This is a genomic window from Nitrospira marina (assembly GCF_059568365.1).
The window spans coordinates 1,499,461-1,557,131 of record NZ_JCANTH010000001.1; the positions used below are offsets into that span (position 1 = coordinate 1,499,461).

At 51.6% G+C, this 57,671-nt stretch carries 50 protein-coding genes and 1 tRNA gene (2 of these 51 only partly in view); 31 read left to right on the forward strand and 20 right to left on the reverse strand.

From position 1 onward, the window contains the following. The 3 genes from LX98_RS06120 to LX98_RS06130 form a co-directional block, all read right to left on the reverse strand. Nucleotides 1-938, reverse strand: partial view of a proline dehydrogenase family protein gene (locus LX98_RS06120; RefSeq protein ID WP_496428057.1) — the start only. Its footprint begins 2,053 nt before the window's first position; only the first 938 of its 2,991 coding nucleotides appear in the window; the start codon lies at nt 936-938; its stop codon lies beyond the left edge, outside the window. A gap of 83 nt (nt 939-1,021) precedes the next feature. Then, nucleotides 1,022-2,185 (reverse strand): hypothetical protein, encoded by a 1,164-nt coding sequence (locus tag LX98_RS06125; RefSeq protein WP_496428058.1) that lies wholly within the window; start codon nt 2,183-2,185, stop codon nt 1,022-1,024. Between the two features lie 86 nt (nt 2,186-2,271). Continuing rightward, nucleotides 2,272-3,093, reverse strand: a complete 822-nt coding sequence (locus LX98_RS06130; RefSeq protein WP_496428059.1) for a dienelactone hydrolase family protein — start codon at nt 3,091-3,093, stop codon at nt 2,272-2,274. A 547-nt stretch (nt 3,094-3,640) separates the two neighbouring features. On the opposite strand from LX98_RS06130, the gene LX98_RS06135 reads away from it, so the two are divergent. Continuing rightward, nucleotides 3,641-4,126 carry a hypothetical protein gene (locus LX98_RS06135; protein WP_496428060.1) on the forward strand — a complete coding sequence of 162 codons (486 nt, stop codon included), beginning with the start codon at nt 3,641-3,643 and terminating at the stop codon, nt 4,124-4,126. 39 nt (nt 4,127-4,165) lie between these two features. Here the strand turns inward: LX98_RS06135 and LX98_RS06140 are convergent, their stop codons facing one another. Further along, complete coding sequence (locus tag LX98_RS06140) at nt 4,166-4,471, reverse strand: ATP-dependent Clp protease adaptor ClpS (RefSeq protein ID WP_496428061.1); 306 nt, start codon at nt 4,469-4,471, stop codon at nt 4,166-4,168. A 244-nt stretch (nt 4,472-4,715) separates the two neighbouring features. Between LX98_RS06140 and LX98_RS06145 the strand changes: the two genes are divergently transcribed. The 15 genes from LX98_RS06145 (at nt 4,716) to LX98_RS06215 (ending at nt 19,551) form a co-directional block, all read left to right on the forward strand. Next, complete coding sequence (locus LX98_RS06145) at nt 4,716-5,738, forward strand: GDP-mannose 4,6-dehydratase (RefSeq protein ID WP_496428062.1); 1,023 nt, start codon at nt 4,716-4,718, stop codon at nt 5,736-5,738. A 388-nt stretch (nt 5,739-6,126) separates the two neighbouring features. After that, nucleotides 6,127-7,203, forward strand: a complete 1,077-nt coding sequence (locus tag LX98_RS06150) for an OmpA family protein (RefSeq protein ID WP_496428063.1) — start codon at nt 6,127-6,129, stop codon at nt 7,201-7,203. A 217-nt stretch (nt 7,204-7,420) separates the two neighbouring features. Continuing rightward, nucleotides 7,421-7,509, forward strand: a tRNA-Leu gene (locus LX98_RS06155). Between the two features lie 660 nt (nt 7,510-8,169). Further along, entirely contained in the window at nt 8,170-8,514 is a 345-nt protein-coding gene (locus LX98_RS06160) for an STAS domain-containing protein (RefSeq protein WP_496428064.1), read from the forward strand. Between the two features lie 1,570 nt (nt 8,515-10,084). Beyond that, nucleotides 10,085-10,417, forward strand: coding sequence for an STAS domain-containing protein (locus LX98_RS06165; protein ID WP_496428065.1), 333 nt, complete (start codon nt 10,085-10,087; stop codon nt 10,415-10,417). Nucleotides 10,418-10,499: 82 nt separating this feature from the next. Next, nucleotides 10,500-10,874: an STAS domain-containing protein gene (locus LX98_RS06170; protein WP_496428066.1), complete on the forward strand. Its 375-nt coding sequence runs from the start codon at nt 10,500-10,502 to the stop codon at nt 10,872-10,874. A gap of 354 nt (nt 10,875-11,228) precedes the next feature. Further along, on the forward strand, nt 11,229-12,329 hold the full coding sequence (locus LX98_RS06175; RefSeq protein WP_496428067.1) for an ATP-binding cassette domain-containing protein: 1,101 nt from the start codon (nt 11,229-11,231) through the stop codon (nt 12,327-12,329). Then, complete coding sequence (locus tag LX98_RS06180; protein WP_496428068.1) at nt 12,278-13,186, forward strand: ABC transporter permease subunit; 909 nt, start codon at nt 12,278-12,280, stop codon at nt 13,184-13,186. The genes LX98_RS06175 and LX98_RS06180 overlap by 52 nt, the downstream gene beginning before the upstream one ends. After that, nucleotides 13,183-13,983, forward strand: coding sequence for an ABC transporter permease subunit (locus LX98_RS06185; RefSeq protein ID WP_496428069.1), 801 nt, complete (start codon nt 13,183-13,185; stop codon nt 13,981-13,983). The genes LX98_RS06180 and LX98_RS06185 overlap by 4 nt, the downstream gene beginning before the upstream one ends. A 10-nt stretch (nt 13,984-13,993) precedes the next feature. Continuing rightward, the gene (locus LX98_RS06190) at nt 13,994-15,055 is read left to right on the forward strand and encodes an extracellular solute-binding protein (protein WP_496428070.1); all 1,062 of its coding nucleotides are present in this window, start codon (nt 13,994-13,996) and stop codon (nt 15,053-15,055) included. An 83-nt stretch (nt 15,056-15,138) separates the two neighbouring features. Next, complete coding sequence (locus tag LX98_RS06195) at nt 15,139-15,966, forward strand: HEAT repeat domain-containing protein (protein ID WP_496428071.1); 828 nt, start codon at nt 15,139-15,141, stop codon at nt 15,964-15,966. Between the two features lie 109 nt (nt 15,967-16,075). After that, nucleotides 16,076-16,606 carry a peptide deformylase gene (gene def, locus LX98_RS06200; protein ID WP_496428072.1) on the forward strand — a complete coding sequence of 177 codons (531 nt, stop codon included), beginning with the start codon at nt 16,076-16,078 and terminating at the stop codon, nt 16,604-16,606. A 118-nt stretch (nt 16,607-16,724) separates the two neighbouring features. Continuing rightward, complete coding sequence (locus LX98_RS06205) at nt 16,725-18,449, forward strand: ABC transporter transmembrane domain-containing protein (protein ID WP_496428073.1); 1,725 nt, start codon at nt 16,725-16,727, stop codon at nt 18,447-18,449. A 349-nt stretch (nt 18,450-18,798) separates the two neighbouring features. Next, a complete protein-coding gene (locus tag LX98_RS06210; RefSeq protein WP_496428074.1) occupies nt 18,799-18,990 on the forward strand; it encodes a DNA gyrase inhibitor YacG in 192 nt (63 codons plus the stop codon). 21 nt (nt 18,991-19,011) lie between these two features. Then, nucleotides 19,012-19,551, forward strand: a complete 540-nt coding sequence (locus tag LX98_RS06215) for a hypothetical protein (RefSeq protein WP_496428075.1) — start codon at nt 19,012-19,014, stop codon at nt 19,549-19,551. Nucleotides 19,552-19,590: 39 nt separating this feature from the next. Here LX98_RS06215 and lpxD read toward each other — a convergent pair whose 3' ends face one another. From lpxD to fabF, 3 genes are read right to left on the reverse strand one after another with little or no spacing between them, the layout of a single operon-like run. Continuing rightward, on the reverse strand, nt 19,591-20,700 hold the full coding sequence (gene lpxD / locus LX98_RS06220) for a UDP-3-O-(3-hydroxymyristoyl)glucosamine N-acyltransferase (protein WP_496428076.1): 1,110 nt from the start codon (nt 20,698-20,700) through the stop codon (nt 19,591-19,593). Then, nucleotides 20,697-21,068, reverse strand: coding sequence for a phosphopantetheine-binding protein (locus LX98_RS06225; protein ID WP_496428077.1), 372 nt, complete (start codon nt 21,066-21,068; stop codon nt 20,697-20,699). Before LX98_RS06225 ends, lpxD begins: the two co-directional genes overlap by 4 nt. Then, the gene (gene fabF / locus LX98_RS06230; protein ID WP_496428078.1) at nt 21,065-22,318 is read right to left on the reverse strand and encodes a beta-ketoacyl-ACP synthase II; all 1,254 of its coding nucleotides are present in this window, start codon (nt 22,316-22,318) and stop codon (nt 21,065-21,067) included. The genes LX98_RS06225 and fabF overlap by 4 nt, the downstream gene beginning before the upstream one ends. Before the next feature lie 479 nt (nt 22,319-22,797). Between fabF and cynS the strand changes: the two genes are divergently transcribed. Further along, nucleotides 22,798-23,250: a cyanase gene (gene cynS, locus LX98_RS06235; protein WP_496428079.1), complete on the forward strand. Its 453-nt coding sequence runs from the start codon at nt 22,798-22,800 to the stop codon at nt 23,248-23,250. Between the two features lie 390 nt (nt 23,251-23,640). Here cynS and LX98_RS06240 read toward each other — a convergent pair whose 3' ends face one another. Next, nucleotides 23,641-24,009 carry a DUF2784 family protein gene (locus LX98_RS06240; protein WP_496428080.1) on the reverse strand — a complete coding sequence of 123 codons (369 nt, stop codon included), beginning with the start codon at nt 24,007-24,009 and terminating at the stop codon, nt 23,641-23,643. Between the two features lie 336 nt (nt 24,010-24,345). Between LX98_RS06240 and LX98_RS06245 the strand changes: the two genes are divergently transcribed. The 3 genes from LX98_RS06245 to LX98_RS06255 all read left to right on the forward strand — a co-directional run bounded on the left by LX98_RS06245 (nt 24,346) and on the right by LX98_RS06255 (nt 27,363). Then, complete coding sequence (locus tag LX98_RS06245; protein ID WP_496428081.1) at nt 24,346-25,578, forward strand: hypothetical protein; 1,233 nt, start codon at nt 24,346-24,348, stop codon at nt 25,576-25,578. A gap of 521 nt (nt 25,579-26,099) precedes the next feature. Further along, nucleotides 26,100-26,333 (forward strand): hypothetical protein, encoded by a 234-nt coding sequence (locus LX98_RS06250; protein WP_496428082.1) that lies wholly within the window; start codon nt 26,100-26,102, stop codon nt 26,331-26,333. 19 nt (nt 26,334-26,352) lie between these two features. Beyond that, entirely contained in the window at nt 26,353-27,363 is a 1,011-nt protein-coding gene (locus LX98_RS06255) for a hypothetical protein (RefSeq protein WP_496428083.1), read from the forward strand. Nucleotides 27,364-27,560: 197 nt separating this feature from the next. Here the strand turns inward: LX98_RS06255 and LX98_RS06260 are convergent, their stop codons facing one another. The 5 genes from LX98_RS06260 to pgm all read right to left on the reverse strand — a co-directional run bounded on the left by LX98_RS06260 (nt 27,561) and on the right by pgm (nt 35,528). Continuing rightward, complete coding sequence (locus tag LX98_RS06260; RefSeq protein WP_496428084.1) at nt 27,561-28,307, reverse strand: methyltransferase domain-containing protein; 747 nt, start codon at nt 28,305-28,307, stop codon at nt 27,561-27,563. Between the two features lie 700 nt (nt 28,308-29,007). Next, complete coding sequence (locus LX98_RS06265) at nt 29,008-29,820, reverse strand: methyltransferase domain-containing protein (protein ID WP_496428085.1); 813 nt, start codon at nt 29,818-29,820, stop codon at nt 29,008-29,010. A 443-nt stretch (nt 29,821-30,263) separates the two neighbouring features. Then, a complete protein-coding gene (locus tag LX98_RS06270) occupies nt 30,264-31,451 on the reverse strand; it encodes an NnrS family protein (protein ID WP_496428086.1) in 1,188 nt (395 codons plus the stop codon). A 938-nt stretch (nt 31,452-32,389) separates the two neighbouring features. Continuing rightward, complete coding sequence (locus LX98_RS06275) at nt 32,390-33,844, reverse strand: alkaline phosphatase family protein (RefSeq protein WP_496428087.1); 1,455 nt, start codon at nt 33,842-33,844, stop codon at nt 32,390-32,392. Between the two features lie 34 nt (nt 33,845-33,878). Beyond that, a complete protein-coding gene (gene pgm / locus LX98_RS06280) occupies nt 33,879-35,528 on the reverse strand; it encodes a phosphoglucomutase (alpha-D-glucose-1,6-bisphosphate-dependent) (RefSeq protein ID WP_496428088.1) in 1,650 nt (549 codons plus the stop codon). Nucleotides 35,529-36,716: 1,188 nt separating this feature from the next. Here pgm and LX98_RS06285 point away from each other — a divergent pair. Further along, entirely contained in the window at nt 36,717-38,087 is a 1,371-nt protein-coding gene (locus LX98_RS06285) for an amino acid carrier protein (RefSeq protein WP_496428089.1), read from the forward strand. Nucleotides 38,088-38,224: 137 nt separating this feature from the next. On the opposite strand, the gene LX98_RS06290 is transcribed toward LX98_RS06285, so the two are convergent. Then, the gene (locus tag LX98_RS06290; RefSeq protein WP_496428090.1) at nt 38,225-38,515 is read right to left on the reverse strand and encodes a hypothetical protein; all 291 of its coding nucleotides are present in this window, start codon (nt 38,513-38,515) and stop codon (nt 38,225-38,227) included. A 195-nt stretch (nt 38,516-38,710) separates the two neighbouring features. Between LX98_RS06290 and LX98_RS06295 the strand changes: the two genes are divergently transcribed. Then, a complete protein-coding gene (locus LX98_RS06295; protein ID WP_496428091.1) occupies nt 38,711-39,229 on the forward strand; it encodes a hemerythrin domain-containing protein in 519 nt (172 codons plus the stop codon). Nucleotides 39,230-39,349: 120 nt separating this feature from the next. Next, nucleotides 39,350-39,514: a DUF1499 domain-containing protein gene (locus LX98_RS06300; protein ID WP_496430573.1), complete on the forward strand. Its 165-nt coding sequence runs from the start codon at nt 39,350-39,352 to the stop codon at nt 39,512-39,514. 96 nt (nt 39,515-39,610) lie between these two features. Here LX98_RS06300 and LX98_RS06305 read toward each other — a convergent pair whose 3' ends face one another. Together LX98_RS06305 and fdhD are read right to left on the reverse strand one after the other, a co-directional pair. Beyond that, nucleotides 39,611-41,968 (reverse strand): FdhF/YdeP family oxidoreductase, encoded by a 2,358-nt coding sequence (locus tag LX98_RS06305; protein ID WP_496428092.1) that lies wholly within the window; start codon nt 41,966-41,968, stop codon nt 39,611-39,613. After that, on the reverse strand, nt 41,889-42,860 hold the full coding sequence (gene fdhD / locus LX98_RS06310; RefSeq protein ID WP_496428093.1) for a formate dehydrogenase accessory sulfurtransferase FdhD: 972 nt from the start codon (nt 42,858-42,860) through the stop codon (nt 41,889-41,891). The genes LX98_RS06305 and fdhD overlap by 80 nt, the downstream gene beginning before the upstream one ends. Before the next feature lie 340 nt (nt 42,861-43,200). Here fdhD and LX98_RS06315 point away from each other — a divergent pair, with 340 nt between their 5' ends. Further along, nucleotides 43,201-44,634, forward strand: a complete 1,434-nt coding sequence (locus LX98_RS06315; RefSeq protein WP_496428094.1) for a DUF2867 domain-containing protein — start codon at nt 43,201-43,203, stop codon at nt 44,632-44,634. Between the two features lie 404 nt (nt 44,635-45,038). On the opposite strand, the gene LX98_RS06320 is transcribed toward LX98_RS06315, so the two are convergent. Beyond that, nucleotides 45,039-46,064 (reverse strand): SGNH/GDSL hydrolase family protein, encoded by a 1,026-nt coding sequence (locus LX98_RS06320; RefSeq protein ID WP_496428095.1) that lies wholly within the window; start codon nt 46,062-46,064, stop codon nt 45,039-45,041. A gap of 310 nt (nt 46,065-46,374) precedes the next feature. On the opposite strand from LX98_RS06320, the gene LX98_RS06325 reads away from it, so the two are divergent. From LX98_RS06325 to LX98_RS06345, 5 genes are all read left to right on the forward strand, one after another. Continuing rightward, nucleotides 46,375-50,808 (forward strand): DEAD/DEAH box helicase, encoded by a 4,434-nt coding sequence (locus tag LX98_RS06325; protein WP_496428096.1) that lies wholly within the window; start codon nt 46,375-46,377, stop codon nt 50,806-50,808. After that, nucleotides 50,805-51,830, forward strand: a complete 1,026-nt coding sequence (locus LX98_RS06330; RefSeq protein ID WP_496428097.1) for a VanZ family protein — start codon at nt 50,805-50,807, stop codon at nt 51,828-51,830. The genes LX98_RS06325 and LX98_RS06330 overlap by 4 nt, the downstream gene beginning before the upstream one ends. Nucleotides 51,831-52,148: 318 nt before the next feature. After that, entirely contained in the window at nt 52,149-52,625 is a 477-nt protein-coding gene (locus LX98_RS06335; protein ID WP_496428098.1) for a hypothetical protein, read from the forward strand. 141 nt (nt 52,626-52,766) lie between these two features. Beyond that, a complete protein-coding gene (locus LX98_RS06340; RefSeq protein WP_496428099.1) occupies nt 52,767-53,042 on the forward strand; it encodes a hypothetical protein in 276 nt (91 codons plus the stop codon). Nucleotides 53,043-53,340: 298 nt separating this feature from the next. After that, nucleotides 53,341-53,568, forward strand: coding sequence for a hypothetical protein (locus tag LX98_RS06345; RefSeq protein ID WP_496428100.1), 228 nt, complete (start codon nt 53,341-53,343; stop codon nt 53,566-53,568). Nucleotides 53,569-53,704: 136 nt separating this feature from the next. On the opposite strand, the gene LX98_RS06350 is transcribed toward LX98_RS06345, so the two are convergent. Next, complete coding sequence (locus tag LX98_RS06350) at nt 53,705-55,582, reverse strand: MutS-related protein (RefSeq protein ID WP_496428101.1); 1,878 nt, start codon at nt 55,580-55,582, stop codon at nt 53,705-53,707. Nucleotides 55,583-55,816: 234 nt separating this feature from the next. On the opposite strand from LX98_RS06350, the gene LX98_RS06355 reads away from it, so the two are divergent. Continuing rightward, a complete protein-coding gene (locus tag LX98_RS06355; RefSeq protein WP_496428102.1) occupies nt 55,817-56,686 on the forward strand; it encodes a 50S ribosomal protein L11 methyltransferase in 870 nt (289 codons plus the stop codon). Here the strand turns inward: LX98_RS06355 and LX98_RS06360 are convergent. Both LX98_RS06360 and LX98_RS06365 read right to left on the reverse strand, forming a co-directional pair. Continuing rightward, entirely contained in the window at nt 56,644-57,039 is a 396-nt protein-coding gene (locus LX98_RS06360; protein ID WP_496428103.1) for a hypothetical protein, read from the reverse strand. The two genes, LX98_RS06355 and LX98_RS06360, sit on opposite strands and share 43 nt — an antisense overlap. 101 nt (nt 57,040-57,140) lie before the next feature. Then, the gene (locus tag LX98_RS06365; protein WP_312642336.1) at nt 57,141-57,308 is read right to left on the reverse strand and encodes a hypothetical protein; all 168 of its coding nucleotides are present in this window, start codon (nt 57,306-57,308) and stop codon (nt 57,141-57,143) included. Nucleotides 57,309-57,554: 246 nt separating this feature from the next. On the opposite strand from LX98_RS06365, the gene LX98_RS06370 reads away from it, so the two are divergent. After that, nucleotides 57,555-57,671: the beginning of a TIGR03862 family flavoprotein gene (locus tag LX98_RS06370; RefSeq protein ID WP_496428104.1), read on the forward strand. Its footprint extends 1,149 nt past the window's final position; 117 of the gene's 1,266 nt are visible here — the first part of the coding sequence; the start codon lies at nt 57,555-57,557; its stop codon lies beyond the right edge, outside the window.

Consider the following 57,671-nt stretch of genomic DNA (forward strand, 5'->3'; position numbering starts at 1 on the left):
ACTTCAGAATCCCAGTAGGCGCCTTTGACGAGGCGAATACCAAATGGGGTATTTCGCTGTTTTCCCCATGCTAGAAGAGTATCCAGGGTGTCGTTAGTGTGTTTAAGATAGGCTTGTATGGCAATGCTTGCATGCGGGAAGTGTTGGTAGGCCGGTTCAGAAAATACACGCATAAAGACCATGAGAATGAGCGGCTCCAATTCGGCCTGCTCCATGTCAAACGTAAGAGAGGCAGGCAAGGCCTGGGCAAGGTCCAAAATTGAGCGTAGACGGGGAGCAACGCCTGCGTAACTGCCCTCAGGATCGATCGGATCTAATTGCGAATATAAGGCTGAGAGTTTGATAGAAAGATTGATCCTGGGGAGAGAGCCGAGATGATCGTTTTCTAATAGGGGTTGATGTTTCCATTGCGGGATGACGTCATGTAATTGGGTCAACGTCTGAAGACATCGCGTGTGATAATGATCAGCCTCCTCTTCACTGACCGTGGATTCCCCAAGCAGATCAAGAGAACACGCACTTCCTGCATGCCAAAGTTGTGTGAGCGTGGGGACAGCATGGTTGACGGTTTCCCCTGCCATAAACGTGTAGGCCATTTTCAGAAACTGGCGCCGCAATATCCGTGTGCCCATTTGGGCCGTAAGGGAATTGTTTGAAAACCGACTAAGGACCCACTTCAGGGGACTAGGGAGAGACGGCAGGTCTTGAAAGTATTCCTTCAGGATACGCACAAATTGTGCGTCCGTCTGAAGGGAGGGAAGGACGTCAATAAAGCGAAACAGCTGTACCTTGAATTGTTCATCACGGGTTCCCCAATCTAGGAGAAGTGACGTCCACCAGCGGTGATCCCAGAATCCTGGCGTATGGTGACGAGCATTTTTCGCGAATGTCTGTCCAATACGTTGAATGTCAGATTCTAATGAATCATGGGCGATCATCCTCTTTTCCCTCCTAGGGATATTTTACACCTTTTCGGAGAATGCGGAAGAGAGATAAAGGAGAAACGAACCGGGAAGAAAGGCTAGGGTTGGCAGGTCGACAAACGTTTACCCGAAATACTGCCATGAGGGCCGAGGGAGTTTTTGAAAGTGCCTTCAAGATGGGAGTCATTGTTGCTGAGGAGCAAACTATCTTCCTGAACTCCTTGGGGAAAGGTCCATTTGAGATAGACCGTATCCCCATGAATCTCAATGGCGGATGGGGCAATTTGAGACGGTGAGGATTGTTCAGGGGGCGAAAAGGTGACGGTCATTTTACGATCCCCATGGTTTTGGTGGTTATGTACCACCCATCGCCAGGTTCCGCACAGCCGAGTGCTGGCAGAATTAGCTTGTTCCTGTTGTTGCCACTGCTGAATTTTTTGCCAGGCCTCCCATGCTTTCCCATTTGCCGTGGCCTCCAACTCGCTGGTTTTGGTCAGAAGGGTCATTCTAAACATCGGTAAGAGCCGGGTTTGGATGTAATGCTGGGTATAGGCATCTTGAATGGGTAGGAAGGGCTGGTGCGTATTGGCTGGGTGATTAGATGTTTGCCAATACTCGAGTAATCGATCTTCGATACCCTTTTGGCCGTACTGTGTAAAAAGGCTTGTCCAGGATTGTGGGCTGTCATCCCAATCCTGATAAGTTTGGTCGTAATATGAAGCAAATTTGGCAAACTCTTCGTCAGGGGGAACTGGGTAGGAAGTCGTCATGTGAGACCAGGCTGATACTTGTCCATAGCCATCAATTATGGATTTCAAGCCTTGAAGGGTGGAGTGTGTCATGATCCATTGCAAGTGCGATTCGCCGGGGATGACGTTGGAAAGTGGCGGGATGCCTGTTGTTGGCTTTAAAAGGATCTCCCGTAATAATTGCGCCTGGTTGGAGACGGCCAGAGATTTTAAGTAGTGAATGATGGCTTCGATGATCTCTGCCGGGAGGTTCACCTTCGCAGGTACCGAATGTGAATTCCTGTATATACGAGAGCCTTTAGCCTCTATGGTGGTTGTGGATTTGAAGAAGGCTAAGGCTTCGTCATCAGAGTCAAGTTGAAGTATTTGTGTACGGTGTTCTTTAAGGAAGGCCGAGGGGAGTCCGGTTGATCTCTGATTGGCAAATGCGGGGGAAAGAGAACTGAAAAGAAAAAAGTGGGCGCCAATAAGCCAAAGAATCAACCCTATATTTCGATTGCCACGCCAAGCCATGAGATTTCTTAACGTAAGCGTAAGTGCTCGGTATGGATGAATTGATGAAACGAGTCGGCCATGATTTTCGAAAATCAAATTGATGCTTATATGGTTTTGTTGATGATCGCATTGATGAAGTCTATTGAGGTCTGCAAGGCTTCTTCCATATCTGATGCCCGGTAGCTAGGAGTGCTACTTTGCCAGAATTCATCAGAGGCTTCAGGATAAGATCGAACTTCGATCTTTTTCCCGGCTTCTTTGGCCATTTGGGAAAACTGGTCACGTTCTTCTGCCGAATTGAGATCGCTTTGTCCTGGTGTCTGGAGTAAGAGAGGGCAATACAAGCGTTGAGCCAATTGAAGATCGGTTGGCAAAGTCCCAGAGATTGCCACTGCGGCCTGGAGACGACGCCGATGGGCGGCAGTTTTTATTGCCAGGGTTCCCCCCATGCCAAACCCGATCACTGCATGGGCGTTTCGGGTGGTTCTTTCCAATAAGGAATCTTCTGTGAGGTTGGCGTTGAGAAATTCAAAGCTGGCGTTGATATCCTGCAAGGCTTGTTGTTCATTGACTCGCTCCATTAAGGCATTGGCCACTTCAGCATTGGCCGTCACCATCCCACCCTGTCTCACATACAAGTTGGGAACTAGGACTACGTACCCTTGACAAGAGAGACCTTTCGCTAATTCCTGAATGTGGGACGTGAGTCCATAGCGATCATGCAGGAGGACCATAGCCGGTAAGATTTTGTTGGCCTCTTGTGGGGCGAATTGAATGCCCTCCACCTGCGGGCCTTTAGGGGGTCGTGTATCGGCATAGGGATCTACCATGTGGTCTTTGTGCGTTTCAAATATTCCTGTACTATTGAATCGCACAAGGGTATATCCGATTTGTTCAATGTCATAGGGAGTGGTGCGTTGGGTCATCAGAATAGCCTTTGGATAAGAATGAACGAAGCAGCACAAAATGGAAATTTCTTTGAAAATTCAATGGGGAAAGTCAAAACACTATATCGGTGGTTTCTTTGGCCTGTCAATCAAGCAGCGGTTGTTCAGGATAGAAATGGGTAAGCGAAAAGGTTCTCTATAGGTTCGTCTTTAGGGGAACGATTCAATTTGCAAATATTCTCTGGTGAAAAGGGGCAATCATGTCTACAGTTTTTCCTTACATCATGGCCAACTCAGAATGATGGGCACCTCTTTTTCGACGAGAGAAAGGCCACCAAATTCATTCACGAAAAAATCAAAGGCTATTGTGCCGTGTTTTATTTTTGTATCCTGGCCTCTTGTTGGTAATTCTCCCAAACATCGGTTTGAGCAAAATCCACGTGATTTTTTCCTGATAAAAAAATACTTCCTAAAGCCTAGAAATGTTCATTAGGGAATATTGCCAATGTCATGAGGTTTAGTGTAAGATGCGGCCTGCAGTGGAATGTCAGCAAGTTTGATTTCGCGATAAGGAAAGGAGTTGAGCATGGAACGGCGCGTCACTTCCCATACGGAAGAAGAAGAAATGAATCAACGCCGTCGCCTTCTCACGCTTGCACGGAAAGGGGATCAAAAGGCGGTTGAATCGTTATTCGAATTGTATCAAGTTCGTGTGTTTTCAGGTGACGCCCTGAAAAAAAAGAAACTTCCATCGTTCCCCTTGCCCACGCCAACAGGATCTTCAGGGAAAGGCACGGGCAAAGGCGTGAAGAAATTGGGAAAAATCTCTAGAGCTTCTCCAGCAGACATGACGCCTGTCCCCTTACCCCACAATTCAGTGCAAGAGTCAAAAGTGAAGTCGGGATTGCCCACCAAGAAAATTGGAAAGGTCAAAGAAGGGGCAAAGCCCTCAAAAGGAAAGCCGGTACAAACTGCTTCCAAAGCTGGAAAAAATAAAAAATCTGCTTCAGTTGCCAAAGCCAAAAAAACATCTACCTTGTCTGCGAGACCGGCCCGCGTGAAGAAAAAATAACTTGGGGAAGTAGACGATTCTGTCGTGTGGTGTCAGAATTCAGTAGCGGACTTCAACTCGCAAGCCACCTGCTGCCAGCTGCTTTCCAATTACATCAGCGTTTTTTATGTCACCTTGAAAGACAATTGCACTTCCGTGGTGATCAATCTGCCAGGCTAATTCAAAGGCTTTTTTGGGGGTCATGCCGGGAATCACTTGACAAAAAAGACTGACGACTTGTTGGTAGGTATGACAATCACAATTGTAGACAACGACTTCGGCTTCGAAATCTTTTCCGGTTCCAAGGTCGGTAATTTCTAGGGTTTCGGGATCTTTGACGATCCCACACACAATAGGGTCGAGCATTCTCCATTGTAGCAATGGAATAGAGGTCCCTCAAGTGAATATGGAGTCAGTCGTCATATTGACGAAAGTCTGATTCAGGTAAATTAAGTGATCAAGAGTTAGAGATACTCGAACTATAATTGCTCTTGCTTATCAAGCAGCACACGGTAGTTGCCGAAAAAATTAATGCAGAAGTGTATCAATTTGACCGTCAGCGAGAAGATGTGCCAAATATGAACCCTGTAAGAAATATAAAGGAGTGTCCGTGGGTAAAACGATATTGGTAACCGGTGCTGCGGGATTTATTGGAAGCCATGCAGTGGAAGCATTGGTCAGACGTGGAGATCAAGTAATTGGTCTTGATAATCTCAATGATTACTATGACCCTGTCCGTAAAGAAAAAAACCTTCGAGAGGTAACCGAACATGCCAAAACCGGAAAATGGCCTGGCACGTTTCAGTTTCTCAAAGGAGATATTCGTGATCGAGAATTGGTTGCACATCTTTTTTCTGATCATCGTTTTGACGCTGTCGTCCATTTAGCGGCGATGGCGGGTGTTCGAGTGTCCATTGATGATCCTGCGCTGTATTACGATGTCAATGTGATGGGAACGATGGCCTTATTGGATGCGTGTGTGGGACGGATTGGTTCACAGGACAAACATTCACCTTCTCCCACGTTTGTGTTTGCATCAACCTCTTCGGTGTATGGTAATACAAAGACCATTCCCTTTGTTCCGGAAGATTCGTGTGATAAACCGCTTGCCCCATATGCAGCGAGTAAACGAGCAAGTGAATTGCTAGGGTATACCTATCACCACTTATATGGTTTGGATTGCACCGTCTTTCGATTTTTTACCGTTTATGGCCCGCGTGGCCGTCCCGATATGATGGCCTATAAAGTCTTAGATAACATATTCACCGGCTGTGAAGTCCCCCTCTATAACAATGGAAACATGCATCGAGATTGGACGTATGTCGAAGATATTGTCAGTGGCCTGGTTGCGGCGGTTGACCGTCCGATGGGGTACGAAATTTTGAATCTTGGACGAGGCGAACCGGTTCTTCTTGGTGATTTTGTAAAAGGGATTGAACAATTAACAGGGCGCCAGGCTCAGCTCGTTCCCGCACCTATGTTAGATGCCGATATCGCCTACACTTTTGCCGATATCTCCAAGACCCGCAGGCTATTGGGATATGACCCGCAAACCTCCGTGCCGGAGGGGGTCGGTAAATTCTGGGTCTGGTATCAATCGGAGATTTTACAGGATCCAGCCTCAAACCTCTGACCCCGAATTTCTCATTCCAGCGGTATTTCTTCTTAATCATTCAAAATCTTTCCCTATTCCCCGGTTCAACCGGACCGGGGAATTTATCTTTCTTTTCTTCCTTCAGATACAGCGAGGGAAGGTTTGTTCCCATTTCCTCCATGTAGTTGAGGTGGAACGGATACGTGGTGTCCTCGGTACAGTGCTCAATTGGGCTTTATACCGTTGGTTATGAGGCATCCTTAACTTTTCTGCAAAGCAACCGATAAGGATTTGCACGTGTCTATTGCGGAAGAATGAACAAAATTTAAGCGGGTTTTTTCAGAATTATTCCGTATAGGAGGATGAAGGACTAGTCTTCCCCCATACCTCATGATACCAACAGTCACCATTGCACCAGGAGGATCTCATGTGGGTTTGTCCAAATCGTAGCAACTTAATAGTCGTGGTCATGCTGGGGGTCCTTATGGCTTCGGGATGTAGTAGCCATTCGGTCCGAACTGGGGCCAACTCGGAAGGGGATGGGATGGCTTCAGGTGAAGATGGAAATGCATTCGATCCCGATAGAATTATGAGTCAGGCCAACGGTTCAGTTGAGGGAAGTGGAAGAAATGGTGGATTGGTCAATGGAGTCAAGGCTTCTCAGCATCCCGATGGTTCCAATTCTCAAGACAGAGTGAATGGGGCAGATCCAAATTCGAATCCAGACACCATTCGGGGAGCGGAACGAAAATTGGGCCAAGGTGGTTCAAACTATGGACACCAATACCCCGGTGTGGATGGATCTGGCCCTAATCATGGATCGGTGTCTGGATTTGAAAATGGAATGGCGTCCAGTCAAAATCCTGATCCAGAAGCTTGGGCAAATGCCTATTTGGGAAACGGCAAAAATAGCCGGGATTTTTATGGTGATCCGTCGAAGTCCGCGGCTCTCAATGATGGCTCTTCTCAAGGAGGAGTGAATCCTGCGACCTGGGGTGAAACCTATAAGAAGGAACATGGCGGTCCTTCTCCGGAATATGTCAATCCTGACTCGAGCATTGCCAATGGCCGAAGCCAGCCAGGGGGCGGCTCAGTGGGAATTGGGAGAACCGATACGAATGGCTCGATAATTGAGTCGAATTTTAGTGGTTCCATGGGGATCCAACATGGTCAGGTGCAGGATATTTACTTTGCCTTTGACAGTTGGAATATTTCCAGCAGTGCCGCCAAGTATCTTGAAGAAGGGGCGCAATGGTTACAAGCGAATCCTGGAAAGGCCTTGACGATTGAGGGTCACTGCGACCAAAGAGGGACACAGGATTATAATCTGGTGCTCGGCCAAAAGCGGGCAGATGCGGCACGGGAGTATTTGGTGAATCTAGGTGTGCAACCGGACCGGATCAAGATTGTTTCCTACGGAAAAGAGCGACCATTTTGTCAAAACGAAAGTGAAGATTGTTTCCAGGAGAATCGGCGGAATCATATGGTTGTTCGAGTCAATTAAGTATCCGGCTTTCATAGGACCATCAGTGGCTCTTGAACAAGAGGATGCGAAATATTCGCATCCTCTTGTTTTTTGACCTGTACGTCCGGCATCAAACCAAAAGAAAAAAGGGAAATGACTGGGGGATGCTTGAGGTTATCCTCTACCGATGTTTCTGTCTGAAAATCTTGCACCGGTTTTTAAGGAGTGGTACAGTCTCGTCGCCAATCTTTGCGATGCCGGAGTGGCGGAATAGGCAGACGCAAGGGACTTAAAATCCCTCGGGCTTACCAGCTCGTACCGGTTCGACCCCGGTCTCCGGCACCAATCGAATTCGCAGCTTGAGGGGCAGGCGCGTGGTAGCTGTTAAATTGGGTAAAGTTGCCCATTCTCATGCCCGGAGATGGGCAAGAGAGTCAAATGATCTTTCCCCGCACGTCGCCTATTGGTGATGGCCGTTTACCGGAAATCATGAAACCGGAGTCCTGGAATGCCATCATTCTAAGAAGCAGTCTTGAATGCCTTTCCGCTGCATCGAATTGAATATCCCTCCGTTAAGATCCCAGCATTAAAATTTGTGGTTCAAAAAATCCGACGGTTAAGGCTTGAAAAGACATTGGACCCTTGATCCGCTCACGGCCAATTTTACCCATCATAATACCCTTTTTGGTCTTGACTTGTTGTTGCTTACCCCCGGTCATGTACGTGGTGAAAATTTTCGATCGCTTGAGCTTGGCTCCGGTTCCCCCCCCTCACAAATTCCTAGACACTCCCAATTACCCACGACATGAAATAACCCCTATCCCCCGTCCTTTTTTGCAGTTCCATGAGTCGTACCTTTTTGGTGTGAAAGTTGTTCAAGAAGATCACTGATACCTAACTCTAGTCTTAACGAGTAATTGTTAGGCCCATCCGAAAAAGATTGAATATAGCTCTACGCATTAAAACTTCCCATTTTGGTGCTTTACAAATTAAGAGGTAGATTATATGCTCCAAGTCTGCGAAAAACTGAATCACCAATCCACCGTTATTATCTTCACCGGACGGTTTGATCGACAATCAACCATTGGTATCGGTGACCTGATCCTCGGCACAAAGGGCATGGGATGTCAACACATCATCCTGGATTTCATGGGCATCACCGGGATTGACTCGGTGGGTCTCGGGCTCTTGTACCTCTGGTACCATAAACTACAACCCCAACGCATTGGGCTAAGTATCGTGGGGCCTTCTCCTAATGTCCGAGCCGCACTGGAAGGCTGTCACCTTCCCGACTGCGTTCCGGTCTATGCGTCTGAGCACGAGGCGGTCCGACAAGAAATCTACGGTTAAATGCCTTTGCTTCTTCTTTCAGGCATCGGCCTGACCCTGCTCTATGATCCTCTAATCCAGGTCCCGGGGTTTTACGGTAAGCAAGCTCTGTATTTGTTTTAGGGAATATGTCCCTTTAGGGCTACTTCAGGTAGGGGTATGTATCGTATGTCCAGGGTTTAGTTTGTCACGAATCCGCATGGAAAACTTCGCAACAGATGCAAGATGTGATAGCCACCGAGGATGAATATCTTCAGGGAGGATGAAGTTTAGTGGAAGGTTTTGGGCATAATAGTGTGGCGCTTCACCTTGGGTCGTAAGTTATCAAATTGTATCATTTCCATGTTTCTTTTCCGGTGTATATTGGTTATGTATTTTTTCTTTTTTGCGCATCAGCGTTAATTAACCATGCACCTTACGGGCTTTCTCTCGTTCTGCCGGAATTATCTAAGGGTAACAGCCAAGTCCCGGCGGCAGTCGGAACATTTAGCCCCTTCTTTCGAGACCGCAACCAAGCGAATGTAATGTGCACACCACATGCAGTAAAGGTATCCTGGCCCATTGAATCGAAAAGGATAGGTGGGTGAAAACTTTCCCCAATTGACGGCCTCTATTGGACACCAGGAGAGTGCATGAGACAGCATAGTCCAAAAATCCTTTTTCAATATTCGGTCTTGATGATCACCCCTCTTAATTGAGAGATGTGTTTTGCTAACCCCGGAACCAGTGAAGGGAGAAGACTCCCAAAAAGGCTACAACCGTTTCGATCATCCATAATGTTGTCCAGTCCATGATGGTGTCCTCCTTTTTCCTCTGTTTTCTTCTTTTTTGTTCTTGGTTATTGTAAATAGCAACCTTAATGCCACGAATTTCCGCGTATCCACTCTGACCGGCTTTCAGGTGGCTAACTAATTGTTTTATTAAAAGAAACGGGGATGGTTGCAAAAGGGAACTTTCGATCTAATCATGCAGACCCAAGTATCGGAATTAATACAGACCGTATCTTATTCACACAGGGAAGCTAATTTGATGACGAGGATAAGATTCAGGGTGTTTTCTTCTCTCGGTCTCTCAAAGAAGGAGAATGAAACTAGTTTTTAGGTGAGAAGAGGGCCAAAACGGATGAACCTGGGGGAGGGAAAATGAATTCTGAAAACATGCATTCCAGGGTGTTTGTAGGAGGTGAAGTAGATTGCCACTTTTTTGGGCTTTCCCTCACCCTTCCCACCTGTTAGCGCGTTAACCCAGGCCCGTCATAGCCATTCTTGTCTGTAGGGCTCCCCATTATTCCACTGGAGTGTTACATGTGGGGGCAGGAGACTGCACTGTCCATTAGATTTCTCATAGAACGTTTTTACCCATTGGGTAAGGTCTGCTTGACGGTTGGTAGGAGGTCGAAAGCCTTGTGTCATGCCATGTTTTATACACACCTGTTTTTTGAAGGAAATTTTGTAATGAAAAATGGGGAGCCCGGAATATTCTCAAATTTGAGCGTGGCACATCTGTTGCTGATTATCTGGTTTGAAGGATAGCAAAGCAGGGGCTAGTCAATACCAAAATGCATCACGGTTAATTAAGGAGGGACAGGTACATGTTGGTACGAGCACGGTGGGAGAACGGAACGAGAATTTTGATGCTTTCTGGTCGGTTCGATAAATTTGGACGGGTCCCGGTGGAAACGGCGTTGGCGGCGGGAGAGGGACGACCTTGCCATCACGTCGTCATGGATTTTTCACGAGTATCGTCTATGGATAGTGCAGGCATTGGAAGACTGTTGTTGCTTTATCATTCGCTTCGACGGAAAGGGATGGCCTTGACGGTGATCAATCCAAAGCCCTCTGTTAGGGCACTTTTGGATCTGGCGGGTTTAGCCACCATTATTCCGATTATGCAGGAAAAGCCTGAAGTCCGATCCGTTGCCTGATCCTCTGGGAATGAGAATTGAATTATTTTAAGTTGCCGAAGAGAAAAACCGAAATGAAAATTATCAAACCGTGATGTCTACGATGCCTACCCAACCCACTCCCATTGACGATATGCATGTTATTACATTCGGGACATGCTTTGATGGGTCTGCGGAACCTGCTTTAGAGGCGGCTGTCTTACAAGTGCAGGAAATACAGGGCAAGCACATCATTCTGAATATGGAAGCGTTGACCACCCTGAATAGTCGTGCCTTAGGCAAATTATTTCTCACCTATCACCACCTCAATCGGAAACACATTCGACTCAGTATGGTCAAGCCAAAGCCGGCAGTCCGTGAAATGTTAACATTTGTCAATTTTCCCCAGATCGTGCCTATCTATGATTCGGTTGATGCCGTGGTGGCCTTTGAGCAACGTCAGATGGAATCTTCAGCCCTTCCACAGCGAACGGAGTAAAAAAGGTGTATTGGGGTCGAGGATATCTCAGATGAAAATTAAGAGGACGAGCCAATCAAATTTCTTCTCAACTTCTGGAGCTTAGGCCTTTAAGAAAGGCACTCCAGAGCCAAAATCCGACATTTCAAATAGCGGTTTAGCAGTCCCTGATGCGTATGCCCGCCTCAAATGCCTAAAGCGGATCTCCAGCCATCCCGACAGTCGCCCTAGATTTTTCTAGCTCCTCGCTCCCCTTCAAGAGATTGCAGTTGGCATGGCAAGGCCGCTGCCCCTGCATTGACTTCCATTTTCCTCCCTTCCTAGAATCGTCACCCTGGCGATTTGTCCATTCCTCCCGGAAGGGATCTCTGGCTCGTGAATGAAAGCGTCGTACTTGATAAGGTTATCAAAACTCATGGCCTCGTGAGGGCGGTGGATCATGTGTCATTGTCTATCCAAAGCGGAGAGTTTTTTTCTATATTGGGGCCGAGCGGGTCGGGGAAAACCACCATCCTTCGATTAATTGCCGGATTAGATCGGCCCGATCAAGGGGACATTGTTATTCAGCAACGTGTTGTCACCTTAGATCCTCCACATAAGCGACCGGTAAATATGGTGTTTCAGCACTATGCGCTCTTCCCGCATCTGTCAGTGTTTGAGAATGTGGCTTTCGGTCTACACATGAAAGGGGAACGTCAAGCCAATATTCACACGGCGGTGAGTCACATGTTGGCTCTGGTGCGTCTGCAAGGAAAGGAGAAGCGCCTTCCAGGGCAATTGTCGGGAGGGGAGCAGCAACGGGTGGCGCTCGCACGAGCCCTAGTGAATCGTCCCGTGGTCCTGCTGTTGGATGAGCCCTTGGCTGCTTTAGACCAGCAGTTACGTCAGGAGATGCAAGGAGAGCTGAAGCGGTTACAACGGGAAGTGAAAGCGACATTTATTTGCGTGACTCATCAGCAGGATGAGGCCCTCATGCTGTCTGATCGAATTGCGGTCATGCAGGGTGGGAAGGTCTTGCAAGTGGGGACGCCTCAGGAGATCTATGATCGCCCCGTATCTTCCATGGTAGCTCAGTTTATCGGTCTTTCCAATGTCCTGTCCGGTACCATCGCCTCCTGTGAAGGTGGATTGTGTCGGGTTGCACATGAAGTCTTGGCACCCGTGAAGGTCACGTGTTCTCCGCAAGATTCTCTGCAGGGGGCCGTCACGGTTATGGTTCGCCCAGAGCGCATACACGTGTCCTCTGACATGTCCCCTAACGGATATGACAATAGGCTTCAGGCGATTGTGCACCAAGTCGCTTTTTCCGGGAATGAAGTGGTGTATCATGTTCGGCTTCGGGACGAGGCGATTTGGATGGCTCGTGTGCCGATCGCGGAAGCGCAGGCCAGACCATTGGCCGTTGGTCAGCCGGTGTATGTGCAATGGCGTGCACAGGAGGGAATGGTCTTGCCCGCCCATCCGGCACCATGCTGAACAATCGTTCTGACACATCTTCCGCTTTTCCTGTCAAGCTGTCCCTCCTATCGGCAATTCTCTTTTTAGGCCTGTTCTTTTTTCTCCCGCTGATATTGGTCTTTGGTGTAAGTCTGGCGAGTCGGGGAATGTATGGGGGAATTACCTGGATCCCTACCCTGGAAAATTATCAACGTGTCTTCGATCCGCTTGTGGGATTGATATTCCTCCGGTCTCTTTTCCTGGCGGGACTGACGACTTTCATCTGTGCGGTGGTGGGGTTCCCCTTGGCGTATTGTCTGGCCAGGTCCTCCCGGCCCTGGCAACTCATATTGCTGACTCTTGTGATGATTCCATTTTGGACGAATTTTTTGGTTCGCACCTATGCGTGGGTGCTAATTCTTCGAGCGGACGGAATTCTGAATGGCCTGTTGATCAGGTTGGGATTGCTGGATGAGCCACTTTCCCTGTTATTCACGGATCTGTCGGTATTCGTGGGACTGGTGTATGGCTATCTGCCCTTTATGGTGCTTCCTCTGGTGGTGGCCATAGAACGTATTTCTCCGCAATTGGAGGATGCGGCGTTTGACTTATATGCGTCCATGGCCGGGATGTTTCGACATGTGCTGCTTCCTCTCAGTACGCCGGGTTTTCTGGCCGGTGGGGTGTTGGTCTTTATTCCTTCCCTCGGGGCCTTTATTACGCCCTATCTGTTGGGTGGAGGACAAAATATGATGCTGGGGACGTTCATCCAACAAGAATTCCTGGTCGCACGAGACTGGCCGTTTGGATCCGCGCTTTCTTTCGGATTAATGGGAACTGTCCTTCTCCTCTGGTTTCTGTTGGGTCGTACGTCCGTTGAGAAGGATCCGTCATGAAACGGATGCCGTCCAGCTTCATTGTGATGAGCCTGCTGGTCATGGTGTTTTTATATTTGCCGGTGGTCATTCTGATCGGGCTATCCTTTAACGCCTCCACGATGGGAGTAGCGTGGAAAGGGTTCACGTTTCAGTGGTATGAAAAGCTGGCGATGGACCAGGCGATTCTCGAGGCGACCGTCAATAGTGTGGTCATTGCATTGCTCTCAACCGGAATGGCTCTCATCCTTGGAGTGGGGACCGCCATTGGTCTGGAGACCCGTCAAGGACCGCACAAATCCTGGGTCAATATGATCCTGATATTGCCCCTGGTCATACCGGAAATTTTATTGGGTGTGGCCTTATTGATGGTGTTTGTTTTGTGTCAGGTTCACCTGGGGTTTGGTACCATTATTATCGGACATATGGTCTTCAATCTGCCGCTGACCATCGTCATCGTCAGGGCACGACTCCGGAAGCTGGACCCTGCCTGGGAAGACGCGGCCCGTGATTTGGGTGCCACGTCATGGGATGTGCTCACCCGGATTACGCTTCCTTTGTTACGCCCGGCAATATGGGGGGCAGGCTTGTTAGGGTTTACCGTATCTTTAGATGACTTTGTGGTGACATTTTTTGTGGCAGGTCCCGGTTCGACGACGTTACCACTTAAAGTGTTTTCGATGATCAGAACAGGGATGACCCCGGAGATTAATGCCTTGTCGTCGGTCTTGGTGGTGGTCTCCATGCTGTGCGTGGGGTTGTCCTGGTTCGTACAACAGCGGTCCACACCGGCCTCGGCTGAATCTTCGTATAGATGAAAGTTTGCATGTGAGAAATCTGATACCTCTGTATGTCGTCCTCTTGACTCTCCTGGTGGCGGGGGGATGTTCCGAATCTTCCACTTCCCCAGAATCGCCACCTTCCAAGCACTCTACACTGTATTATTTCACGTGGTCCGATTATGTGGATGCGGGTGTGGTGGCCAAATTTGAAGCGACTCGAGGGGTTCGGGTGGTGATTGATACCTTTAGTAGCAATGAAGAGTTATTAGCCAAAGTGCAGAGCGGCATGACCGGGTATGATGTCGTGGTGCCATCTGATTTTATGGCGGGGATCATGGGACGGTTGGGATTACTGGCTGAGTTAGATCTGGCAAAAATTCCTCATGTGCAGGATCTGGAGCCTCACCTGCGACAGCTCTCGTTTGATCCCACAAACCGGTTTGCCATTCCCTATTTATGGGGCACGGTTGGAATGGGGTATAATGCTGATGTCGTGACGGAGCCGCCAACCAGTTGGGACGCCCTATGGGATCCGAAATTTTCCGGTCGAATCAGCTTGCTGAATGATGAACGGGAAGTCTTTGGGATGGCACTTCAGACGTTAGGCTACTCGCTCAATAGTGTCGATCCCCAGGCCATTCAACAAGCCAAACATAAGTTGATGAGGCAAAAGCCATTGGTCAAGGCTTATACGAGTGAACAGTTTGACCAACTCCTCGTGGCCGGTGAAGTGGTGTTAGCGCATGCCTGGGGCGGGCCGATCGCCAGGGCGATGCGTGAGCATCCGTCAATCCGGTATGCCCTCCCCCAGGAAGGCGGAATGATGTGGACGGATTGTCTGGCGGTCTTGGCCAGTTCCCCTCAACAAGCGCTGGCGATGGACTTTATCAATTATCTTTTAGATGAAGAGGTGGCGCTCGCCACATCGCAGCGACTATTATTTGCCTCATCCAATCGACATGTTCGGGATCGTCTGCCGGCAGACATTCGTACGAATACGGCTATCTACCCGCCAAGTGATATGCTTGCCCGGATGGAGTGGTTGGAAGACGTGCAGGACGCCATTCGCTATTATGATCGAGCCTGGACAGAGCTGAAGGTGCACTAGGTTGGCTTGACCCTTTTAGCCATCTGCTACTAGACTATCTGATTGCTAAGTTTTATATACGCGGATTCACGAAAGGGATGTTCATGACGAAGCGAATCACCAATTGGTCACAGACAATATGTTGGGTGGTTGGTGCCTTTTTCCTGTGTGGCGCCCCGTTGTGGGCTCAGGAACCAGGAAGAAGTCCTTTCCCCGTCTATCTGACGCAAATGCCCTATGAGGCTCCTCCTCCTCCGGAATCCACGGGGGTTGAGGCGACGGAATCCCCTGACATCTTAACGCCCCAGGATCATGAGCGTCTGGAAGCGCTTATTCCAATGCTTGAGGGCCGGCAAGAATTCTGGGCCATCGGAGAGTTTGTCTTTTTTGGAAAACATTCGATCCCGTATTTGGTGAAAGCGCTCAAGGTGCCGGTGCCCAGAGTCCGGTTTAACGCCGTGGAAACCCTCTCCATGTTGAACGATCCTTCTGCAATCCCGGGCTTACTGGAGGTGGCCATGAACCCGGATGAAGAATCACGAATCCGATCCCATGCCTTGCGTGTGGCAACACGATTAGATCCCAACCAAGTCATTCCGGCCATCGAGGTGATGGTGAAAGATCCCAATTCCACGATTCGAAACACGGCTGTGTTTGAATCACGGAGAGTGCCTCGAAAGGAAGTGCTGCCTGTTATTATCAGTGCCATTTCAGATCCAGAGCAATATGTGTCGATCACAGCGCGGGATTCTTTCTGGATTCTCACCAAATTCAGTGGCTCAATCCATGATTGGGAAGTTTCGACACCCGAAGACAGAAAGGAATGGGTGAAGGAATGGTGGGCTTGGTGGGAAGAGAATAAGGACCGATTGGGTGTGACACCGTCACCCGCAAACCACCCTCGATCACCGGCAGACCAGAATGTGAGTTAACACCGATTCTTTAACAAGGGTAGTTTGGGCTCGTCGCCGGACGGTGGTCGATGGAGTGCCATGTATATGAGATTACAGACTTAGACGATCGCGAAAAGGAGTAAGGTGTATGGCAGTATTACCTATAGCAAAAATCGGCAACCCGGTTCTCCGGCAACAGGCAACGCCTGTGGACCCTGCATCAATCGGGAGTCGGCGAGTTCAGGCATTCCTTGATGATATGTTTGAGACGATGGTTCAGTATGAGGGAATCGGATTGGCAGCCCCGCAGGTGGCACATTCGGAACAGATTGTCGTCATGGAATGTGAGGGGAAGGATGGTTTTCCCAAGACGGTCCTCATTAACCCAAAAATTGTGTTTTATAGTCCCTCACAGAGTGAAATGTGGGAAGGATGTCTCAGCATTGATAATATGCGAGGGAGGGTGATCCGGCCGTCCATGATCCGTGTGCAGGCCTATGATCGACAAGGGGTACTCCAAGACTTCGAAGCCAACGGGCTCTATGCGGTGTGTATCCAACATGAAATGGACCACCTCATCGGGAAATTGTTCATCGATCGGATGGCTGATATGTCGACCCTGACCCAATTGGACGAGTTTGATGCCTATTGGCGTGAAGAATCCGCCCCGGTGATTTAATCCCTGCTTGATAGAGCTAACCGTCGAGCGTTTTCTGCTCATCAATTCCACGAATGTGTTTCCGTGATTCCTATCAGGATCACGCCATCTGTCGACGAAAAAGGTTTCTAAGCTTCCCGTGAAATCACTTTTCCGAGTTCTGTCGTACCTGGCCCCCTATCGCGGGCTCGTGTGTGTCACCTTCTTCTTTGCCGGGGTAACGACGGCACTGGAACTGCTTCCACCCTGGCTCATCAAAATCGTGATTGATGACGTCATCCCGGCCAAAAATATGGATGTCCTGACCTGGGTGTTGGTCGGATTGTTCCTGGCCTATGGATTGAAGAATCTCTGTAATTCTCTCCGAATCCGTTTCAACAACACGCTTGAGCAACGGGTGGTGCATCGGCTTCGACAACAAGTGTTCGCGGCCCTGCAACGCTTGTCGTTGACCTATTATGAAAACCGATCGACGGGTGAAATCATGTCGCGTGTCGTGAACGATACGGAGCATGTGCAACGTATTTTTATTGACGGGCTTGAGGGCATGTTAACGGCTACGTTGACCCTGGTTGGCATTACCACTATTTTATTTATGCTGAACTGGAAAATGGCTGTTCTTGTGCTGCTGCCGATTCCAATTCTAATCATCGGAGGCGTGGGATTTACCCGCCGGGTCCATCGGTATTATCACGATATCCGTCAGCAGGCCGCTGAACTCAATGGCTATCTGCAGGATTCCTTGTCCGGGATTCGGGAAACCATGGGATTCAATCGACAACCCTACGAACAGACGCGTTTCCGTGACATGAGCCACAAGTACAGCCAGGCCAACCTGAAAGCCATGTATTTATGGTCGATTTATTCTCCGGGAATGATTTTCATCGGAAGCCTGGGAACCGTCCTGATTGTCTGGTATGGGGCGGGCGAGGTGGTGGCGGGTCGTCTCTCCACGGGTGAGCTAGTCATGTTTTTGTCTTACCTTGTATTGTTTTATACCCCGGTCAACCAAATTCATTCCGTAAATCATCTATTGCAGCATGCCTTGGCGGCCAGTGAACGGGTGTTCGATATCTTAGATGCAGAGCCGGCCGTGCCGGACCAGGGACACCTTCGCCCCGTTCAACCCCGGTTGTCGGGAAAAGTCGAATGGAAGGACATGGCATTTGCCTATCGGCTGGAGATGCCGGTCTATGAACATCTTTCACTGACGGTGGAGGCGGGGGAGCATGTGGCTTTGGTCGGGCCGAGCGGGGTGGGAAAAAGCACGCTGATGAAACTGCTCTTCCGGTATTACGATGTAGGGGCGGGAGCGATTGAATTGGATGGATACGATATTCGTCATCTCCCATTATTCTACCTTCGAGAACAAATCGGCTTTGTGCAGCAAGAGCCATTTTTATTCAATGGAACCGTGCGGGCCAATCTGGCCTATGGAGACTTGTCGGCATCACACGATCAAATAGAAGCGGTGGCGCGCGCTGCGCAAGCGCATGAATTTATTCAAGCGCTTCCTGACGGGTATGACACCTGGATCGGGGAACGCGGGGTGAAATTGTCCTTTGGGCAAAAACAGCGTATCGCCATTGCCAGAGTGCTACTCAAAAATCCACCCATTGTGGTCATGGATGAAGCTACCTCCAATATTGACACTGAAACCGAAGTCGAGATTCGCATTGCGATGGATGAGTTGATGCGGGGGCGGACGACCTTTATCGTGGCCCATCGGTTGTCGACTCTGCAGACCGTTGATCGGATTGTGGTCCTGGAACATGGACAGATCGTGGAAGAAGGCGATCATGCAACACTACTGGCGAGAGGGGGATTGTACGCCGGTTTGTATGAAGCCCAATTTCATGTCTAACATGGCACCGCACAAAACTGACTTGCCCAGGCTTGGGGCCTATCGGTTTATGAATGCTGGGTTGAACACAGGGGCCGGGTGTATCGGGAGGCCTGTTGAATATTTTCGTGTTGTTTCTTTTCAGGGACTAGATGAGTGACAGAATCCCGCACGGGAAATCATAAGTGAGGTTAAAATAAAGGCTTGTTTAGCCCTGCCCTGAAGTCCCTCGAAGGAGAGGTCGCCGCTGTTTTGGGCGAGCGGAGTGTGCGGAGAAGGACGTGAGCCCGGCCAAAGGGCGAAAAGGCATTGATATAAGTCCCTTCAAAGGTGCAACACGTGTTTTCCTCACTCCCTCGGGAGGAACGACATGACCGTGAAATGTCCGATGTGTGGCAAGGTGGAACAATGGGAAGGAAATGTCTTTCGACCCTTTTGTTCCAAACGATGTCAATTGTTGGATTTGGAGGGATGGTTTAGTGAGCGCTATCGCATTCCAGATGCAGAAGACGATGGGTTGGATGAGACGGATTCTGAGGCAAGCCCAACATCTTCCGACTAGACCGTTTATGGAGACCAACATATGCCAAAAATGATCACGGCTAAACGTCATGAGGACGATACGGAAAAAGCCCAGGAGTTTGTCCGAACCAATATCCTGCTTCCTGCCAGTTTGTTGGGGTTGATTTCGGTCGTCGTCGGAGTGATCGCCTTAGGCTTTCAATTCTGGGCAGGAACGTATGGATGGGAAACGTTTACCTACAGCTCGGCACTCATCATCGCCGGTGTGCTTGTGGGAATCGTTCAAACAAAATACCAACAGTATCTTTTGCGGGAGTTTCCCGGACATTTTGCCAGTCGCATGAAAGCCTATAGCCAACGGTCGGTCCGTAAGGCAAAGAAGGCTATCACGGAACATGACATTGAGCATCGAGGTCGTGGCCTGGTTCCGCTTTGGTACTTTCTGGGGATCGTGATGTTTTTTACGCTTTCCGGATTAACAGTCACTACGGGTTTTATGGAGCCGGTCGCCGCGTTTGCCCTGCCGTGGGCAGGATATTTTTGGGCAAAGTTGTTTTTTTGGAAAGGGGTGGTATTGCTGCCGGAACGCAAAAAGAGATGAGGTTCTACCGCTGTTGGGGCCTGGATCCGCTCTGGCGGATTAGGGCTTTGAGGTTGAACGACGTTTGACAGGTGGGGACACGGATGCAGATTGGTCCGTGAGAAGCGATTCAAGATGTTGGACCTGTTTCTGAAGAGCCCGGAGTTCCTTGCGTAATTCGGGGAGTTGGTATTGAAGGACCTGTGACCGTCGCCAGATGCCATGTTCGACCGCCGGCCGACCACCCACTGTCTGACCGGATTTCACATTATTGGTCACCCCCGAGCCGGCCGCAATTTTCACTTGATCACCGATAGTGACATGATCGACCAGGCCGGCCTGGCCACCCACCATGACGTGGCGGCCTAGTGTGGTACTGCCCGCAATCCCTACCTGTGCGACGAGAATACAGTCTTCCCCGATCACCACGTTATGGGCGATCTGCACCTGGTTGTCGATTTTTGTGCCGCGCTTAATAACGGTGCTCCCAAATGTTGCCCGATCCACGGTCACATTGGCCCCGAGCTCAACGTCATCTTCAATGATCACATAGCCCAATTGAGGGATTTTGTGGTGACGGCCTTCGTGTTGCACATAGCCGAACCCATCGCTCCCGATAACGGTGCCGCTGTGTACAATGACGCGATTGCCGATGACACACTTGGTCAGCAGCGAGACATGGGGATACAGGATGCACTCGTCCCCGATAATAGCATCGTCGCCAACATGAACCCCGGCATGGATGGTGACACCGGATCCGATGAGCACGCGGTCTCCAATTGTGACGAGGGCGCCAATTGAGACGTCCGGACCAATGCGCACATCGAGTCCGGAGACAGCACTGGGGTGAATGCCTCGTGGTGGAAGAGGAGGGAGGAAAAATTTCTGGGCCAATGTCGTGACGGCGACCAGCGGATTCGGAACAATGAGTTGTGGGCGAGGGTCGTCGGGAATAGGCTCTGTCACAATTAAGGCTGCAGCCTGTGACTGACGCGCCGCTTTGTGAAACGAAGGCTTCAGGACAAAAGAGACATCTCCGGAAGAGGCTCCTTCAAGATGGGAGAGACCGGATATCAGAATGTCAGAGGATCCGTGAATAGTGGCATGAATGGCTTGGGCTAATTCCTGAAGGGGAAAATTCACGGTTCGTGAGGAAGACGATATCGTCATGTGCGCGATTTTTTTGAAGTGGGACGGCTTTTGGGTTTTTTGACAAGTGGAGTCGGGCGTGAATTCTTGGCTAAAGGCGTGGCTTGAGGGCCGGAGAGGGTGCTCTCTTTACCATGTATTCGTTCATCCAGATAAAGGATGACTGCGGCTATGGTCGTTAAACGCCCGAAATCCTCATCCGGTATTTGAAGATCAAAAGCCGATTCGACTTCATAGACTAATTCGATGGTTTGCAGAGAGTCCAACCCCAAATCATCACGGAGCGAATCTTCCGGATGCAGATTTTTCGGATCGCGTTGAAGGTATTTGCCGAGAGTGTGATACACCTGTTGACTGAGTTGAGAGGATTTGTTGACGGAAGATTTCATGAAAACTTTTTTAAGACCAGGACCGCATTATTACTTCCGAATCCGAAGGCATTCACCAAGCCCACCCGAACGGATTTTTTTTGTACCTTAGTAGAAAGTCCCGGCAAGGCACAATGGGGATCCGGGTCATCATAGTTCACGGTAGGGTGTATTATACCAGTTTGAATGGATAAGGCCGAGACAATTGTTCCGATCGCTCCGGCCGCTCCCAGTGTATGGCCAATGAGCGATTTGGTGGCATTGACCATGATGGTATTCAGGCGTTTTCCGAACACCGCTCGTAACCCTTTGACTTCGACATCGTCTCCGACCACTGTGGATGTCGCATGGGCATTCACATAGTCTACCTGTGAGGGCGAAATCCCCGCGTCTTTCAATGCCAGGGTAACGGTTCGCGCAATATCGGAGCCATCCTCTCTCGGAATCACCATATGGTACGCCTCATTGGTGGCGGCATATCCGGCCAATTCCCCATATATTTTCGCTTTTCGACGGGTCGCATGGCGAAGGGATTCCAGGATCAATGTGCCGGCCCCTTCTCCCATCACAAATCCGTCCCGCCCTCGGTCGAATGGCCTGGAGGCCTGGTCCGGGTGGTCATTATATTTGGTGGATAAGGCGCGTAATGAGCAAAAGCCGGCAAACACTAACGGAGTAATGCTGGCGTCCGCTCCTGAGGCAATGACGACGTCTGCCTGATTCAGGCGAATGGCCTGCATGGCTTGTCCAATAGAATGAATGCTGGAGGAGCAGGCCGTAGAAATGGTGAGATTAGGGCCCCTTGCCCCAAAAGCCAACGCCAGAATGCCAGAGGCAGAGTTAAGCGTAATGGTCGGGATAAAGTTCGGATGGACCCGATGTGGCTTCCGAGACTGATAGAGGGTGGTGAGTTCACGTTCTCCCATCATCATGCCACCCATACCCACGCCGGCCATCACTCCCATCCGTTCAGCGGGCTCTTTCTCAAGGTCCAGTCCACTATCCTGGATGGCTTCCCGTGTGGCGGCGAGAGCAAATTGTGCATAGCGGTCCACGCGCGATGAGAATTTATCTTCTGAAGGATCCGGAAGGCGAAAATCGGAAACCTGACCCCCAACCCTGGAGCGATAGGACTCCATGGGAAAATCCCCAAAAGATGAGATCGCCGTTATCCCCGTTTTGCCCTGAAGGGCGGACTTCCAAAAAGTTTGAACGCCAACCCCGATAGGGGAGACGATGCCAAGCCCCGTAATGACCACGCGCGCTGCCATAGCTTGCTCCAAAAAAGAAGACTCTAACCTACCAGAACCTTGTGCAAATAGGGAGGGGTCAGGATGCTTAAAATTCTGTATATAGGCTCTTTTTTCCTCATATAGGCCTCTTCAGTTTAGGAGGTGGGGGATGGAAGGATTACGGGTCAAATGAGGAAGTGAGGAGATTAAAACCAGAAATTGCCTAAAACATGAGCAGGGTCGTGGATGGTAATGGGAAATGGTACGCGGAAACTCCTTGAACCGCTGGAGCGATTCTTCGTTAGGAAGGAAATCCTGCAAGGCTTCATGGTCTCTCCGGCTCGTTTCAACCCCATCTTCGAGTGGGAATATTGGATTGACACGTCCATATTCACCGCCTAACGTATTGTCGGATGTGAGGCAGAAGAGAAGAGAAGAGAAGAGAAGAGTGTTCCAATTCTAGGGAAGATCACGCGAATATCAATCATTCGGAGTCTTAAAAGGGTAAGGGATTGAATATGAATAAAAACGAACTGGTCGGCCAGTTGCTTGCAGCGAAAAAGGCCTCAGGAAAGACCTACGACCAACTCGCAGCAGCCCTCGGGCTGTGTAATGTCTATGTTGCCCAGTTATTCCGATTGCAGGCGCAACTCAAGAAGGATACAGAGGTCAAGCTCGTCAAGCTGGTGCCGGGACTCACAGAGAATTTGCTTGAAGCGATGCGGGAATTTCCCATGCGATCCTATGATCCGTCGGTCCTGCAGGAGCCACATATTTATCGCATGACTGAAGTTTGCGCCCATTATGGGGAGTCCATTTTGGACATCATGCATGAGCAGTTCGGTGATGGGATTATGTCGGCGATTGATTTTAAGCTCACCGTCGAGAAGATTAAGGGTGACAAAGGAGAGGACCGTGTCGTCATGACCTGGAATGGAAAGTTTCTGCCACACATCGAACAGACTGCCTAACGGGGAGGGGTGTGCCGACAGAGAACCAGGGGTTCACCGGACAGGAGTCCATGGTCAATCTAACTCTATATAAATTTAATGCAATGGTTTAGTTTTAACTTTAAGTTGTTTGCTTGATATTCTATTTGAACGAGAATTAAGGTGGGGGTACCCACGAGTGAATACTCATGCAAATGAAATAAATCATTATGTGACTGAATTGCGTATTCACCTTTATGGTAGATTCAAATGACGATTTTCAGCAGTAGGTAGTTAAAGTTAAATTTAATAAATAACTTTAAGTTTTGTCTTAGCGAAAATGGGCTTAAGATAAACCCTATCTGTTTAAAGAAATATGATTATGGAATAATGAATGTTTTAACGTAAACGCTGAGGGTTGGCTGAGGGAAATTAAATACTTTTGGTTTTTCTCCCCCACACAAACCCATAGGTGACAAGTGTAAAAAGGACAACGACGAAGCCCAGCCAAAATTGCATATCCGGGGTAAGGCCTTGGGGGTAAAGGAGGGGCAAGGCATAATGCTCGAGAAATCCTCCCGTATATCCGGCCTCACCGCTGGCCTTTCGGAGCCGGTTTTCCAGGGGCGTCAGAGGGCAGATCCACCCCCCAAATTCCAAGGCCGCCGCCCACAGTGCGGCAGGAAGATGAACCCAGGGGATCCAGCGCCACCAAATCGTGAGAATCCCCCCGAACAATACAAAGGCAATGAAGGCAAAGTGGATGAGAAGAACCAATGCAGCTAGGGCTTGCCAAAGCATGTTGAGGACACCGATTGAGATGGTTTCGGGCGAATCTCAGATCCAAAATGGATCGAGAGGTCAGACAATAACGTCTCCATTGTTTCTGGCGGGATGGCACCAGCCTGGATTCCTCAAAGCGAAATAGGTCTCTCCTTGTTGAACCAACAACGTAAAGAATCTTCTGGTTTCGTGGAACGGGAAAAAAGCATAAACCCATCATGAGGGTGTACCGTATCAATTGGAGATTGGTCTGTCATTCCAGTCAAGACAGCACAAAGGAAGGAAAAAGCAGTGAAGCACCATAGCCTATTTCTCGGACCTCCACTCGATTCACAGGCATATAGGACAGCAAGCATGGGGCAAGAGCTCATAGGTGGTCTAAGACCTGTTCACCTGATCGGAACTCACGCCAGTAGGCGATCCTGGGCGAGTAGCCTTGGAGGGGTGATCCTGGGATTGCTATGGATGGGAGCGGTCGTTCCGGTGGCCATGGGCAGCCATAAAGGCTCCGAAGGGCACCATATGGCTTCGGATACCGGCACCGAACAATCTGTGGGGCATGCCATTGCGGGTGCGCCGTTTCAGGTTTATCTTTCCGAGGTAGTCGGGACGAAACAAGGCAGCCCAGAACAAGCCAGAGCCGAGGACGCGCTCAAGACGGTTGTTGGGGCGTTCAATCACATGATGGATCATCGTACTGATTACGCCAGATTTCAAGAAGCCCTGGCCAAAGATGCCCTTCAAAAGGTCATCATTGAACCGAAGGTCGTGAACCGGGAGGGGAAAGAATTCCTATTGCTGGTGGCTCGCACCTCACAACCCAACCAGGTCAATCTCCTCATCAGCGCATCCGGGCTCGAAGAACAAGGCTACCTCAATCATCCGGAACAACTGGTGCCGGTCCTGGCCAGAGAATTTCAATGGGTGGTGAGCAAAAGCGACACGACGCCGAAACGTCAAGCGAAGGTGCTCCCCAGCGACCTTAAGCAGGCCCCGATCAAGACCAATCAAGAGATTGCAGCAATGTCAGGAGATGACCGTGAACATGTGCTTCAAGCCTTGTTTCGTAGCTATTTAACCACTACCGACCGGCATAATAGTTTGGAAGGGCAACCCTATTATGAAACCGGTTCCACCGCACGGATTTCCCCGGCGCAACCCGATTCCACCATCAAGTTGTATGACATTCGAGTGCGTGAAGCTCTGCAAAAAATTGTGCGGGAACCGGATTTTCATGAACAGACTCCGAAGGCGGTGAGGAGCCTGCTTAATGGCAAAATCTGGAATGTCGCGTTCGCGGACATTAATAATCGGGATTGGGCCACGCGAACCCGGGTGGTCCCCAAAGAGCAGTCCATCACCGCAGGCGAACAGGACAAAACCATTCAACCGGCCACGGTGTTGATCAATATTCACCGATCGGCCTCGCCTGATGATCCTTTCTTTGAGGAAACCAATGGACTTCCCATGGGTGCCCTGCCGGCTGAGATATTGGCACGGGTCATCGCCCGGGAGATCCAGGACAATATTACGGAGAAGTCCATGCGCGGCCATGTAGCCCAGGATGAACTCTCCGCCCCTCAGTGAAAGGACGGTGCCCACAATTTCCTTTTCATTCTTCCCTTGTCCTTTTCGGAGCCTGGTATTGCACAGCCAAACCTCCGATTGGTTGCGTTCAGCTAAAGTTCCGACGCTGTTGCACCGATAGAGTATCTGGCGTTATTTCGTTTCAATCTGGTACCACCAAATTAAAAAAAAATGAATGCAGAGTTGGTGTGACTGGTTGTAGCCACTTGCAGCTTCGGTAGATAAACTAGGGAATCGCAGAGATGTTCATCATTCGAAGGAGTGGACCTAGAAGAATAAATAAGCCTGGCATGCACAGGCCTCGCTCGTCGGAGTGAAAACTCTGTGATACCGTAAAGCCTATCGTGTAAGACCTCTTTTTTCCGGGGCGACAGAACCCTCGAGATGGAAACAGGGACTTACACGATTTTTTTGTGCAAACCCTCCGTGGTCTCCTGAAAGCAGGAACAATCCCACAAGGATCCAGGAGTTGCGTGATAGTAAGTGTTGAATAATACGGTTTCCGAAAGGCAAATATGCCCATGACCATTTGGGATTCCAGTGTCTTCGGGCCGGTTCAAAAAAGTCCGTCCAGCAAGGCCACAGTCATCTCTGTGCGCGGAGCGTACACGAAGTACGTGAGCACGGAAAAATGGCGCGAACGCCGCTGGCGGCTTTTTTCAACAGGCCCTGATAGGGCAGCAACGGTGGTCGGAGTGGGCCGACATCTGATTATGTTGAATCGTGTGTGTAAATTATTTGTGGTGTTTTCGTAAAAAGAAAGAAGGAAAAGTGATGGTAAAAAAGATTGTGGCCAAAATTGGTGAGGGTATCAAGAATGCCTCCGACATTGGCTATCATATTGTGATCCTGTGCCTGAGTGCGGGAATTGCGTTGTCGCTCCCTACCGTGGCCAGAAGTTTTCTGACCTATTGGACAAGGGTGGAGAAGGAAAAAATGTCGATCGTGGCCTTGGAGATCGGCGTTGCGGCGTTACTCATTGTGGTGATGACCTATATCCGGCGGAGTTGGCAGGATCGGAAGCTGGCCAAAATGGCCATTGATGCGGGCTTCGTGTCATTTTTCCCCAAACGGGCGCGGCGGGCTGAGGATGGGATTCGCAAACTTCGGCAGACCCAGGGGCGTGGCCGGACTGTCCTGGTCATCGGGTCAAGTGGGTATGACACGTTGCGTGATCAGGTGGGAGACTTATCGACCATTCTGGATAAATGCCTGGGAGCCAACATCATGCTGGTGAATCCCTTTAGCCAGGGTGCCAGTGCACGGATCCGGGCGATTGCGGATCCGATGATGTCGATTGAGAAATATCGAGCGGGCGTCAGGCAAAGCATTGAGTTGCTCAAAAGGCTTCAGGGGGTCGGAAAATCCGTCAAACTGAAACTTTATTCGGATCCTCCGCTTCTGAAATTGGTCATCCTTGGGGACTATCTTTGGATGCAGCATTACCATACCGATCTGGATATTCAGGAGATGCCGGAATACGTGTTGCGGCACAACGCAAACGATCACGGCCTGTACACGTTGTGTTATCAATATTTCATGCAGCGTTGGGAGCAGACCGACATACCGGAATACGATCTGGTTACCGATGAGCTGGTCTATCGGGATAAAAATGGCCGGGAAATCAGGAGGGAACAATTCTGGCCCGATGACGTCCCGCAGAGCATCGAGCAGGGGAGAGAGATCCCCGTGTTGGCCTCAACGTCACATACACCCATGACCCCTCCGGTTCTGGAACATGCCATGTGTCGAACAGCGATTGAAGTTGTACGATCGCACTTCTGATCGTCTGAATAAAATATCTTCCAGCTACTTTTCAGCAAGGCTCGGACAAAAAGACTCGGTTTCTTTCGTTCGACGGCGGTCGGCCGTCATCGAACCTGTGTGTCGTGGGGGCTCAGAAAGGCCCAGACCGGCGCGGGACATAGATGATCGAAACTATACTTATCGAAAGCGAGAAATAGGTGCATGGGTAATGTAAATTAGACGGCACCCGCGGCAGGTTTCCGCGCGATAAGCGTGAGATACTCGTGGCCGTCGGTGCGGTACTCCGCCGGGAAATGGCGGAAGCAAAAATATTCCAAGCTTTCCACGATGAATCCGGCCTCCTCCGCACAACGGTGCAGGACGGCCTTCTCGAAGAGATGCACCAAGGGCGGCAGTCTCTCTGCCCAATCAGGTGGAGCGACGGTGCGAGGGTCGAAAATGCCCGGCCAGCGTTCGCCGCTACGTACCCGCTTCTCATACTCCGGCCGCAATGTGCGGTAGAAACCCAAGCTAGGTGTCATCACGACCAGGTACAACGCCCCACCAGGTTCGAGCCAGCGCAGAACGCTCTGAAAGGCCAGATCGACGGTCGGTCCGTCGAAAAAATGCAGTACTTGTGCGGCAAGCACTCCGCTCAAGCTGCCGTGGCCGAGGCGGATCTCTTCGGGAAACCGCGCTGGGATCAGCACGAGCCGCTTGCGATCCTCGATGGACGCGGCAGATGCCAGCACGCTCAGCTGGGAGGCCGAGAGGTCGTTTGCGATCATCGTGCCTCCGGCGCGCAGGGCCGGCAGCGTGGCATTGCCGTAAGCGGCGCCGATTTCCAGCAGCGGACGACTGGCCCGGGCGGCTAGTTCGATAAACGCCTCCGCCGCGGGTGAGGGTTCTTCGGTCATGATCCCCATCGCGTTGTCGGTCGGGATCAACCCGTCCTCGATGGCACTTGGCCAGCCTTCGTTCATTGTCCTGAGACCTCCAATATCATGAGAATTGTGGGCGCGCGCAGCCCCTGAACACAGCTGCGAGAAGTTCTAGAACCGCCGGCTAACACTGTTGAGGCGAATCCGCATAAGACCCGGATCTGCCAATATCTGTCCGTAAAACACTCAATCGAAATTTCTGAAAATAACGACATTCTTTCCTAGCCTCAAAGTCCAGCATTCGAACTGGAAAAACAACACGCGAATTCTTCGTTAATTGACAAATGAAGTCAAGTTGGAGAGTTCGGAAAAGGCACCTGAATTTGTCGAGAGTGGTGATGAGCGATCTATTCCCATGAGAGCGAATCCTGGTGGATACTCATATCCCCTGGTCCGACGCCTGCCGGCTGGCCCATCGGAGGAACGCTCTTATCCGCTGGCGGGCCTTGTTTGAGCCCTGCGAGTTGGTCCGCCCTCCTGCGTCCCTTTATTTCAATAAGGCCAGACGGGGCGTCAATGGTTTTGGGTCCTTTTGCCGAAACAAAAGGACCTCGCCTGCCGGGGCGAAACCCGGCAACACGGAAAAACATGTTGACACAAAAGTTAGCTGCACACGCGCGATCTGAGAATCTATCCGTACTTTTTTCCTGGCAAGCTCCAAAATGAATTCCCGACATACATCATCAACCTGTCCAGGTTCATGCCTGGATCACCATCTCTTTTCTTCTCCTGCGAAATCTTTTCACAGCGCAACGGTCACGCGCAAGAAAGTTGCCGGAATCGAAGTGGAATCCTGACGCATGCTTTTATTCTGACTATTGAACAAATCCTCCAGTTCCTGCTGCAGGTCAGCGGCTCGCCCGTTTTTTTCTGCGGCTTCAAATGCATTCATCGTTGGCCCGTAGTATTTCCTGAATTCCTCGACGAATGCTGAGGGTGCCATGGGATAGTTGAACGTAAAAGTGTCGCGCGAAAAGGATATCCGCTCGGCTGGAACTCCCGCACCGGCAAATCGTTCGATCACGTGTCTCTCGATCCCCCAGGTCATCGGGCTGACGAAGCCTTCCGGTGGTGGCGGCGTATAGCTGGAGCTAATTTTCAAAATCTGGGCCACCAAGGTCGGATCATTCGGAATCCAGTTACCCATCACGATTCGACCGCCCGGCCTGGTCACGCGCACTTTCTCTTTGGCCACCTTTAATGGATTCGGCGCAAACATCGCTCCAAAGATACTCACGACGAGGTCAAACGTCTGACCCGGCAACTGGTACAGATTGGACGCATCGCCTTCCTGAAACGTGCAATTAATGAGGCCATGTTCCTTGGCCCGCTTGTTCCCGGCCGCAACCAGATTCCTGGCAATGTCAACCCCCAACACTTCTGCTCCGATTTTTGCCGCCGGCAAGGCCGTCGTGCCATCCCCGCATCCGAGGTCCAGAACCTTGAGCCCTGGTGTGATGCCGAGTCGCTGAACAAGTGCCTCTCCGCTTTCTCTCATGGTTTCGGCAATGCGGGTAAAGTCCCCTTTTTCCCAAAGTGCTTGGTTTGAATTCATGGGTTCATTCCTCTCTATCAACAAAATGGTGCTTAGGTTCCCCGTGTTGGAATTACCAACCCTTAGTGCCCCATTTTCTTTCCGATTGTGCAGAATAATTTTTGGTGAAATGACGAAATTAGTCAAGTTGGATCACCCCGCAATGGTAATTGAATTAGTCGAGAGGTCAGTGGTAGACCAAAGTGTTCTTTGCCCTGGTTCGACCCCTGCCGGCTGGCCCAACGGAGGGACGCTCTCATCTGCTGGCGGGCCTTGTCTGAGCCCGGCGAGTTGGTCCGCCCTTCCTAAAAAGTTAGCGTCCGTCCGCTTTAGGGAGGCCAGACGGGGCGTCAATGGTTTTGACTACTTTGGCCGAAACCAAAGTAGTTCGCCTGCCGGGGCGAAACCCGGCAACATCAAACATCATGTCGACACGAAGGTAAAGTTTTTTGCGATGTGTGCATTTATTCCTCGTCCAGGCTTGGGCGGAAAAGGTACGGTCCATAGGCAAGGGCAAAAAGCAGATAGCCGCCGCTCCAGATCATTGCCGACAAGCTAAGCACCAGAGATGTCGGGAGGTCAGTGGCCGGACCAAAGACCCGCAGCATTGCACCCAGGTTCACGAGACTGTAGATCATGACCGTCATAGTGCCTGCGTGTCTTGGGCGCCCGGTATGACCCAGGCTGGCGCGGGTCATGATCGCCAGGGTCATCGAGCCCACCGCACCGGTTGTGAGCACATGCACCGCATCCTCCGGGGGCAATCCCAACCCTAGAATCGCCGCTCCCAGAAGGAGCAGCGACATCGCCAGCCACCCATAACCCACGTGCAGGATAAGCACCAATGGTTCACGCCAGGTGATCCAGCCGTACCACCGCAACAGACGAATGAGATTTACCAATCCGGCTACGATCAAAAGCCAGCCGGTCACCAGAGCTTCTGGGTGGGTGGTCCAGGCGATAGCGGCGACGGCTGCAAGAAGGATCGACGTACCGTCGAAACGGGAAAAGGAGGGAGGTTGTTGGGGCATGCCACGTTCGCTCAGATAATCGAGGGTAAAACTGGGAATGACGCGTCCACCGATCAGCGCTAGCAACATGATGATGACTGAGAGCGCCATCCGCTCGGGGAGATCCGTGGCCGCGTCGCTTAGAGCGCGGACGTGAAAAAGCAGATTGGCGATGGCATAGAGACTGATCAATATGCCGATTGGCGAACGATCCCACGCGTTCCCCATCGCAATTTCCCGCCAGACAATGATGGTCAGGGCGATGAGAAAGGCTCCGTCAACGATTGCGCAGACCAAGGGTGGAGGCCAGGGGATGGCGATGACCAAGCGTCCTGCCAGCCACAATGCCCACAGCACCATCAGCGGTAATCCTTTGATCGGAGGACGGTCCGTCCAGTTGGGCATGGCCGTGAAGAGAAATCCCGCGATCACGGCCGGAAGAAAACCGAAGATCATTTCATGCACATGCCATTCTCGCGGGACATAGAGAAAATGGGTGTGGTCTACCCCGGAAAGAATCATGGCCCAAATCGGGAGGGCCACGCCGGCAAAGACGGCAGCACTCAGAAAAAACGGTCGAAATCCATATGAAAAAAATGCCAGTCGTTGAAGACCGGATGGTTTGTTCGTTGTGTTGATCATATAATCCTGAGTTTTGAAAAGTTGTTCGTCATGGGGATATGCGAATCCTGGGTCGCCTGAAATATGTTCGGCTTGTCGGGTAGCAGTGTAGGCGATTCGGTTGAGGGGGCAAAGGGGAGGGGATCAAGAAAGGGTATCTTTCAAACAGGGCGGCCTCACCGGGTGGTTACTCTGTGCCATTTTGGGGAATGATCGGTGGTCAGGTTGACCGTCATTGCGGCTCAGCTAGATCCTTCGCTTCACTCAGGATGACAATGTTCAATGGGATGTGTGTGACTTTGATTGTTCTCCCTGCTGACGTTAGGAGAATACATATTGACCAGTGCGAGCCATACCAGGTGGTCATCCTGAGCCAGCGGCGAAGGATCTGTGCCCAGGGTGACGAGTCCACGGCTAAGCCAGATTCTTCGTTTCACCTCGCCCTGAGCCTTGACGAATGGGGCAGAATGACAAAATTTTCCTCAGAGGGACAAGATCTCTTGGGTCATTCTGCGCCCTTTTGGGGAATAGTCGGTGTCCGGGTCGAACGTCATCGCAACTCAGCTAGATACTTCGTTTCCCTCATCTCTGAAAGTGTTTTCAAGTGTTACGTCTATGCCGGCTCGTCGTCGGCCGAATTGCCTATGCGAAAAGGCAACGTTGCCGGGAATCGTCAATGGCCCCCAGCGGGGGCTTCATAGACACCCAAAAGTGAAACGTGGGGGGGAATTCTAGAGCGTATTGAATCTTTGCAACGGAGATCATTTTTCCTCACTGAGGCCTCTGAAGGATCCTTTTCGACATGCGCTCAAGCTCGATTTTGGTAAGGGCTGAGTTGTGTTTGTCTGAAGCCAGTATCCACCGAGACTGGGTAAGTCGGATTATGCTCGCCCGAATCTTCTGACCACAACACCGGGTAGGTGGCGGTTTGAGTGAGTTGCGTTGGCGGGAGGAATGGTTTAGCCGTCCATATTTACAAAACGCTTACTCCAGCCCGCTAAATCTTTAATATGATGGAGAGGGTGAAGGTCCCGGACAGAATCAGGAATGATGGCAAACCCGTAATCGGTATGATCCCCTCCCCGGGCGCCAGGAAGTTGTGCGAATGTAAGTTCTCCCACCAGGGGAGAGTAGACCCGTTTAACGAATGGCCGGGCGTTCCAGGTGATGACATAGTCGGGAAGCAGTCCACTCCGATCTCCCGAAAATATTTCCTGGGTATCAACGACTTCATCTACGAGGTGTACATTTGTATCCCGATCGCGCAAGTCCAAGAAAACGTTCTTGAGAAAAGCAACATAGTGGTTATGTAATTCACTGTGCGGTGCCAACATTCCTTGTGATTCTCTGCCGATAAGATTGAGACGTAATTCCGTTCTAATATCTGTTCGCAAGGCGAATCCAGGGGTCAATGACCAATCTAATCCCCCAATAATTTCCTTTTCGACCACCCATTGTCTGACAAAATCCGGTGAGCTGGCACCGATGGCATATTGTAATCTTGATGGCACCACGTTACGTAGGTAGGGAACAAGGCCGTTCATTCGAAACGTTCGTTTAGGGGAAACCCCGCAATATTTCTCTAGAAAAATCTCGTTAATCCTTTTCATAAGCGGGCGGACTATATGGCCCTGGGCATAATCCCTCGTCATACCATGAGCGGAAAACACGACGACCGTGGTCTTCTCGTCTACATGACCAAAAATTCTTGCTAAGGCCCGATCGACGGCTTGGTAAATCTTTAATAACGGAGTGTCAGGGCCAAATGCCTTTTCATCTTCATTACTGAAAAATACATGTCCTCCACGGTGTGTTTCTGCAAACACGGCAACGAATAAATCCCATTCCACCTTTTGCATTAACTCTATAATCAAACGGCTTTTTAGCTCTGCACTGGCGATCAGTTGTTGTTGAATCGTCTTCAGTTCTCCGGACGTTTTTTGAATAGGGGTTTCTCGTCCAATAGGGCTGTTGCCCATATCCTGGATGATGGCTTTTACACGTTCCTGGCTACACCCAAGAGGATAGGTTTGCCCGTGTGTGGCCCAGTCGGTAATTTCTAGACCCTTGTTCAGGGCAACTGGAAAACTATAGGGAACATCGAGGATGACGACATGGTGGCCTGTATTTTCTATGTCCTGCCAAAACGGATGATAAAAAGACCAATCAGCTCCAATCCGGCGAAGCCCCATACGTTTTGCATCCCACACGAGGTGCTGGTACATCCCATGCACGCCTGGATCGGCTCCATTATAAAATGTCGGCCAGACGGAGCCACTCAAGGCCTTCGGGACATCAAGCTTGACCAGGTTTCCGGATTTCAATTTTTCCTGTAAACACGGTAAGGCAGAAGCTCGGGATTGAATATAGTCGAAATCACCGGCATCCAAACCCAGTAAGCATAAACGTGGCATGGTCAACCTAAAGATCTTTAATACACGGAGTTGATTACGATGCTGATTTCAAAACCTTGGTAATCAGGGCCTGCGCCTCTTCCTGGATCTGCTTGAGATGCGTGTCACCTAGAAAGCTCTCCGCATAAATTTTATAGACATCCTCTGTTCCAGAGGGGCGGGCGGCAAACCATCCGTTTTCCGTCATGACTTTCAGCCCCCCAAGGGCACTGCCGGTTCCCGGGGCCGAGGTCAGAATGCCGGTAATCTTTTCCCCTGCCAGTTCGGTCGCTTGAATCTGCTCTGGTGAAAGTTTTTTGAGTATGGCCTTCTGCGCCGGTGTGGCCGGGGCATCGATGCGTTGGTAGACCGGGACACCCAGTTCCTGGGTGAGGTCGAGGTAGAGTTGGCTTGGATCACTCCCCGTCTTGGCCATCATTTCCGCCGCTAACAGGTCGAGGATGATGCCGTCTTTATCGGTCGTCCACACGGTTCCGTCATGACGCAAAAAGGATGCGCCTGCACTTTCTTCTCCTCCAAAACCGACGGACCCGTCAAGCAGTCCATCTACAAACCATTTGAATCCGACCGGCACTTCAACCAGACGCCGACCAATCTTGGCGGCTACCCGATCGATCATGCTGCTACTCACCACCGTCTTTCCGACGGCGGCATCCTTCCGCCAGCCGGAGCGTTGGGTAAACAGATACGAAATAGCCACCGCGAGATAGTGGTTAGGATTCATCAGCCCCGCCGTGCGCGTGACGATTCCATGGCGGTCATGGTCGGTATCGTTGGCGAAGGCAATATCGAAACGATCTTTTAAGGCAATCAGTCCGGCCATGGCGTAGGGTGAGGAACAATCCATGCGAATCTTTCCATCCCAGTCCAGATTCATGAAGCGAAAGGTTGGATCCACGCCTTCATGCACGACCGTCACCGGGAATCCGTAACGCTCGGTGATGGGTCCCCAAAAGTCCACGCCTGCTCCGCCGAGCGGATCCACTCCAATGGACAATTTCGCGTCGCGGATCGCCTCCATATCGATCACGGCGCCAAGATCGCCAACATATGAGGCGACATAATTATGCTTGTGTGTGGTCGAGGCGCGTCGTGCCTTCTCATACGAAACCCGCTGAACTCCGCGCAGGTCATCGGCCAGCAACGCGTTCGCCTGTTTCTCGATCCAGGTGGTCACGTCGCCATCAGCCGGTCCGCCATGAGGCGGGTTATATTTAAAGCCTCCGTCTTCAGGCGGATTGTGCGAGGGCGTGATGACAATGCCATCGGCCAAACCCGTCTTCCGATCACGATTGTAGGTCAGGATGGCATGGGAAATAACCGGCGTCGGGGTGTACCCGTTGTCGCGGTCTACCATCACGACCACACCATTGGCGGCGAGTACTTCGAGCGTGCTTGCCAACGCAGGTTCCGAAAGCGCGTGGGTATCCATGCCTAAAAAGAGAGGGCCGTCAAAATGCTGTTGTTGACGATACAGGCAGATGGCTTGGGTGGTGGCCAGGATATGCGCTTCATTAAAGGAAAGCTTTAAGGAGGAGCCGCGGTGTCCCGATGTGCCGAAAGCGACCCGTTGCTCCGGCACCGACGGGTCAGGCCGTCCCGTGTAATAGGCGGTGACTAGCCGGGGGATGTTGGCGAGCATGGACGGCTGGGTGGGTTTTCCTGCAAGGGCACTGACCTTCATGGTGATCGCTCCGCGTTCAATATGGATGTATGTGCTATCTCCTGCTTTCAGCGAGGGAGCATACCTTACCGAGATTCATCAGAGGATTCAAAGCCTTCATTCTTTCCCATGCCGACCTGGCGGTGTCCTGGAATTGGGTGCAGACCTCGACTCCGTTTTGGATTGGTTCTGCAGGGCATGAATCCTCACCGAAGGCCTGAAAATCTCAAACATCATGGCCGTCTTATCAACATCTTTAAGGAAATTCTGTGGATAAGAAAATCATTGACAGCGTATTCTTTTTGACGGACATCAATGGGCATCGGTATGGAGACGCATGTCAAGAAAAAAAGTGCTATTTCTACCTTTACTCCTACGCCAAAAAACCTACACCACTGCCTGTAGGGGCATAAAAAAATCTTTATACAATGCTTAAAACAGAGGCAATCTGCTCATTTCCTTTTTATTCCTTAGAAAAACACGCCATGCATGACAGTATTCACCAGGTTATACACAAAATTTGGGGATGAAAAATTTTTCTCATGGTCTGCATTTTGCCGACGCCAAAAATCAAAGCTTTTTATGTGATGGCTGCCATTCGGGTGGAGCCAAAGGGATGATGGTGCAATTCATCTCAAAAGAGTTCACATTCTTTTTCGTCTCCAACTTTTGCACCAACCCTCAATGTTTCCGATAGAAAATAATTGTTGATATCCCCGTCCTGATCATACCTAACATCCCGATATCCCATGAGCGTTGTTATCCTGACCCATTCGGCAAAGCTCAGGGCAAGGTGGAAGGATCTTGCTGAGTCGTGTCATCGTCAAATTTGGTACGGATTCTTCGCCATGGGCTCAGCATGACAAGTTGGCGAGGGCCTTGCCGGGTGGTGGTGTTCGTCAAAAAATGTGTGAATGCCCCATTGAAAGTTTTACCCTACCATGAGTCTCGCCTCATTTTTGTGATGAACTACGCCACAACGATTCACACCAGGCCTGTTTACACAATGCACCTCATTGGTAGAATAAGCGGTGCCTCGCAATTATTCCTCCTTCCCGTTCTTGACTGTTCAACGCACGGCGTTTCACTGTTTATTTCCTGCAAATAATTCCGCCGCCTATGCCGTGTCAGAGGTGGGCGTGCCATTGTTGATGAGAATTTCTTCAAGCCCTTTTCACAGAGCTTTCCCCTATTGGAGAATCAGGCCCCATGGACTCCTTTGAATCCTTCGTAGCGACCATAGCCGGATGGGTGTGGGGACCGCCCATGTTGTTTTTGTTGGTCGGCACCGGGTTGTATCTGACCATTCTGCTGAAGGGCTTGCAGTTTCGTGTCCTACCGCATGCTCTGAAATTAATTTTTCACAAGGACCCGGGTGGGCATGGCGACATCAGCCATTTCGCCGCGCTTATGACGGCCTTATCAGCCACCGTGGGCATCGGGAATATTGTCGGCGTGGCAGCCGCGATTTCCCTCGGCGGGCCCGGTGCCGTCTTTTGGATGTGGATGACCGGGCTGGTGGGCATGGCCACCAAATATGGCGAAGCTGTGCTGGCGGTGAAATACCGTGAGCAGGGGGCATACGGGATGCGTGGCGGGCCCATGTATTATCTAGCCAATGGTGCCGGGCTGCCCTGGTTAGGCTGGCTTTTTGCCTTGTTCACGGCCTGTGCGGCGTTTGGCATCGGCAACATGACGCAGGCTAATGCCGTGGCCGGCATTCTTGAGTCAACCTTTCAGATCCAACCCTGGGTCACCGGCGTGGTGTTGATGGGGATGACCGGGCTGGTGATATTGGGCGGCATTACATCCATTGGCCGGTTTACCTCGGTGCTGGTGCCATTCATGATCGTGGGGTATGTCACGTCAGCCCTGGTCGTCCTGGCCCTGCATGTGACGGAGATTCCACAGGCCTTGGCGAGTATCCTCTATCACGCCTGGAACCCGATTGCGGCAGGGGGCGGGTTTGCCGGTGCCACGATGGCCGCTGCCATGCGCTATGGGTTAGCGAGAGGAGTGTTTTCGAATGAATCCGGTTTGGGCTCCGCGCCCATTGCCGCCGCCGCCGCACGGACAGACGATCCGGTCCGGCAGGCACTGGTCAGTATGACGCAGACCTTCATTGATACCCTGGTCGTCTGCAGTATGACGGCGTTGATTATCCTGACTGCGACTCCATGGACACACGGTATCGATGCCGCTCAACTCACCAGCGCCAGTTTCGGGGAAACCCTGGGCCACACGGGAGAACTTATTGTCACCCTCTCCATTACCCTATTTGCCTATTCGACCTTGATCGGCTGGAATTATTATGGGGAGAAAGCCATTGAGTACCTGATGGGGCCTGGGGCCATCGTGTATTACCGCGTGATCTTTGTCGCGGTGGTTCTGCTCGGTGCCACGTCCAGGTTGGAATTGGTTTGGAATGTGTCCGATGTCATGAACGGCCTGATGGCCATTCCGAATCTCATCGGATTGCTGTTATTGGCAAAGATTATTAAACAGGAAACGACGCGGTACTTCAACACGCAAAGCCCAGCCGCAGGCTCCTTGCGGTCTCCCACCCCCCCTGCTATGTAAAAGTCAGGAAGGGGAAACTGTAAACCCCCATCAAACCACCAGATCAACAATCCGGGTGCAGATCATTCGCTGCGCCCAACCCTGCGGAATTTTTCTACTGTTGAGAGTTGGCACCCCCTACTCGGTTGGACCCGGCATCAGGAGTGGATGAACCATTGCCCCAGTTTCAATAAGGCGTAGGGTGTCAGATAAAAAGACATCACGGAAATCACGACCCCTGATATGGCCCCGGACAATCCGCTTATGAACACCCCGATCAAGGGGAGCAAAAACACGATAAGAATCATGGCCAGAGCGATACGTTTATGGTGTTCGTAGAAAGCCTGTCGCCGATCACTCTTCAGAGAATCGGAAAAGGATAATTCGGAAGGAAGCGCCATCCTCACAGTATAGACAAACCGTATGTTGGTTGTGAATGCATTCCTCAATCTTGGATCCCCTTCCTTACAACCCCTCGCAAAGCATACGCTCTCGGAAATTGAAGATCCTTAAGGCCTTTGAACAAAAGATAGGCAACCTCACGCGTTTTATACATTGGGCGGATGACATTCTCCTGATATAGATCAATAAGGAAGATAGCGCGAGTGATGAATTCAAAATTTTACTAAGAGGAGAAGTCGTCCATGGCCACAAAGACTCTGAAAGCTCAGGCAGCACAAGTCACAGACATGCTTCGAAAAGACCACAAAAAAGTCAAAGGGCTTTTTAAAAAATTTGAAAAAACGGATAATGCTCAAGAGAAACAAGAGATTGTCGACACGATATTGATGGAGCTGGAAATCCACGCAGAGTTGGAAGAGAAACTCATTTATCCGGCCGTTCGCCCGAAAATTAATGACGAAGATCTTATGGATGAGGCCATCGAAGAGCACCATGTCGTGCATGGTGTTATCGGAGAACTCAAAAAGATGAAGCCCGCTGCCGAACGTTATGCCGCCAAAGTAACCGTACTCGGTGAATTGTGCAAACATCATATTAAAGAAGAAGAGGAAGAAATGCTGCCCAAAGCAGAAAAGCGGGATATCGACTGGGACCGTTTGTACGAGCAGGTCATGAAACGGAAAGATCAACTCATGGAAAAGGCGGGGTTGTCTTCCAACAATGGCTCACCCACGAATTCGAAGGCGAGGAAGAAGAAATAGGATATGCCACACACGAGTGCAGTTAACCGCATGTCTCAAAGGACATTTTTATAAGTCCCTGGCGCGCAGTCTAACCATGCCGGGCGTGGACACACTTCCGCTGAAACAGGTTTTCAGTAAATACCCTCGCATGGAAGTGATCAAGGAAGAGGAGGATTACCTTCGGTACGAGTCAGAAGTTTTTTCTTGGGTTTTGTAGACGAGGTCGATTTCGTGTTCGATGAGGCCACCAAAACCATACCTTTCCGTTCGGCCGAACGTAACGGGTCTACTTCCGGCTCATAAAAACCTTTTCCCAACGCGAACCGCTTAAGGCTGAGCCGGATCCTTCAAAAACCTCAGGATGACAACCTTTTGAAGTGGTTCTGTATATTTGACCGTTTAAGTGTGGGAAGGAGGAGTGAGCGTGGTCGGGTGGATGGTGACGACGATGGATTTGGAGGTCGGCGTGTTGCTTTTGTCTGCCACGCTGTCGATGGGGATGAGCACGTTGGCTTCGGGGAAATAGGTCGCCGTGCATGTAAGGGGGATAGGGTAGGGGACCACGACAAATTGTGGTGCTGTTCGCGTCTGGCCTTTATGGTGACTGACGATATCCACCAGGTCGCCTTTCGCTAAGTGACGCTCCTCCATATCACGAACATTCATGAACACCACCCGTCGTCCTGCTTGAATGCCCCGGTACCGGTCATCCAATCCATAGATGGTCGTGTTGTATTGATCGTGACTGCGAATGGTCATCATGAGCAATTGATCCGGTCCCAGGTGTATGTCCGGCATCGGGTGGACGGTGAACCGCGCTTTACCAGACGGAGTGGGAAATTGCCGGGCATCGCGGATCGGATTGTAGAGATAGAATCCGCCGGGTGTGTTGACCCGTTCTGTGTAGTGATCGTGCCCGGGGACGACCTGGCTGATGAGATGACGAATCTCATCGTAATCGTGAATAAGTACGTCCCAGTTGATGTGGTTCCCTGGCCCTTCTTTATTGCCGACGGTGGCCTTCGCGAGGCTGGCGATAATATCGACTTCACTTTTGAGCAACTCGGACACCGGCTCGAGTCGTCCCTGTGAGGTCTGGACGACACCCATGGTGTTTTCCGTGGTGACATATTGAGGGATGTCATCTTGAAGATCTCTGTCGGTGCGTCCAAGCGCGGGCAGGATCAAGGCCTCGGTTCCGGTGACAAGGTGGGCGCGGTTGAGTTTGGTCGAGATGTGGACCGTGAGGCGGCAGCGGGAAAGCGCCTGCGCAGTATAGGCGGTATCCGGCGTGGCCGAAAGAAAGTTGCCGCCGAGGGCGATGAAGACCTTGGCTTTTCCTGCGTGCATGGCCTTGATGCCTCGCACCGCGTCATGTCCTCTTTTGGTGGGTGGCTGAAAGTAACAGACCTTTTCGAGGCGATTCAGAAATTCAGGAGAGGGGTTTTCGGTGATGCCCATGGTGCGATCGCCCTGCACATTGCTATGTCCACGGACGGGGCAGGGGCCTGCGCCTGGTTTTCCGATGTTGCCCCGCAGCAGGAGGAAGTTGATGATTTCCTGCATGTTGGCCACGGCGTTTTTATGTTGGGTCATGCCCATGGCCCAGGTGCAGATGATACTGTTGGCTTGTTCAGCAATATCCGCGGCTTTTTGAATGTCTTCGCGTGCAATGCCGCTGCCTTCCTCAATTTTCTCCCATGACAGATTCAGGAGGACGGTGGCGAAGTGGTCGAAGCCTTCGGTGTATTGTTGAATGAACGGCAGGTCGAGGATGGAGCCCGGCTGCCTGGCTTCCCGCATGAGCAGTTCCTTCATGATGCCTTTGAGTAGGGGCACATCTCCGTTAATTTTGACGGGCAGAAACAGCGTGGCGATTGGAGTTCCCTGGCCCAGCCAGCTGGTGACTTCCTGCGGATGAATGAACCGGGTCGTGCCCGCTTCGGGAAGCGGATTGATGCTGACGATCTGGCAGCCTCGCCTGGCGGCCTGTTGAAGTGTGGCGAGCATACGCGGATGGTTGGTGCCGGGATTTTGTCCCAGGATAAAGATGGCGTCGGCCTTGTCGAAATCGTCGAGCGTGACGGTGGCTTTGCCAATCCCGATGACTTCTTTTAACGCCACGCTACTGGACTCGTGGCACATGTTGGAGGAATCGGGCAGGTTGTTGGTGCCATAGAGTCGCGCGAAGAGTTGATAGAGAAAGGCGGCTTCGTTGCTGGTGCGCCCGGATGTATAGAAGATGGCTTCGTTGGGATCGTCGAGGTCATTGAGGTGCCCGGCGATAGTGTCAAACGCGTTGTCCCAGGAGATGGGATGATAATGCGTATCCTCAGCCCGTTTGATCATTGGACGGATAAGGCGTCCTTGCTGTCCTAACCAGTAATCCGATTGCCTGCCCAGTTGCTCAAGGGAATATCGTTGGAAAAATTCTTTGGTGATGACGTTGGTCGTGGCTTCATGGGCAACGGCTTTGACGCCGTTTTCACAAAACTCGGTGATGGCCCGGGTTCCATCGGGATCGGGCCAGCCGCAGCCAGGGCAATCAAATCCTTGCTTTTGATTGACCTTGAGGAGGGCCTGGCCACCGCGGATGAAACCCAGTTCGTGCGTGGTATGTTTGAGTGAAGTGAGAATGGCGGGGATGCCGCCGGCGCACGTGGAGGGCGCGTCAAGTTTAAGGTCGTGGCCATCTTCGATCGGGATGTTCCACGTCGGGGTTGACGGGGCTTCCGGTATGTCGCGTTCTTCGTCCACCTGTGTCCTCTGGTTGTGGAGCCTGGTGGGCTTGAATGCGTCCGGAGTCGTGATAGACCGTCATGCGTTGATGGTCTAAAAACCCCACCAGGGTCATGTTGAATTCTTGTGCCATCTGCACCGCGAGTGTGGAGGGTGCGCCCACGGCGGCGACCAACGGGATACCGCCCATGGCGGATTTCTGCATGAGTTCGAAACTGGCCCGACCGCTCACCAGCACCATATGGTGATGCAGGGGAAGATGGTTATTCATCAATGCCCATCCAAGAACTTTATCCAGGGCATTGTGTCGTCCGACATCTTCCCGCAGACAGAGCAACGCGCCCTTTTCATCAAACAAAGCGGAAGCATGACAGCCCCCCGTTTGCTTAAAGAGCTGTTGCTGCCCGGCCATGCGTTCCGGAAGGCAGAATAACATATCTTGTGTGACGGAAGGGGATGTCAGAATTTTAATGTTTTGGCCAAATGGATTGTTGATTTTGAGGGCCTCGATGGACGTTTTGCCGCAGATCCCGCAACTGGAGGTTGTATAAAAATTCCGTTCCATCGTCGTGGTTTTTACCGACACCGTGGAGTGCAGCTTGGCCCGAATAATATTCTGAAAGTCCTGCCCTTCGACGATTGGTCCACATGGTCGAATCTGTTTGATGTCGTTCCATCCAGTAATGATGCCTTCGGTAAACAGAAATCCTGCGGCCAGTTCCGGATCGTGTCCGGGAGTGCGCATGGTAATCGAGATGCTTTTCCAATGAGGCTGGCCGTCGGCCCAATACTCAAGTCGAATTTCAAGCGGTTCTTCAATCGCTAACCGGTCTGCTCTGGCGTGTGCAAGCGGGGGGGCGGAATCGGCGAAAAAGGTCGTGTCCTGCGTCGAATAGAGTTTGGTTGCCATGCTCACAACCTTTTTATGGTTGAATGGCTAAGCGCCAGTGGTATCACTGGAATATTGTTATTATAGCCCCCTTCAGTCTTCTATGCACGGCAGATTTCTTCGTAGTCGAAAAAGATCTGATATGAAGAAATCCAGGCCTCGCTTGCATTGTCTTCCCTTTCATCGACAATGTCATCCTGAGAAAACCGAAGGGCCTCGCCAGGCTGTGAGGCACCTCGTCTTCGGTAACCCTTCATCTCAATTTGAGGTCTTTTTTGGCTATATTGTGCGGGGGCTTTACACTTCTTCTCTTTGGACGCCACATTTCCTGATAGGATAGTGAATGCTCGAATGGTGATACATGAAGATTCTTCTGACGGGAGCGACAGGATATGTGGGCGGAAGACTGCTAGGTCGGCTGGAGCAGCATGGCAGGAACGTACGGTGCCTTGCGCGACGGCCCGAGTTTTTGAAAGAGGGGGTCGGTCCCGGCACGGAGGTCATTGCCGGTGATGTGCTTGACCCGGCCAGCTTGGCGACCGCCATGTGTGGAGTGGAAGTGGCCTATTACCTCGTGCATTCCATGGGGGCGTCAGGTAGTTTCGAGGATGCGGATCGTGAGGCTGCGGATAATTTCGGCCAGGCTGCTCGAGCCGCCGGCCTGAAGCGCCTCATTTATCTTGGAGGGCTTGGGGACGACAGTGAATCGTTGTCCCCACATCTGCGGAGCCGGCATGAAGTAGGGGAAATCCTTCGTCAATCCGGTGTGCCGGTCGTGGAATTGCGGGCGTCGATCGTGATTGGTTCTGGCAGTTTGTCATTTGAAATGATTCGCGCTCTGGTTGAGCGGTTGCCGGTGATGCTGACGCCTCGCTGGGTTCATGTTCCCGCCCAACCCATCGCGATCGATGATGTGCTGGCCTATCTGATTGCCTCTCTTGATGTGCCACTTCTGGAAAGTCTGATTGTGGAAATTGGTGGGGACGATATTGTGTCGTATGGGGATTTGATGCGGGAGTATGCTCACCAGCGTGGATTGCGGCGGATCATGATTCCGGTGCCTGTTCTCACGCCGCGACTGTCGAGCCTATGGCTTGGTCTTGTCACGCCGTTGTATGCGCGTGTCGGGCGTAAGCTCATCCAAAGCATTAAATATCCTACCGTGGTTCGCGACCATTCTGCGAGACGTTTGTATGCAATCGAACCCATTAGTGTGCGGGAGGCCATTGCGCACGCGTTACGCAATGAAGAACGGGAGCTTGCGGAATCGCGTTGGTCGGATGCGCTTTCTGCGTCAGGGGACGTGCGGCAGTATGGGGGGGTGCGATTCGGCAATCGGTTGCATGATGTGCGTACGGTGCAGGTGCCTGTCTCAACCCCTGACGCGTTTCGCTCGATTCAACGGATCGGCGGACGGACCGGCTGGTACTTTGCCGATTGGCTGTGGGCGCTCCGGGGGTGGTTGGATTTATTGGTAGGAGGGATAGGCCTTCGTCGTGGCCGGCGTCACCCTGAAGAGTTGCGCGTAGGCGATGTGGTGGATTGGTGGCGAGTGGAAGCCATTGAGCCGGGAGTGCGTCTCCGGCTCTTTGCCGAAATGAAACTGCCCGGACGCGCCTGGCTCGAGTTTCTGGTGGAACCTGATGGTGCCGGCTCGAGAATTACGCAAACAGCCAGCTTCGATCCCATTGGTCTGGGAGGTTTGATGTATTGGTATGGGATTTGGCCGGTGCATGAACTGGTCTTTCGCGGAATGATAAGAGGGATCGCCTGCGAAGCGCAGCGATCGAAATGACTTTCACCAGATATGTTTGGCATGCTTCAGTCTGCAAGCCTTTTTAAGTTTTTTTCTCCTTCGGCTAAAAAGGGCACATCTGCAAAACATCATTCCGCTTTTGGCAGACATGTGAAGATGACCCTGGTGGATATTTCAGAATTCGTTCGATCGGATGAGATGAATTTTTTATGGAGCGGAGTTCGGACAGCAATGGTTTGTGCCGCAGGCTGCGCGAACGAGAGCCTTAACCTGGTTTCTTTTCACCATTTCCTCATTGTTCATGTAATTTCTAATGGACGTGGCGACAATCGAATTACCGAGGCGGGAGAAGTGTCCCCACTTTCCAACCGTGAGTCGATCTGTAGGCAGCGCAGAGTCAAAGGCAACTAAGGCATCTAATATGTCTAGAACACGAAATCCTTTTATGTGTAATTGCCCAACAGTGGTTCATACCGTTTCGCCTGGTGGCTGCGATGCCTACTGAAATCGCCCAGTTCAGGAAAGATGATAATAACAGGTAAGGATTCATGCTGGAGTGCCCCACAATAGAACTCCTCAAGTAGTCTTGTGGTGAGGCGGAAGCCTTCTGAATTGACGCCATAAGTCCCTTCGGCTGTCACCACCGGATTGAGCTTTTCCTTCACACTCCCTGTGGCGATCTTTAGGAGGCGCATGGAAGGCAGTAGATCCATTGGTCCCGCTGTATATTTTATCTGATAAAAATAATCATGGTTCCCGACTTCTCGGAGCACCGCCTCATCGTTTCTGACAAGACGCCAATAATCGCTGGTGGTCCTTAAGGGATTGTTGAGGAGTACAAGGCTATCGTTCGCGAGGAGGAATCGTGGTTTGGTATAGAAATTCGTCGCATAGGAAGAATGGTAGAACGGACGAAACACATTCAAATTGCGATAGATGTTTTCAGACATAAATCCGATGAGGACGATGTCAGAATTAAACGAGATTCCGTCCAGCATATACCGCATATACGCCTGATCCAACCCATATGCCCCGACGCCGAAATTCAGAACCTCAATGCGAGGATCCTGCTCTTCTAATTGATGCTCCCATGTATCCTCGTTCGCGACTTCCTCTCCGAAGGTGAATGAGTCGCCGAATGCCGATACTCTTACGACTTCCGGATTAATAAAATGAGCAAAATCGTGATCTGCTCTGATGCCTTGAGAGTTAATTCTGACGTCCTTCGAGTGAGAATGCGGTTTGGGTGCCCAGCCCAAAACGGGGTGGTGGCCACTGAGAGGGAGGCTGTCTTCAAGGCGGCGTTGAATAAGTTGCTTTTGTTCCTGAGAAAGCCGAGAAGCCAGGGGTTGATAGCTCACTCCCTTGCCTTGGAGGAGGAGCAAGCCGAGGTAGCCAATGCCTTCAATGCTGCCATACACCAAACACGCTAAAAGGATGTATAGCAATACAGACTTTTGTTTGATCATTATTTCATTGATGTATCGGGACTTCCATCTACCTTATTATAAAGAGTATTCCTCAAAATACCATGAGAAAATGAGATTGGGTTGTCATTTTCGCAAGGATTCCATTCGATCGGGAAGGAGGGAGAGATACGTTGCACTGCGCCTAAGAAGAAGCTTTAGCACATGACATAATGAGCTTAGTTGTTCCCTCTCACCTGTGCTTTCCGTCATCCCGGCTCATGTTTGTTCTTGCTGGAAATGCCTAGGTACAATATGTTTTTCCCTTCTACTCAGTCTGTGAAGTTCACCGCTTGAGGACATGGGCAATTCTATGCCGTTAAATTCTTTCCATCCGGTTGTTCAAGAATGGTTTACGACGAAACTCGGGGCACCGACCGATGTGCAACGGGCCAGTTGGCCCGCCATTCATTCCGGACAGCATGCGTTGATTTCCGCACCCACCGGCTCAGGGAAAACGCTGGCGGCCTTTCTCACATGCATCGATCATTTACTGCGGCAGGCGATTGGCGGAGAATTGGAGGATGGCATCCAGGTGGTCTATGTGTCCCCCCTGCGGGCACTGAGTCATGACATTCACAAAAATTTAGAACTGCCATTGGCTGAGATTAGCGAGCTGGCTCTCTCTGCCGGATTTTTGGGACCGAGGATTCGGGTAGAGGTCCGAACCGGAGATACGCCTCCCGCGCAACGCCAGCAACAGCTTAAGCACCCGCCTCACATTTTGGTGACTACGCCGGAGTCGTTGTTTCTTCTGGTGACGGCCAAGCGGAGCAGGGAACTCCTGACCGGTGTGCATACGGTAATTGTTGATGAAATTCACGCCCTCGCACCTAATAAACGTGGGTCACATCTGGCGTTGTCTCTGGAGCGGTTGGAGGCCGTGACCTCCCGGCGGTTGGTGCGCATCGGCCTGTCCGCCACACAGCGACCATTGGAGAGAGTCGCGGCTTTTTTATTGGGTGAATCTGCCCATCGCGCGAAGGCTCAGCAACCCTCGCTCTTTGACTCGTCGTATTGCCATATTGTGGACGTCGGCCATCGCCGACGGTTGGATCTGCAAGTGGAAGTCCCGAAAGATGAATTGGGTGCGATTGCCACGAAGGCCATTTGGTCGGAGATCTATGATCGGATTGCCGACATTGCCGGGCCGCATCGTTCGACCCTGGTGTTTGTGAATACGCGCCGGATGGCAGAACGTGTAGCGCATCATCTGGAAGAACGTTTAGGCGAGAACCAGGTGGCGTCCCATCATGGCAGTTTGTCACGCAAGCTCCGTTTGGATGCGGAAGAGCGATTAAAGACGGGTCGGATTAAGGTGATGGTGGCGACCGCGTCCTTAGAGTTGGGGATCGATATCGGTTGTATTGATGTGGTGTGTCAGATCGGATCGCCTCGCGCGATTGCCACCTGTCTTCAGCGGGTGGGGAGGGCAGGGCATCGGGTGGGGGCGGTTCCCCAGGGACGACTGTTTTGTACGACCCGGGATGAATTAGTCGAATGTGCGGCGGTGGTCCGTGCGATCCGACAGGGTCAATTGGAAACCATTGAGATTCCGTCTGCCCCCCTGGATATTTTGATTCAACAAATCATTGCAGAGGTCGCGGCGCAGGAATGGGCTGCACGTGATCTCTTTGCCTTGTGCCGGTCGGCCTATCCGTATCGGGAGTTAACGTGGGAGAGCTTTGAGTCCTTGTTGCAGTTAGTGGCCGAAGGATTTGTGCCGGGGCGCAGACGGCTGTATGCGTTAATGAGCTATGACCGTCATGAAGGCCGGCTTCGGCCGAAACGTGGAGGCCGGTTGGCTGCGTTAACCTCCGGTGGAGCGATTCCTGAAACGGCGACCTATCAGGTCGTGGCGGAACCTGATGGAACCGTGGTGGGGACCGTAGACGAAGACTTCGCAATTGAGAGTCTGGCTGGAGATATTATGTTGTTGGGTACGACCTCCTGGCGTATTCGTGGAATTGAAACCGGGAAGGTTCGTGTGGAAGATGCACATGGTGCTCCGCCCAACATTCCTTTCTGGCGAGGGGAAGCGCCGTCCCGATCGCTGGAATTATCTCAGGCCGTGGCCGACGTGCGAGAGCAGATCTTTCAGTTGCTTAAACAAGGTGCCGCTCCCGGAGATGAGACCGCGCGGCTTTGGTTCTATGAAGCATGCGGAGTTGATGCGGCGGGTGCCGATCAATTGCTGGCCTATGTAGCCGGAGGTACACAGATTCTCGGAGGTGTCCCGACGCAGACTTGTGTGATTGCGGAACGGTTTTTTGATGAAGCGGGGGGAATGCAACTGGTGCTGCATGCACCGTTTGGTGGCAGGCTCAACCGCGCATGGGGGCTGGCGTTACGCAAACGATTTTGTGTGAATTTTGATTTTGAATTGCAGGCGGCGGCTACCGATGACGGGTTGGTGCTGTCGCTTGGTGAGCAGCATAGTTTTCCATTGGAAACCATTTTTGGATTTGTGCATTACAACACGGTGCGGGAGGTGCTCATCCAAGCCACGCTGGCAACTCCGCTTTTTCTCACACGCTGGCGATGGAATGTGACCCGTGCGTTGGCTTTGTTGCGATTTCAACACGGCAAACGGGTGCCGGTGCATCTTCAGCGCATGCGGGCGGAAGATTTATTGGCGGCCGCGTTTCCGATGGCTGCCGCCTGTGGCGATAACCATGTTGGGGATATCCCGGTGCCGGATCATCAGTTGGTCCAGGAAACGCTGCATGATTGCTTGACGGAGGCCATGGATCTGGCGGGCCTGCGCCAGGTCCTTGAGCGAATCGAGAATCAGGAGATTCAGGTGCGGGTGGTGGAATCACCTGTGCCTTCGTTGTTTGCCCATGAGATTTTAAATGCCAATCCCTATGCATTCCTGGATGATGCGCCCCTGGAAGAACGACGCGCGCGTGCCGTGAATCTTCGCCGAACCTCGTCCTCTGCCTTTGACGGGAACATCGGGACATTGGATGCGGCAGCGATTGATGCGGTGGTTGAAGAAGCCTGGCCGGTCGTTCGTGATGCGGATGAGCTGTTCGATGTGCTTCAGGTTCTGGGATGGTTGCCATTCGCAATGGGTGAGTCGTGGCATGAGATGGGTGATGCGTTACTGTCATGTGGCCGTCTCCTGGTGTTGCGGGTGCCGGTTGAGGAACTTCCGGAAACGAAAGCCGTTGAGGGTTGGACCACCAGAGAACATCTGACGCGTCTTCAGGCCTTGTTCCCGGAGGCAAAGGTGGTGGCCGGTCTACAGAAATCACGTGCCCTATCTGTGGGAGATGCGTCGGCCACGTCAGCATCTGCTGCACGGGATGTCGTGCAAGGCTGGATGCCGCACGTCGGTCCGGTGACTGCTGATGAATTGTCCCGGAGATTGAATGTGCCTGCGCTACTCGTGCAGCAGGCTCTCTTGCAATTGGAAGCAGAAGGTCAGGTCCTTCGAGGTCATTTTCGTCCCTTCTCCCGGATTGATTCTTTGACCGTCTCCCCGACGAATGAAGAGCAGAGGATTGGTAAACATGCAGTCGAAAAAGAATGGTGTGACCGGAGTCTTCTGGCTCGTATTCATCGGCGTACGGTCACGTCTTTGCGCCGGGAAATCGAGCCGGTCGCCGCATCGGATTTTATGCGGTTTCTCTTTCGATGGCAGCATCGGGCGCCCGGAACAGAATTGCACGGAGAAGCCGGGCTACGTGAAGTGATTCACCAGTTGGCAGGATTTGAAGCACCGGCTTCAGCGTGGGAATCTTCGCTCCTCTCAACCCGCCTGGCTCACTACAAACCTGAATGGCTGGATCATTTGTGTCTGCGGGGGGAAGTGGCCTGGGGACGCCTGACCCCTCCGGAAAGCAAGGGCACCCTCTTACCTGTGATCGGGACAGGGCAGGAACCAGCCACCTCTGCCTTAGATGCTGGTGCGGCTGTTCCGGCATTCCGGCCGCTGACTCCGACCAGGCTGGCTCCCATTAGTTTTTTGCGACGGCAGGATGTGGGTTGGATATTGGGGGTGGCCAAACCTGGAACATCTGCAGGGGCGCTTGGAGGTGGGGTGCATCTGAGTAGTGTGGCACAAGCCGTTTGGGATTGTCTGGATCGTCGTGGCGCATGTTTTTTTGCGGACCTGACCGGTCGAACGGGACATCTGCCTGCGGAAGTGGAGCAGGCCTTGTGGGAACTAGTGGCCACAGGGTTGGTGACCGCTGACGGGTTTGATCCCATGCGGGCCCTGCTTGATCCTCGACGCCGGCGAGCGGAGGGCAAGGATCGCGCGCGACGGCCGGGGCACAGCGTCGGGCGTTGGGATCTGTTCCAGGGCGATCCTGGGGCACATGATGAGGAACCGCAGGTTCGTCCTCACCCACATGAGCAGTGGGCCAGGCAATTGGCGCATCGTTATGGCGTGGTCTTTCGTGATCTGCTCAAACGGGAATCACTGCCAGTGACCTGGCGGGAACTGTTGGTACAATACCGAAAGCTGGAATGGCGGGGTGAGATGCGGGGTGGCCGGTTTGTGAATGGTTTTACTGGGGAACAGTTCGCATTGCCGGAGGCGGTGGAATCGTTGCGGGCGGTACGCCGTGATATTCAAGCCGGGGCGCAAGAAATTCGTCTATCGGCCGCCGATCCGTTAAATTTGGTCGGCATCATTTTGCCGGGCGAACGGATCTCCGCCCACACATCCAAACCGATTTTTTTCCGCAACGGTGTGCCGTCTGCCGACATCGTCTCCCTCGAGAGTCTGGCTTGATCGAGCAGGTTGTGACAGACCAGACAGGCCAGAAATCCAATCAGCGACCCATGGTATCCCGGTTCATGGTCCCTGGTCTGGCGCTGGCCCTCATTGGTTGTATTGCCCTCCTTTGGATCCCCGTTCCTTCTCATACCATTCTCCTGAAAGCCTTCTACGACTTTAGTCATGTTCCATTATTTGGTGGCGTAGCTATCCTCCTCTTGTATCTGGCACGGCAGCTTGGTACGCCCCGAGGTTGGTCTGTGGGTAGACAATATGGCACGGCATTTATTGGGGCTGTGACTCTGGGTGTATTGACCGAAGGGGTGCAATCGTTCAGTTCGAGTCGTTTTGCGGAATGGTCAGACCTTTGGCGGGATGTTTCGGGTGCCATGGCTGCGCTGGGATTTTCTGTCACGTACGATCCAAGATTTACCGGACGAGTTGCCGCATGGCGGTTGGCTCCAAGGAAACACATGGTTCATGCCGGAGTCGGGTTGCTCGTGGTGATAGCCCTGAGTCCGGTGGTTGTCTGGACCTATGCCTATTGGGACCGGGCTACCAGATTCCCTTCACTCGTTCAGTTTACTTCCGCATGGGAAATGATGTTTGTGAAAGGGAGGGACTGTGCCGTTCAGATTGTTCCTCCGCCCTTAGGCTGGAAGAAGTCACAGGTCGATACCGTGGGACACATGGTGTGTTACCCGGCACACTATCCGGGTATTCGCCTTGAGGAGCCCTATCCGGATTGGCGAGGGTTTTCGCATTTCCGCGTTGAGGTGTATTCCGAATTGCCCGTCGCGCGATCGCTGACCATTCGAATTGATGATGCTCATCATAATTACGAATATGCGGATCGGTTTAACCAGGCCGTCATAATTTCCCCAGGCCTCAACTATATTCACATTCTCCTGGATGACATTCGCCACGCCCCGCTTGGACGGGAATTGGATCTCGGCGCGATCAGGAATGTGATGTTTTTTGCCATAAGCCCACCGGAAGAATTTTCCCTGTACGTGGATAATATTCGACTAGAATAGAGTCGCAAGTGCGAATGGGGATGGAGCCCCGGGCCGCCATGGAGAGCATCCCATTCACTGGTAGGATCATGTGTAGCATTTGCGGTGCCCTCGAACACACCAATCCTGGGTGGGCGTTGACTAGAGTGAAGTGAGAGTCGGTTTTTTGTCGTCGGAGCCTGCTAGACAAATGGACGCAGGTGGGTACAATAGATTCAGGTTCAACTGTTTCATGGCCTGGCAATGTCGTTCATCTGACAGGGGCGGAACCGGGCGCATAAAGGTCCTGTCCGGCGGGCGTTTCCCACATGAAATCTCAATAGAAAAGGTGAATTCTCAATGGTATCTGACATTATGACATTTCCCTCCGCATTTGCTATTCGCTGGGTTCTCTGGGTGTTGGCTTGTGTGCAACTGGGGCTGGTTGGTTGCCAGGTCACGTTAATTTCTTCTTATGATCCGGAAATGGATCGGACGTCAACATCGCTCCAAAAAAAAATGGATGCTTTTTTAACCAGACTTGAAACCCATGCTGGGGAATCGCAGGCTCTCTATTCGTGGGATGAGGTCTTTTATCAGAACTATCTTGTCGACCTTCGCTCCCTGCGATTGCGCGCACAAAGCGATCCCACGAATGAGTTTACGGCCAAACAGTTGACGCTCATGATGGATAACTTTGAGCAACTCCGGTTGGCCCATGAAGCGGGGCCCCTTCCGATTCCCACGATACAGGCCACGCGAGACTTATTTAATCAAGGCTGGCAGACTATTATCGCGCAAGAAATTGCCAAGCGGCGAGGAGTGGATCCCCAGTGATCGGATTCAGCGACCGGGAGATTCTGCGGGTTGGTGTGAAATATGAGTGGTGTGACTTGAAATTGCGTGTCATGCAACATGGTTTTTTTAATGCTACGAAGCAATCTTGACCGGACTAAGGCCCTTCGCTAAGATCTGCGTATGCCTAGACCACCATTTCCAACAGGTCCCCGACCAACGCCACGGATGGCTGGCGCTCCTTCACCGGCTCCTCCAGGCGCACCCAAGCAATTCGAATCGCTTCGAGCGTCGTTGCTGTTTTGTCCGAAATGTCAGACCGCGACGCCAGCCCGTGAACGTCTTCTTTTAGTGCTCCCTACCGGAAGTCTCTATGAATACCTCTGTGCCCATTGCGGGACTTCCACCGGTTCCAAAACCGATCAGGCTCAAAGCGAAGTTCGCCTCATCACTCCTTAAATTCAGGTTGCATCGTTTTTTGACGGAGGATTTTTTGTGCTATGGCTCCGTCCTTCTCCTCCTTGTATTTCGTTATCCCCGCAGTCGGTAGCAGGGAGCCATTTTCGAGAAGACATGCAACGAAAGAAAAAGGTATGCCATTTCAAGGAGGCAGAAGGATCTGGCTGGACCTCGAGGCGTTTCGACCTGGGCACAGATTCTTCGCCGTGGGCTCAGAATGACAATGTGCAATCAGGTGGCCCCGCAAGTACTAAGAGGAGAGCCAAATTCGACAGAATTACGCCAAGATTGATTCCCAATGAAAAATGTGATGACCCTGTTTCTGTTGTCTCCGCATTTAGTCAGCGGGGATCCATCAGGAAAAGTCTCCGATGGATTCCCGTTAAAAAATGTCGGGAATGACATGACAGGTAGATTTTTGGCAGCTGGCGGCAGCCATGACCGGGAGTTTGCTGCCTTCTACTATTCTGCTTGTGAGGCTGATGAATATTTTAGATATATGGCCTTTTCATGCACCGATGCGTGACCGATGCCCACAAAATAAACATAGTGGAGTGTTCAAAAAGGCTCGTCCAGCAAGGCCGCAAGCGCTTGGACGAGCGGAGCGTACGGATGAGTACGTGAGCACGGCCAAGGGGTGAGAACGCGGCTGGCGGCATTTTTCAACACTCCTTATGTGGATTTGTGGCATGACCGGGTGGGACAGGGAGCCCTTCCTGGGCCATGATCCGGAGGGCATTGGTGGTCGGGCAGGGGCCCGGTCGTAGTCGATAATCGAAATGCAACGTGCCTGCTTCAACGGTTTCCTGAAAGTGGGCATTCCGGATATGCCCGTTTCCACTGGCCAATCCTGTGAGTTCCAAATCATGGGTTGAAATCATACCCAGTCCACGGCTTTGTTGCAGGGCCTGCACAAAGGCTTCGCTTCCGGCCAGCCGTTCGCGGTTATTGGTGCCCCGATAGATTTCATCAATGAGAAAGAGGACCGGGTGAGGATTGGTGCTTTTCACCGCCTCCAGAATAACTTTCAGGCGTTTGACCTCGGCGTAAAAATACGACAAGCCTTCATCCAGGGCATCCGTGACTCGTATGCAACAATAGAGGCGCATCCAAGTCCAGGAAAAGATTCTGGCGCATACCGGACCACCTGCCTGAGCCAGACACAAATTAATGCCGACCGTCCGTAGAAAGGTGCTTTTTCCAGACATGTTTGAACCGGTCACCAGAAGGAGATGGCCTTCCCCTCGTAACTCCAAATCATTGGTTACGCGATGCGCACGGGGAATAAGCGGGTGGCCAAGGCTAATTGCGGTCAGTCCTTGTGTGTCCGGGGTTGTATTTGTGGTTTCGAGTTGTGGCCAGAGGTAATCGGGATTCAGATAGGCATAGCGCGCAAGGGCACCGGCGGCATCCACTGTCCCAATGGTATCCAGCCAGTCGGGAAGTGTCGTGCGAAGGCGCGAGATGAGGCGATTGAGTTTTCCGACAAACCACAGGTCCCAGGGTACCAGGGCATTGAGGCCTAAATGTATTAGCGGATGGGCTTTAACGCTGAGCCCCTGACAAATCCGGCTGAGCTGTTTCAAGCTCTGGGTCGGACGATTCTGTTGAGTCAAAATGGGCTGGCAGACCTGTCGCATTGTTAGTTGATGAAGAAATCGGGATCGTTCAAGTTCACTAATCACGCTGACAAGTTTTTCCAGTTCTTCATGGAGGGTGAGCACCCGGCCGAAAAGCGGGTGGATGGATCCCGATAGGAGAAAATAGGTTCCGATATAAAAGACCAGGGGAAGCAGCCAAAAATTCGGGGCTCCCGTAAGGAGTGTCCAGAGTCCCAAGGCGATAGTCAGACTCGTCAGGGAGCATGCTGCGAAGATAATCATTGGCAGATGTCTGATGGAGACGGGTGCTTCGAGCAAGGAAAGAATGCGGGTTCCATTTAGCCGATCGGAGCTAATGAGCCGGTTGGCTAAAAGACAGCGATCCCTCAAACGGGCGAGTGGAGTAAGTTCTTTCACCAATGTCTGCCTGGTTGTCCATGATAGACCGTCCGGTTCAGGAAGATTGGACTGGAAAAGCCAGGTGGCGACGCGGTGTTGACCTATGGAGGAAAAGGTGGTGTCGATCAGGTTCAGTAAGGAATGCGGACCCGTGAGGTCGAGGTCTATGGCAAATGGATGTCGCTCAGGGGCCCGGTGTTCGTAGGTGGGTATGTGTGGCCAATCAAGTTGCAGTCGAGCCAGGCTGTCTTTTTTGATTTCCAACCAGAGCTGTAATCGATGCAATCGGGATTTCAATCGCTGGTGAAACCAGGATATAGTGAGAAATCCAATGAGAAAGAGGAGAAGAAGACCATTCCCGGTATGAAACCAGGCTTGTTGATACACGCCGATCGTGATGGCGGCTCCCGCTAGGAATGTTCCCATTCTCCATCGGCTGAATTGCCGGCTGGCGATGGTGCCTTTCGCCTGCATCCGCTCGGTGCGGTGAATGAGGCGAAGAATCGCCCGTTCTCGTCTATCAGTGGTGGTATGTTTCATAGGGCCTGCGGACATTAGCCGCTCTGCGTGATCCCGTCAATAACGTGAAATTTTGGGAGGTGCCTGGTGAACCAACCAGGCAGGCGCGTTCTCATGGTACAGAGCCCTCAACGAACCCCTTGTTCTCCTTATGGCTGGCGCCGATTTGAAAAGAGGCTTTTATGACTTTCCGCGAAGGATTGGGTGGCCGAAGTCGCGTACTTTTAGAAACCCTTTACCGATGGAATAGCTTTTATGGATGCGGCTGCCTTTGAAATCATCATTCCCATTTCCGTGGATGTCGCTGAGCTAGCAGGGATTCTCGATTGCCAGGAATTTCTTGGAGCATGGGAAGCGGAGGGATCCACCGTGCTGTATTGGAATAAGAATGGAGCAGAGATTCTTCAGCAGGTCCGGTCGGCGTTCAGCGTATTGGGTGTGGCTCTTCCGGAAGGAGCGCTGCGGGTTCATCCGGTGAAGGCTCAAGATTGGAATGCCACATGGGCCGCGTCCGTTCAGCCCATTCGTATTGGCCGTCGCATTGGCATTCGCCCGAGTTGGGCCACCATGGAGATGCCCGAGGATGGAGTGGAATTGATTATCGATCCCAAGCAGGCGTTCGGGACCGGTCATCATGCCACTACGCAAATGATTCTCGAATGGTTGGAAGGGGTCACGTGGCTTCCAGGCATGAGGGTGCTGGATGTGGGGACGGGGAGCGGGATTCTTGCGATGGCGGCCTTGTGCCTGGGAGCGACCAGTGCGCTGGGAATTGATGTGGATACGACGGCGCTCGACTGTGCCAGGGAATACGCGGTGGTGAATAACATCCAAGAAGCATTGACACTTTCTTCTTGCCAGTTGGCCACGCTTCCGGCTCAATCATTTGATGTCATTCTGGCCAACCTGGATCGCAGAACGATACTTCACGTGATCGATGAATTTGCGAGGATGCGGGGTCCGCAAACACAGTTGGTGATATCCGGGCTGCTGGAGGAAGATGAATCCGAGATTATCCGTCAGTGTGAAGGGTGCGGATGGCGTCAAGGCCATGTCAGGAGGCGGGATGGTTGGTCAGCCATTCAGTTTGAAGTCGCGTTTCCCGACTCGTCTTCTTCGGGCTGAGATTCCAGGAATGCAATGAGCGCTTGGTAGGTGAGTTGCCGGACTTCCGCTTTCGACCCGGTGCCCTTATCCAGATTTTTTCTCAACCAGACGGTTTCCGAAATGTGCGTGGTTGCCTTATTGCACAGTGTCCACATCTGATGAAGAAACTCGATGGGAAGGCCAACCTGGACGCCTTCTGATTCAATTCGGTCATCCAAAATGGCCAGAAGATCTGAGATCGCTTCGTCAGCCCGATAAGGTTGGGAAGCAAATCCGAAGCTGGCATGTGCGGCTTCCTCCTGTTTGGCTTGTTCGACTAAGTCATGCATGTATTCCTTGAGCAGACCAATGATACGTCCGGAAAATCGCATAGGGTTCGTGGGGGATTCTCTCTGGAATGGTTGATCAGTTGAAAAGAAATTTCTTTGAGATATGGGCATTCCGGTTCTGATGATGACGGAGCGTCCATCGTTTAATCATCGAAGAGGGTATCGACGTCCGGCTTTACCACGCCGGGAGGAAGTCCCGGCTTCCAGTCTCCGTATTTTCCATCCGGACGATAGAAATATTGATGGTGTTGGCGCTTGATGATCCAATCCTCACCGTCGGCCCATAATTGTCGAATTTCTTCCTGCTCCATGTATTCCGGTCTCCTGTCTTGTGAAGTCTACTAGGGGAGATGTGATCCTGATGTATGCGCTGATGCTATCTTAAATAAAACCGTTCTCTTCGGGCAATTCACATTTTTGATGAAGAGAATTGGTGTGGGGAATTTTCATTTGGGGACTATGGATCAGGCTAGATCCAAAATTTCATACTCAGAGAGGACAATCGACAATCATCACGTGAGAAAACCTTTTGACTTTCACCTTGGTGCCGGTCTGACATGATGTTGAAACAGGGAACAATGAAAATTGCCGTGATTGGCGGGGGGCCGGCCGGTCTGATGGCTGCTGAGGCGGCGATTGCCGAGGGCGCATGCGTGGACCTGTATGACGCCATG

Excerpts from the sequence above, each read along its gene's own strand:
- LX98_RS06270 (WP_496428086.1), bottom strand. The coding sequence starts at position 31,451 with ATGATCAACACAACGAACAAACCATCCGGTCTTCAACGACTGGCATTT.
- LX98_RS06265 (WP_496428085.1), bottom strand. The coding sequence starts at position 29,820 with ATGAATTCAAACCAAGCACTTTGGGAAAAAGGGGACTTTACCCGCATT.
- LX98_RS06245 (WP_496428081.1), top strand. The coding sequence starts at position 24,346 with ATGGGGCAAGAGCTCATAGGTGGTCTAAGACCTGTTCACCTGATCGGA.
- LX98_RS06255 (WP_496428083.1), top strand. The coding sequence starts at position 26,353 with ATGGTAAAAAAGATTGTGGCCAAAATTGGTGAGGGTATCAAGAATGCC.
- LX98_RS06150 (WP_496428063.1), top strand. The coding sequence starts at position 6,127 with ATGTGGGTTTGTCCAAATCGTAGCAACTTAATAGTCGTGGTCATGCTG.
- LX98_RS06350 (WP_496428101.1), bottom strand. The coding sequence starts at position 55,582 with ATGAAACATACCACCACTGATAGACGAGAACGGGCGATTCTTCGCCTC.
- LX98_RS06250 (WP_496428082.1), top strand. The coding sequence starts at position 26,100 with ATGACCATTTGGGATTCCAGTGTCTTCGGGCCGGTTCAAAAAAGTCCG.
- LX98_RS06240 (WP_496428080.1), bottom strand. The coding sequence starts at position 24,009 with ATGCTTTGGCAAGCCCTAGCTGCATTGGTTCTTCTCATCCACTTTGCC.
- LX98_RS06160 (WP_496428064.1), top strand. The coding sequence starts at position 8,170 with ATGCTCCAAGTCTGCGAAAAACTGAATCACCAATCCACCGTTATTATC.
- LX98_RS06355 (WP_496428102.1), top strand. The coding sequence starts at position 55,817 with ATGGATGCGGCTGCCTTTGAAATCATCATTCCCATTTCCGTGGATGTC.
- pgm (WP_496428088.1), bottom strand. The coding sequence starts at position 35,528 with ATGAAGGTCAGTGCCCTTGCAGGAAAACCCACCCAGCCGTCCATGCTC.
- LX98_RS06365 (WP_312642336.1), bottom strand. The coding sequence starts at position 57,308 with ATGGAGCAGGAAGAAATTCGACAATTATGGGCCGACGGTGAGGATTGG.
- LX98_RS06275 (WP_496428087.1), bottom strand. The coding sequence starts at position 33,844 with ATGCCACGTTTATGCTTACTGGGTTTGGATGCCGGTGATTTCGACTAT.
- LX98_RS06295 (WP_496428091.1), top strand. The coding sequence starts at position 38,711 with ATGGCCACAAAGACTCTGAAAGCTCAGGCAGCACAAGTCACAGACATG.
- LX98_RS06345 (WP_496428100.1), top strand. The coding sequence starts at position 53,341 with ATGAAAAATGTGATGACCCTGTTTCTGTTGTCTCCGCATTTAGTCAGC.
- LX98_RS06215 (WP_496428075.1), top strand. The coding sequence starts at position 19,012 with ATGCCAAAAATGATCACGGCTAAACGTCATGAGGACGATACGGAAAAA.
- def (WP_496428072.1), top strand. The coding sequence starts at position 16,076 with ATGGCAGTATTACCTATAGCAAAAATCGGCAACCCGGTTCTCCGGCAA.
- LX98_RS06360 (WP_496428103.1), bottom strand. The coding sequence starts at position 57,039 with ATGCGATTTTCCGGACGTATCATTGGTCTGCTCAAGGAATACATGCAT.
- LX98_RS06325 (WP_496428096.1), top strand. The coding sequence starts at position 46,375 with ATGCCGTTAAATTCTTTCCATCCGGTTGTTCAAGAATGGTTTACGACG.
- fdhD (WP_496428093.1), bottom strand. The coding sequence starts at position 42,860 with ATGGCAACCAAACTCTATTCGACGCAGGACACGACCTTTTTCGCCGAT.
- LX98_RS06180 (WP_496428068.1), top strand. The coding sequence starts at position 12,278 with ATGGCGTGCACAGGAGGGAATGGTCTTGCCCGCCCATCCGGCACCATG.
- fabF (WP_496428078.1), bottom strand. The coding sequence starts at position 22,318 with ATGGCAGCGCGCGTGGTCATTACGGGGCTTGGCATCGTCTCCCCTATC.
- LX98_RS06285 (WP_496428089.1), top strand. The coding sequence starts at position 36,717 with ATGGACTCCTTTGAATCCTTCGTAGCGACCATAGCCGGATGGGTGTGG.
- LX98_RS06315 (WP_496428094.1), top strand. The coding sequence starts at position 43,201 with ATGAAGATTCTTCTGACGGGAGCGACAGGATATGTGGGCGGAAGACTG.
- LX98_RS06195 (WP_496428071.1), top strand. The coding sequence starts at position 15,139 with ATGACGAAGCGAATCACCAATTGGTCACAGACAATATGTTGGGTGGTT.
- LX98_RS06210 (WP_496428074.1), top strand. The coding sequence starts at position 18,799 with ATGACCGTGAAATGTCCGATGTGTGGCAAGGTGGAACAATGGGAAGGA.
- LX98_RS06135 (WP_496428060.1), top strand. The coding sequence starts at position 3,641 with ATGGAACGGCGCGTCACTTCCCATACGGAAGAAGAAGAAATGAATCAA.
- LX98_RS06125 (WP_496428058.1), bottom strand. The coding sequence starts at position 2,185 with ATGGCTTGGCGTGGCAATCGAAATATAGGGTTGATTCTTTGGCTTATT.
- LX98_RS06170 (WP_496428066.1), top strand. The coding sequence starts at position 10,500 with ATGCCTACCCAACCCACTCCCATTGACGATATGCATGTTATTACATTC.
- LX98_RS06140 (WP_496428061.1), bottom strand. The coding sequence starts at position 4,471 with ATGCTCGACCCTATTGTGTGTGGGATCGTCAAAGATCCCGAAACCCTA.
- LX98_RS06225 (WP_496428077.1), bottom strand. The coding sequence starts at position 21,068 with ATGAAATCTTCCGTCAACAAATCCTCTCAACTCAGTCAACAGGTGTAT.
- LX98_RS06320 (WP_496428095.1), bottom strand. The coding sequence starts at position 46,064 with ATGATCAAACAAAAGTCTGTATTGCTATACATCCTTTTAGCGTGTTTG.
- LX98_RS06335 (WP_496428098.1), top strand. The coding sequence starts at position 52,149 with ATGGTATCTGACATTATGACATTTCCCTCCGCATTTGCTATTCGCTGG.
- LX98_RS06340 (WP_496428099.1), top strand. The coding sequence starts at position 52,767 with ATGCCTAGACCACCATTTCCAACAGGTCCCCGACCAACGCCACGGATG.
- LX98_RS06130 (WP_496428059.1), bottom strand. The coding sequence starts at position 3,093 with ATGACCCAACGCACCACTCCCTATGACATTGAACAAATCGGATATACC.
- LX98_RS06165 (WP_496428065.1), top strand. The coding sequence starts at position 10,085 with ATGTTGGTACGAGCACGGTGGGAGAACGGAACGAGAATTTTGATGCTT.
- cynS (WP_496428079.1), top strand. The coding sequence starts at position 22,798 with ATGAATAAAAACGAACTGGTCGGCCAGTTGCTTGCAGCGAAAAAGGCC.
- LX98_RS06185 (WP_496428069.1), top strand. The coding sequence starts at position 13,183 with ATGAAACGGATGCCGTCCAGCTTCATTGTGATGAGCCTGCTGGTCATG.
- LX98_RS06260 (WP_496428084.1), bottom strand. The coding sequence starts at position 28,307 with ATGAACGAAGGCTGGCCAAGTGCCATCGAGGACGGGTTGATCCCGACC.
- lpxD (WP_496428076.1), bottom strand. The coding sequence starts at position 20,700 with ATGACGATATCGTCTTCCTCACGAACCGTGAATTTTCCCCTTCAGGAA.